We start from the raw sequence: 57,140 nt of genomic DNA, 5'->3' as shown, positions 1-57,140 counted from the left end.
CGTCGGGCTCATAACCCGAAGGTCGTAGGTTCAAATCCTGCTCCCGCAATGTTGGCTCGGTAGCTCAGTTGGTAGAGCAATGGATTGAAGCTCCATGTGTCGGCGGTTCGATTCCGTCTCGCGCCATTTCTTATTTGGAATAATATTGGGCGCGTAGCTCAGATGGTTAGAGCGCACGCCTGATAAGCGTGAGGTCGATGGTTCGATTCCATTCGTGCCCATTCCTTTTTTATATATTGGAGAATTACTCAAGAGGCTGAAGAGGACGGTTTGCTAAATCGTTAGGTCGGGTAACTGGCGCGGGGGTTCGAATCCCCCATTCTCCGTTCTGACGAGATTATCTTCTGATATCTCGTTATTTTTTTACTCTGGGGGTTCTACTTTGAAGTTTAAATCAAAATATCTTATCTATTTATTTTTTTCCTTACTTGTTTTTCCATTCTTAGTGTTTATTATCTTTAACACTAGAGATTTAGTTGTAGATTTTTTCCGTCCAACTACTGGATTAGTTAATCGGTTTTTTTCTAAACCATTTCATTTTGTCTCAGATATAGTTACTGATAGCAGGGCTCTATTTTCAACTTTTGAAGAGAATAAGATTCTAAAGAAAGAATTATCTGATTATCAAACACTTGTTAGCGAAAATAATAGTTTAAAATCAGAGAATGTGTCCTTGCGTGAATCAATGGAATTATTTGAAAGATACCAGGAGAGGAAGTATATAACTGCTGAGGTCATCTCTAGACTTTCTTCAACGTGGACATCAGAACTCGTTCTTTCTAAAGGAAGGCAAGATGGTGTAACTGAGAATATGCTTGTGCTAGCCAATAATGGTGTAGTAGGGACAATCATTTCAATCGAAGATGACAGTTCTACTGTACAATTGCTATCTGATGATTTTTATGCTCCTTCTATTCCAGTAAAAATAGAGGGAGCTAATCCTACTTATGGTATTTTGTCTGATTATGATGCTAGAAATCATGTTTTTAGAATAACTCAATTAAATCAGACAAGTGGAGTAGAGGTTGGGCAAACAATTGTTACAAGCGATTTTTCAGAATCCTATCCGGCTAATATTTTTATTGGTACCGTATCAACTGTGATTGATGACAAGGATAAACTGGGGATTGAAGTTCTAGTTACACCGAGTGTAGATTTTTCTCGGATTTATAATGTTATTTTAGTAGGAAGGGATATATGAAGGGCCTAAAACGTATTTTTGTTTATTTACTCTCTTTTCTTTTTCTTTTTCTAGATGGGCATTTGGGGTTCTTTTTAGCTTCTTTTTTACCGATTCCCTATACTTTTTCCATTTATATCATGATCTTATGGTTAATCTTGTCAATGCGGACTTTTTCAATTCAGAAAATATTGTTATGGTCCACACTTTTTGGATTTTTATTTGATATTATGCACCTACAAACACTAGGCTGCACAATTTTTATCTTGCCGATTTTATTTCTTTTGTCAAGTTATTATCTAAGTGTACTTAAGTTTAATGTGCTATCATTTAGCCTGGTTTCAGTAGTTGTCATCTTTTTATTTGAAATATCGCTCCTAGGTTTTTCAGTTTTATTAGAGGGTTCTAGAAATTATTCTTGGTTTTGGATGATAACCCATTTCTTTCCAACCTTAATTGTGAATTATCTTCTTTCATTTGTAGTATATATGCTTCATTTAAGCTTCTTTAAGGAAGATAGATACTGAATTGTAAAGAAGGCGTAACATTTGTACGGGCTTTTTCTGTTATAATATAAATTGGACTTATTATATGAGGAGATTCTTTCCAGTATTATGAAAAAACAAATTCTGGCAACGGTGCTTTTAAGTACACTTGCTCTAACTCAATTGGCTCCCACATCATCAGTATTAGCACAGGATACAGATTCGAAAATTTCAGCCGTTGAGAATAAAATTTCAAGCTTAAATTCGCAACAAGCAGCAGCACAAGCTCAGGTTGATTCTATTCAGGCAAATGTAAATCAAATCAAGGACCAGCAATCTAAATTAGCAGCTGAAAATGAAAAACTTCAGGCCGAATCAGATGCTCTCTTTGAAGAAATTACAGTCCTTTCGGAAAATATCGTTGCCCGCAATGAAGTACTGTCTGCTCAAGCACGCTCTGCTCAGACCGAGGGGACAGCGATTAACTACATTGCAACTGTTCTTGATTCAAATTCTATTTCGGATGCTGTATCTCGTGTAACTGCGATGACAGAACTTGTATCAGCTAACAATGACTTGATTCGCCAGCAAGAAGCTGATAAAGCAGCCATTGAAGAAAAACAAAAAGCAAACCAAGAAGCTATCAATACGATTGCTGCTAACCAGCAACAATTGTCAGATGATGAGCAGGCATTGAAAACTCAACAGGCTGAATTGGAAGTTGCAAAATTGAATTTGGCTGCTGAATTGTCAACTGCTGAAAATGAAAAGCAATCATTGCTAGAACAAAAAGCAGCTGCCGAAGCTGCGGCTGCAAAGGCAGCTGCCGAGGAGGCCGCATATCGTGCTGCTCAAGAAGCTCAAGCAAAAGCTTTGGCTGCTTCTGCAACAACAGCGACTCCGACTGTACTTTCTAATGTAACGACGCAAACCAATTCAGGGGATACGTCAGGTGCCTCAGCAACAACTGTATCGGATTCAACCGTTGTAGCAGCTAATGATGTAGCAACTCCAGAACCATCTGCAACAACTACGAAAGTATCTTACTCTGCTTCAAACACTTATCCAGTTGGTCAATGTACTTGGGGAGCCAAGGCCCTAGCTCCTTGGGTTGGAAATTACTGGGGCAATGCTAATCAGTGGCCAGCTTCAGCACAAGCTGCTGGATACTCAGTTGGTTCTACACCGGTTGTTGGTGCAGTAGCAGTTTGGCCATATGATGGTGGTGGATACGGACACGTTGCTGTGGTAACAGCTGTTCAGTCTGCAACTAATATTCAAGTCTCTGAATCAAACTATGCAGGTAATATGTCAATCGGAAATTATCGTGGCTGGTTTAACCCGACTGCTGGTACATGGGGTGGCGGTACAGTCTTGTACATTTACCCATAAAAGAAATACTTTGCTAGATGTTAGTCATAACACAATGTCTTTTAAAGAGAGCGACTATCGTTCTCTTTTTTTGTGGGGATATAGGATTTTGCTGGATGGTCAACGAATGCTTTAGCTAGGACTAATATGCAAAATCAGTTATCCGAAATGTTCTATTTATCAAAATATTATTTGAAAAATGGTTCAAAAAGCGTTAAAATTATTTTAGTGGTAGTTACGTAAAATTTAAATGGAGGGCAATATGTCATACGTGAACTTAATGCTTTTTTCCTTATCTTCAAATCAGGAATTAGCGAAAAAAGTGGCAGATACGATGGGAATTTCATTAGGCAAATCGACAGTACGTCATTTTTCAGATGGAGAAATCCAAGTTAATATTGAAGAGTCTGTTCGAGGAATGGAAGTTTATATTCTTCAATCAACATCTTCTCCAGTCAATGATAATCTAATGGAAATTTTGATTATGGTAGATGCTCTCAAAAGAGCAAGCGCTGAATCTATTAACATTGTAATGCCTTACTATGGCTATGCTCGTCAAGATCGTAAAGCGCGTGCCCGAGAACCCATTACCTCTAAATTAGTGGCTAATATGTTAGAGATTGCTGGTGTTGATCGCCTACTCACAATTGATTTACATGCGTCACAAATTCAAGGGTTCTTTGATATTCCAGTTGATCATTTGTTAGGTGCTCCTCTGATTGCTGACTACTTTGAGCGTAGAGGGATGACTGGATCTGATTATGTGGTCGTCTCGCCTGACCACGGTGGTGTGACGCGAGCGCGTAAGTTAGCTGAGTTTTTAAAAACACCAATTGCTATTATTGATAAGCGTCGTAGTGTCGACAAGATGAATACCTCAGAGGTTATGAACATCATCGGTAAGGTGGATGGGAAAACTTGTATTTTGATTGATGATATGATTGATACAGCAGGGACGATTTGCCATGCAGCAGATGCCTTAGCTGCAGCTGGTGCAGTTGACGTTTATGCAAGCTGTACTCATCCGGTCTTATCGGGTCCTGCTATGGATAATATCCAAAAGTCTGCCATTAAGAAATTAATTGTTTTGGATACGATTTACACACCGGAAGATCGCCTTATTGATAAGATTGAGCAAATCTCGATTGCGGATTTATTGGCGGATGCCATTGTCCGTATTCACGAAAAACGTCCGTTATCGCCCTTATTTGAAGGGAAATAAGTTTGGGAAGGTTTGGCTGTGAGGTCAACCTTTCTTTCTTTTTCAGATCTGATTATCATGGTCGAGGAAGGAAACTTTTTCAAAATATTCAGATTTAAGGTATAATAAGGTATTACAGATTATGAGGTAAGGGTATGGATTTAACGAAACGCTTTAATAAAAATTTGGACAAAATTCAGGTATCGATGATTCGTCAATTTGATCAATCAATTTCAGACATTCCGGGAATTTTAAAACTGACTTTGGGGGAGCCAGATTTTACAACACCTGAGCATGTCAAGGAAGCGGCTAAGGCAGCGATTAATGCAAACCAGTCTTACTATACTGGGATGAGTGGGCTTTTGGAACTCCGTCAGGCTGCCGCAGAGTTTATGCATGAGAAATACCAACTTAGTTACAATCCAGAAAATGAAATCTTAGTGACGGTCGGCGCGACAGAAGCCTTATCTGCTAGTCTAGCGGCCATCATTGAGCCTGGAGATAGAGTTCTCCTACCCGCACCAGCCTATCCCGGTTATGAACCGATTGTTGACTTGTTAGGCGGCTCAGTGGTTGAAATTAATACGACATCAAACGGTTTTGTGTTAACACCTGAAATGTTGGAAGAAGCCATAGAGGCTCAAGGAGAAAAGCTCAAGGCTGTGATTTTGAATTACCCTGCTAATCCAACAGGGGTAACTTACTCAAGAGAACAGATTAGGGCTTTTGCTGAAGTTTTAAAAAAATATGAAATTTTTGTAATTGCAGATGAAGTTTATGCAGAATTAACATATACAGGAGCAGCGCATGTGTCTATTGCGGAATATCTGCCAGAACAAACAATCTTGGTATCGGGTCTTTCAAAGAGTCATGCCATGACGGGCTGGCGCATCGGTCTCATTTTTGCACCGGCTAACCTTACTGCTCAGTTGATTAAGAGCCACCAATATCTGGTCACAGCAGCAGCCACCATGGCTCAACACGGGGCTTTAGAAGCTCTTAAAAATGGCAAAGATGATGCTGTACCGATGCGGAAGGCTTATATGGCTCGTCGTGACTATATTATGGAAAAAATGGCTGCCTTAGGTTTTGAGATTATCCGACCAGATGGAGCTTTCTACATTTTTGCCAAGATTCCAGTTGGCTATAATCAAAATTCCTTTGAATTTTTGCAAAAATTTGCTCGTCAAGAGGCTGTGGCTTTCATTCCAGGAGCAGCTTTTGGCCAGTATGGCGAAGGCTATGTCCGCGTATCCTACGCGGCTAGTATGGATAAGATTAAGGAGGCCATGAAGCGCTTGGCACGCTTCATGGAGTCGGATGAATCGCGTTGAGACTAGAGGTCTAGTCCTCTATAATCGCCCTTACCGTGAGAATGATATGCTGGTCAAAATTTTCACTGAACTTGAGGGAAAGCGAATGTTTTTCGTTAAACATGCTAGGGATTCCAAGTTAACTCCAGTGATTCAACCCTTGACCCAGTCAGATTTCATTCTTAAATTGGGACAAGACGGGTTAGGTTTTATCGAGGATTATCGCGACAGCCAGACCTTTTCTGTTATCAATCAAGATATCTTTAAATTAGCCTATGCCACCTATCTCTTGGCTTTAGCAGATGCAGCCATTCATGACAATGTAGCTGATCCAAGTCTCTTTGCTTTTTTGGTCAGGACCCTGGAATTAATGGAAGAGGGATTGGATGAAGAAGTCCTAACCAATATTTTTGAAGTTCAGATCCTTAGTCGATTTGGGGTTAGCCTCAATTTTGAAGAGTGCGTAGTCTGCCATCGAGTCGGACAGCCCTTAGACTTTTCCTATCAATATGCAGGGTGTCTCTGCCCACAACATCAGGCTCAAGACCAGCACCGCGCTCAGCTTGATCCTAATGTCATTTATCTACTGAGTCGCTTTCAGGCGGTTAGTTTTGAAGAATTGAAAACCATATCTGTTCAACCTGAAATGAAGGCCAAGATTCGTCAGTTTTTGGATCAGCTTTACGAAGAGTATGTTGGCATACATCTTAAATCCAAGAAATTTATCAATGAAATGACGGATTGGAGACAGTTAATGCACCGAGATTAGCACAAATTATGGTAAAATAAGACTAATACAGAAATGAAGGAGTCAGATATGAAGAGAATTGCTGTTGACGCTATGGGTGGTGACCATGCGCCAAAGGCTATTGTAGAAGGTGTTAATCAAGCCCTAGCCAACTTTGATGACATTGAGGTCATCTTGTATGGAGATGAGGCTAAAATTCAGGAGCATTTAAAAACTTCTGAACGTGTTAGTATCATTCATACGGATGAAAAAATCAATTCTGATGATGAGCCTGCTAAGGCTATTCGTCAGAAAAAGCAAGCTTCAATGGTTTTGGCAGCTAAGGCAGTCAAGGATGGCGGTGCCGATGCAGTTTTATCTGCAGGAAATACAGGCGCTCTTTTAGCGGCTGGTCTCTTTGTGGTTGGTCGGATTAAAGGAATTGACCGTCCCGGCCTACTATCAACCTTACCTTCTATGGGGGGAGAAGGATTTGACATGCTTGATTTAGGTGCAAATGCAGAGAGCACACCGAAACACCTTCATCAGTATGCTGTACTTGGTTCCTTCTATGCTAAGAATGTCCGTGGTGTGATTAAGCCGCGTGTCGGTCTCTTAAACAATGGTACGGAGGCTAGTAAAGGGGATCCGCTTCGCAAAGAAGCGTATCAGCTTCTGTCAGAAGATTTAAGTCTTAACTTTATTGGCAATATTGAGGCGCGTGAGTTATTAAATGGTGTTGCCGATGTAGTTGTTACTGACGGCTTTACGGGCAATGCTGTCCTTAAAACCATCGAAGGAACAGCCCTCTCAATCATGGGGCAGTTAAAAACAGCAATTAATGCTGGGGGTTTACGGGCGAAACTTGGTGCTCTTCTCCTGAAGCCAAGTCTCAAGACCTTGAAAAAAAGCTTGGATTACTCTGATGCAGGAGGTGCGGTGCTCTTTGGACTGAAAGCACCGGTGGTTAAGGCTCATGGATCCAGCGATGCTAAAAGTATTGTCAGCACTATTCACCAGATTCGTACCATGCTAGAGACGGATGTGGTGGGTCAATCGGTTCAAGAATTTTCAAAAGTTGAGGAATAAAAGATGACAAGAGCAGATATTTTTGAGAAAGTTGTGACTATTGCCAAGGAGTATATGGAAGATGTCACTCCTTTAACTGAAAGTTATTCTGTTCAGAATGGTTTTGCAGATTCTGTCCAGGTAATGGAGTTTATTATCAGTCTTGAGGATGCTTTTGACATAGAAATTAGTGATGAAGTGGCAGACCAGTTTGAAAATTTAGGGGAGGTAGTTGATTTCATTCAAGCTCAAAAAGAACAGAACTAACTGTCTTTGTTTAAGCTAAAGAAAGCGATTAATAAGATTTAAAAACAAACGTTCGGAATACGAACGTTTGTTTTTGTTTTATGTTTGATAATTCATGATTTCTCTTGAACAAAGCATGATTCTGTGTTAAAATTATCTACAAATAAAGAAAGGCGAACGATTCCATGTCAAGACAATTGATTTATTCGGGGAAGGCCAAAGATTTATACAGCACACCAGACGAGAATGTGATTATTGCTCAGTATAAGGACCAGGCAACCATGTTAAATGGGGCACGTAAAGAAGTGGTTCAGGGGAAAGGGCGTCTCAATAATCAGATTTCGTCTCTTATTTTTAAGCAGTTAGAGACTGCTGGGATAAAAACTCATTTTATTGAGGAATTATCAGAAACCGAACAAAGTAATCTTAAGGTGGACATTATTCCTTTGGAGGTTGTCTTACGAAATTACACGGCAGGATCATTTTCCAAGCGATTTGGGATCAAGGAAGGTCAACTCTTACCTGAGCCGATTGTAGAATTTTACTATAAAAATGACGGCTTAGACGATCCCTTCATTAATGACGAACACGCTTTGTTTTTAAAGGTTGCTACTGCTGAGGAGTTGGTTTATCTAAAAGAAGAGGCTCGTCGCGTCAATGAGGTTCTCAAGGACTTGTTTGCTAAAGTTGGCTTAACCTTAATTGATTATAAGTTGGAATTTGGACGGACCCCGTCTGGTCAAATTATTTTGGCGGATGAGGTTTCTCCAGATACTTGCCGCCTCTGGGATGTTGAAGGGAATCATATGGATAAGGATGTCTTTCGTCGCAATCTTGGTTCGGTGACTGATGTTTATCAGGTTGTTTTGGACAAATTGAAGACTCTAGGATAAAGAAAGGAATGGCTATCGGTGAGTACGTCAAATAGGCTTACGTTTGACCGTGTTGCCACTGATGGGAGATCAAACTCATGAACAAACGGATTTTTGTTGAGAAAAAAGAAGCGTTTCGGATCAAGTCAGAGGCCTTGGTCAAAGAATTGCGTGAGAACCTACAGTTAACCACTTTAAAGACTTTACGCTTGGTCCAGGTCTATGATGTCTTTGGTCTAGAAGAGGATTTGGTTTCTGCTGCTGAAAAACATATCTTTTCAGAACAGGTGACAGATAAGGTTCTTACGGAAGAAGAAATTACTCTTTCAGATCATGCTTATTTTGCCATTGAGGCCTTGCCAGGTCAATTTGATCAACGGGCAGCATCAGCTCAAGAAGCCTTGTTATTATTAGGAGCTGACCAAAAGGTAACGGTTAGAGCAGCTCAGCTCTATCTCTTAAATAAAGATATTGAGCAGACGGAATTGAAGGCTATCAAAAAATACTTGCTTAATCCAGTAGACTCACGCTTTAAAGCCATTGAAAAGGGATTGCAGGAAGAGCAATTTAGTCAGTCTTCTGAGGATATTCCTGTTTTGGACTTTTTTGGTAGTTTTGGTGAGGCAGAGTTCGCTGACTACAAGGCCAAACATGGCTTGGCCATGGAAGTGGCCGATTTGCTCTTTATCAAAGACTATTTCCAGTCGATTGGGCGATTCCCAACAGAGACGGAATTAAAGGTGTTAGACACTTACTGGTCGGATCACTGCCGTCATACAACCTTTGAAACAGAGTTACGACAGATTGATTTTTCAGCCTCTAAATTTGAGGCGCAACTGCAGGCGACTTATGACAAGTACTTGGCCATGCGAGAGGAATTGGGAGGCAGTGAGAAACCTCAAACCCTCATGGATATGGCAACGATCTTTGGACGTTTCGAACGGGCTAATGGGCGTTTGGACGATATGGAAGTGTCGGATGAAATCAATGCCTGTTCGGTGGAGATTGAGGTCGACGTTGATGGCGTTAAAGAACCCTGGCTCCTCATGTTCAAGAACGAAACCCACAATCATCCGACGGAAATTGAGCCCTTTGGTGGGGCAGCAACCTGTATTGGTGGGGCCATTCGGGATCCCTTGTCAGGGCGTTCCTATGTTTATCAAGCCATGCGGATTTCCGGAGCGGGTGATATTACCCAGCCGATTTCAGAGGCGCGTGCAGGTAAATTGCCACAGCAGGTCATTTCCAAGACAGCCGCTCATGGCTATTCGTCTTATGGCAACCAAATCGGTCTGGCGACAACTTATGTCAAAGAATACTTCCACCCTGGCTTTGTCGCCAAACGCATGGAGTTAGGAGCCGTTGTCGGTGCTGCTCCAAAAGAAAATGTGGTTCGTGAACAGCCAGCAGCGGGGGATGTGGTCATTCTTCTAGGTGGTAAGACTGGCCGTGACGGTATTGGCGGGGCAACGGGATCGTCTAAGGTCCAGACGGCTGAATCGGTTGAGACAGCTGGGGCAGAGGTCCAAAAAGGGAATGCCATTGAAGAGCGGAAGATTCAACGTCTCTTCAGAGATGGTGAGGTGACCCGTCTGATCAAGAAATCTAATGACTTTGGTGCAGGTGGGGTCTGCGTGGCCATCGGTGAGTTGGCTGACGGGTTGACCATTGACTTGGACAAGGTGCCTCTCAAATACCAAGGCTTAAATGGAACAGAAATTGCTATTTCAGAAAGCCAGGAACGGATGGCCGTTGTAGTCCGTCCGCAAGATACGGCAGCCTTTATTGCAGCAGCAGCCAAGGAAAATATCCAAGCGGTTGAAGTGGCAACCGTTACGGAAGACCCTCGTTTGGTCATGACCTGGAAAGGTCGGACGATCGTTGATATTGAACGGGCCTTTTTGGACACCAACGGCGTGCGCGTGGTCGTAGATGCCAAGGTGGTGGACCATGAGGGTGAGATTCCTGAGGCACGCGTGACTACGGCAGAAACCCTTGAAGCAGATACACTCGCTGTCCTTTCAGATCTCAACCACACCAGCCAAAAAGGCTTGCAGACCATCTTTGATTCCTCTGTCGGTCGCTCTACCGTCAATCACCCATTGGGTGGGCGTTACCAAGTGACCCCAACAGAAGCATCTGTTCAAAAATTACCTGTTCAGCACGGAACAACGCAAACAGCGTCAGCCATTGCCCAAGGCTACCATCCCTATTTGGCGGAATGGTCTCCCTATCACGGGGCTGCTTATGCTGTGATTGAAGCGACGAGCCGTTTGGTAGCCGCAGGGAGTCAGTGGAAACAAGCCCGTTTTTCTTACCAAGAATACTTCCAACGCATGGACAAGCAGGCAGAGCGTTTTGGTCAGCCTGTGGCGGCCTTGTTGGGCTCTGTTGAAGCCCAAATCCAGTTGGGCTTGCCATCTATTGGTGGGAAGGACTCCATGTCAGGGACCTTTGAAGAGTTAACAGTTCCACCAACGCTTGTGGCTTTTGGGGTGACCACAGCATCTGTTGACAAGGTGCTCTCGCCAGAATTTAAAGCCGCAGGCGAAACTATTTACTACATCCCAGGCTATGCCCTATCAGAAGACATTGCTTTTGACGGCATCAAAGCCAACTTTGACCAATTCACCGCTATTCAGGACAAGTACACGGTGACATCTGCTTCTGCTGTGAAATATGGTGGGGTTCTAGAAAGCCTTGCCTTAGCCACATTTGGAAATCGCATCGGGGCTGAGGTGTCGCTTGCAGACCTGTCGTCTAGTTTGACGGGGCAGTTGGGTGGCTTTGTCTTCACGTCTCCAGATGCTATTAACGGCCTTGCAAGTATCGGTCAAACAGTCGCGGAATTTACCCTATCTGTTAACGGTGTGAGCCTTTCTGGTGACAAGCTCTTGTCTGCCTACGAAGGGACGTTAGAAACGGTTTATCCGACGACCTTTGACCAGGAAACAACTCTGGCTTCTGTTCCTGAAGTGGTGACGGATGTGGTGAAGACCGCTAAAGAAACTGTCGTTCAACCGCTCGTTTATATTCCGGTCTTTCCTGGAACCAACTCTGAGTACGATTCTGCTAAAGCTTTTGAACAAGCTGGCGCTCGAGTAGACTTGCTACCGTTTCGAACCTTGGATCCAGATGCTATTCAACAGTCGATTGAAGAAATGGTCGCCAAAATCGGTGAGAGTCAGATCCTCTTCTTTGCAGGTGGCTTCTCTGCGGCAGATGAGCCAGATGGTTCTGCCAAATTTATCGTTAACATTCTGCTGAATGAGCAAGTGCGTAGGGCTATTGATGCCTTCATTGCCCGTGGTGGCCTCATCATTGGTATCTGTAATGGCTTCCAGGCCCTAGTCAAATCTGGCCTCTTGCCGTATGGTAACTTTGAGACAGCTTCTGAAACCAGTCCAACCCTCTTTTACAATGATGCCAACCAGCACGTTGCCAAGATGGTTGAGACCCGGATTGCCAATACCAATTCACCGTGGTTAGCAGGTGTCACGGTAGGCGATGTGCATACTATTCCAGTTTCCCACGGAGAAGGGAAATTTGTGGTCACGGCAGACGAATTTGCAGAGTTGCGTGACCATGGTCAAATTTGGAGTCAGTATGTCGACTTTGAAGGAAATCCAAGCATGGATAGTCGTTACAATCCAAATGGTTCCTTCTATGCTATTGAAGGAATTAGCAGCCGAAACGGTCAAATCATCGGGAAAATGGGTCACAGCGAACGCTGGGAAGAGGGGCTCTTCCAAAATGTCCCTGGTTTAAAAGACCAAGGTTTGTTTGACAGTGCGGTCCGCTATTTTACAGGGAAATAAAGAGGGATTAAGGTGGGCCAGATGGTGTCCTCCTTTTCCCCATCTGATAAGGAAGTTATCAAAACTAAAGGTAATAACAATGTACGACGTAAAATCGCTAAATGAAGAGTGTGGTGTCTTTGGCGTTTGGGGCCATCCCCAGGCTGCTCAACTGGCCTATTTTGGGCTCCATAGCCTGCAACACCGAGGCCAAGAAGGAGCTGGTATCGTCTCTAACGACCATGGAACACTCAAAGGGCACCGTGACAAAGGCTTGCTTTCTGAGGTGTTCAAGCACCCCAAAGACTTGGAAAAATTAACCGGTCATGCAGCAATCGGTCATGTTCGGTATGCTACTGCTGGCACAGCAGATATCCGCAACATTCAACCTTTTCTGTATAAATTTAACGACGGAGAGTTTGGTCTTTGCCACAACGGGAATTTGACCAATGCGACCTCTTTGCGTAATGAGTTGGAAAAACAAGGAGCGATTTTTAACGCTTCGTCAGATACTGAAATTCTGATGCATTTGATTCGCCGGAGCCACAATCCGAGTTTCATGGGCAAGGTCAAGGAAGCTCTCTCAACGGTCAAAGGTGGCTTTGCCTATCTCTTGATGGTGGAAGACAAATTGATTGCTGCTCTTGATCCCAATGGTTTCCGACCCCTGTCACTTGGGAAGATGAAGAATGGTGCCATCGTAGTAGCTTCTGAAACCTGTGCCTTTGAGGTGATTGGTGCGGAGTGGATACGAGACATTCGCCCTGGAGAAGTCCTTATCATCGATGATGCGGGGATTCAGGAAGACAGCTATACGACCGATACCCAGTTGGCCATCTGTTCCATGGAATATGTCTATTTTGCCCGTCCGGATTCGACCATTGCTGGGGTCAATGTCCATACGGCTCGGAAGAATATGGGGAAAAAGCTGGCGCAGGAATTTCAACATGAGGCCGATATTGTGGTCGGTGTGCCAAATTCCTCTCTTAGCGCAGCCATGGGCTTTGCCGAAGAATCTGCCCTGCCAAATGAAATGGGTCTGGTTAAAAACCAATATACCCAACGGACCTTTATTCAGCCAACCCAAGAATTGCGAGAGCAAGGGGTTCGTATGAAGTTGTCTGCCGTATCAGGTGTTGTGAAGGGCAAGCGTGTGGTCATGATTGATGACTCGATTGTCCGTGGGACAACTTCACGTCGGATTGTTCAGTTGCTTCGCGAAGCGGGTGCGGCTGAGGTCCATGTGGCGATTGGGAGCCCAGAGCTCAAGTACCCTTGCTTCTATGGGATTGATATTCAAACCCGTCGCGAGCTGATTTCGGCCAACCATAGCGTGGAGGAAGTCTGCGAGATTATTGGAGCGGACAGCCTGACCTACCTGTCCTTGGATGGGATGATTGAGGCCATCGGCTTAGAAACAGATGCACCAAATGGAGGCTTGTGTGTCGCTTATTTTGATGGCAACTACCCAACTCCACTCTATGATTACGAAGAAGAATACCTCCGCAGTTTAAATGAAAAAACCAGTTTTTACATTCAAAATGTCAAATAATCGTATCTCTATCTTGTGGTGTTTCAAAGAAAGGAATCCTTATGTCTGAAAAGAAAAATGCCTATGCCCAATCGGGTGTGGATGTTGAAGCGGGTTATGAAGTCGTTGAACGGATTAAAAAACACGTTGCCCGCACGTAACGTTTGGGTGTCATGGGGGCACTCGGTGGCTTTGGTGGCATGTTTGATTTGACCCAGCTGGATGTCAAAGAGCCTGTCCTTGTTTCAGGGACGGATGGTGTCGGCACCAAGCTCATGTTGGCGATTCAGTATGACAAACACGACACCATCGGCCAGGATTGCGTGGCCATGTGTGTCAATGACATCATCGCTGCAGGTGCTGAGCCCCTTTACTTCCTCGATTACATCGCCACCGGAAAAAATGAACCGGCCAAGCTCGAGCAAGTCGTCGCTGGCGTGGCAGAAGGCTGTGTGCAGGCAGGCTGTGGCCTCATCGGCGGTGAAACAGCTGAGATGCCGGGCATGTACGGTGAAGATGATTACGATTTGGCAGGATTTGCGGTCGGCATCGCTGAAAAATCCCAACTCATCGATGGCAGCAAGGTTGCAGAAGGCGATGTCTTGCTCGGTCTCGCTTCCAGCGGTATCCACTCCAACGGCTATTCTTTGGTCCGTAAGGTCTTTGCGGACATGGACGGTGATGCTCTCTTGCCAGAACTCAAAGGCAGAGCCCTCAAAGACGTTCTCTTGGAGCCAACCCGTATCTATGTCAAGCAGGTCCTACCGCTCGTAAAAGCAGGGCTGATCAACGGGATTGCCCATATCACAGGTGGTGGTTTCATCGAAAATATTCCGCGCATGTTTGGTGAGGAGTTGGCTGCTGAAATAGATGAAAAACAGATTCCAGTTTTACCAATCTTCAAAGCCCTTGAAACATACGGCAAGATCAAGCACGAAGAAATGTTTGAAATCTTCAACATGGGGATCGGTTTGGTCTTGGCAGTTCATCCAGATAAGGTCGCAGCTGTTAAAGATTTAGTAGATGAAGAGGTGTATGAAATCGGCCGAATTCTTACAAAAGAAGAGGCTAGTGTGGTGATTCGATGACCAAGCTTGCTGTTTTTGCTAGTGGATCTGGCTCGAATTTTCAAGTCATCGCTGAACAATTTCCAGTGGAATTTCTCTTCTCAGATAAGCCTGAGGCCTATGTGCTCGAGCGTGCCAAGAAGCTGGGTGTGACGCATTATAGCTTTGCGCTCAAGGAGTTTGCCAATAAAGAGGCTTATGAAGAAGCCCTGGTTCAACTGCTGGACCAGCACCAGATTGATTTGGTCATTTTGGCGGGCTATATGAAGATTATCGGTCCAACCTTGCTAGTTGCCTATGAAGGGAAAATCATCAACATTCATCCGGCTTATTTGCCTGAATTTCCGGGTGCCCATGGCATTGAAGACGCCTGGAAGGCAGGGGTCAAAGAATCCGGTGTTACCGTTCATTGGGTGGATTCCGGTGTGGATACGGGCCAAATCATCAAGCAGGTTCGTGTCCCACGCCTTCCTGAGGACACCATTGAAACTTTTGAAGCTAGAATCCATGGAGCGGAGTATGAGCTGTATTCGGAGGTGATTTCGGTCTTGTCGAAGGGGTTTTAATATAAGATTTTATGATAAAATGGTTACTAAAGGAGTTCGTATGTTTATACATGATGATAAGGTAGCTGTTTTATTTGAAGGGTGGGAAGAAACCATGATTTGGTCTTGTTTGCAGGGGCTCATGGGGGAGGTTTTAGTAGATAATCCTGAAAATCCTACATCTGCCCTAGCAAAAATAGGAAACCGAGGAGCTTTTGGATTTTTAGCTGGTCAACCCAATCGACAATTGCTAGATAAATGTACCGGTGATGATATTATCTTGGTTCCTCAGCACCAAGGTTGGCGAGATTTAATCGAGAACTCATATGGGAAACACGCTCGTGCTTTTACACGCTATGCAACTAAGAAAGATACTATTTTTTCGCCACAAAAGTTGGAACAATACGGTAAAATTTCTTTACAAGGGGTATCGATTTTGCCAATCGATAAACAACAGTACGAAAAGTGTTTAGTACAAGATTGGGTTGCTGATTTGGTTGCCAATTATGATAGTTTTAATCACTATGAGCGAATGGGAATGGGATTTGTTGCTGTCAAAGAGAATGAAATCATTGCAGGAGCGTCGTCTTATTCGACCTATGAGGGTGGAATTGAACTTGAGATTGATACGCATTCTGATTTTAGGCGAAAGGGGTTGGCAAAGGCTGTCGCTGCTAAGTTGATATTGGCTTGTTTAGACAGGAGCCTCTATCCTAGCTGGGATGCTCATACGAAAATATCGTTAGATTTAGCAGAAAAACTGGGTTATGAATTTTCCCATGAATACATCGCCTATGAAATTAATTGGGAAGGGGTAAATAGTGAATGTCTATCGAGCAAGATTATTTAGCTTTAAAAGAAAAGTTAAAAAGTTATCCAAGTCAATTGGAAGATAGCAGGGACTGGTTGTTTGTGTTGGCTAATACCATGAGGGCCATGATTGATAATAGTGATAAAGCATCTCTTGGAGAATTGGCAGCCATGTTAGCAAGGAGTAAAAGTCAGGAATTGAAGCTGTCTTTTGACTTTTGCCAAGGTCGGTTTGGACGGGATGGTTTTTCCTTTCGAAAACACCCTCGGTATACTTATCTATCCAGTTTGGTTGCGACATATCCTGAGTTTGTTTTAACCCAAGAAGAAAAAACTATCTTTTGACAGCTGCTGATTTTGAACATTATCTGCTGTATGAGGCGGATTAGGTAAAAAATAGGAGGCAACATTGGACTTAAAAGACTATCAAGACTGGCTCAGTCGTTTCTACAAAGAACGGAGTTGGTATGAATACAATCCTTTTATCCGCTGTAATTTTCTAACAGAGGAAGTAGGAGAGTTGGCGCAGGCTGTTCGTAAAAAAGAAATTGGCCGTGACCGACCAGATGAAGAGGAAACTGCTGATCAAGATAATTTGGAAGACATCAAGGAAGAGCTAGGTGATGTATTAGATAATGTCTTTATTTTGGCAGACAAGTACCAGATTTCTTTAGAAGACATCATGAAATCCCATAAAGAAAAGTTAGAAAAGAGATTTGAGAAATGAACATAACCGTTTATTGTGGCGCGAGCAATGGAACAACTCCTATTTATCAGAAGAAGACCGTTGAGCTTGGTAACTGGATTGCTGATAATCAGCATCAATTGGTTTACGGTGGAGGTAAGGTTGGACTGATGAAACTGATTGCTGATACTGTTTTGAAGAATTGTGGACAAGTTACGGGGGTCATGCCTGCCTTTCTCAAAGACCGAGAAATTGCTCATCCGAACCTCACAGAACTCATTGTCGTTCCCGATATGCCGACCCGCAAGGCAAAAATGATTGCGATGGGTGATGCTTTTATCGCCCTACCTGGTGGGCCAGGGACCCTAGAAGAAATCACCGAGGTCATTTCATGGTCGCGGATTGGCCAAAATGATGGACCTTGTATTTTGTACAATATTGCAGGTTACTTCAATCCTCTAAAGAAAATGTATGACCACATGGTAGCGGAAGGTTTCCTCAGTCAGACAGACCGAGACAAAATCCTCTTTTCGGATAAAATAGAGGAGATTGAAGCCTTTATCCAGACCTATCAGGCACCAAACATTAGACAATATTAAAGGAGAAATCATGACAAAACGCGCACTGATCAGTGTATCGGACAAGGCAGGGATTGTTGAACTTGCCCAAGAATTGACACAGCTTGGTTGGGAGATTCTCTCAACAGGTGGGACCAAGACTGCCCTGGACAATGCAGGTGTGGCAACCATCGCCATCGACGATGTGACCGGTTTTCCAGAGATGATGGATGGCCGTGTTAAGACCCTTCATCCTAAAATCCACGGTGGCCTCTTGGCGCGTCGTGATTTGGACAGTCACTTGCAGGCTGCTAAGGATAACAAGATTGAGCTCATTGACCTCGTGGTGGTCAACCTCTATCCTTTCAAGGAGACCATCCTGCGCCCAGATGTAACCTATGATTTGGCAGTGGAAAACATCGACATCGGTGGACCGTCTATGCTTCGTTCAGCAGCGAAAAATCATGCCAGCGTGACTGTTGTTGTGGATCCGGCAGACTATGCGGTGGTACTGGATGAACTCAAGGCTGATGGCGAAACCACCTATGCGACCCGTCAACGTCTGGCAGCCAAGGTCTTCCGCCATACCGCAGCCTATGACGCCTTGATTGCTGCTTACTTTACAGAGCAGGTCGGTGAAACGAAACCAGAAAAATTGACCTTGACCTACGACTTGAATCAGTCTATGCGTTACGGTGAAAATCCACAGCAGGATGCGGATTTCTACCAAAAAGCCATTCCAACGGACTATTCAATTGCGTCTGCTAAGCAGTTGAACGGTAAGGAATTGTCTTTCAACAATATCCGTGATGCAAATGCGGCGATTCGCATTATCCGTGACTTCAAGGACCGTCCGACAGTGGTGGCCCTCAAGCACATGAACCCATGCGGGATCGGCCAAGCGGACACTATTGAGCAAGCTTGGGACTATGCCTATGAAGCAGATTCGGTTTCCATTTTCGGTGGGATTGTCGTCTTAAACCGAGAAGTAGATGCCGCGACGGCTGAAAAGATGCACCCGATTTTCCTTGAAATCATCATTGCCCCCTCTTATTCAGAAGAAGCGCTAGCCATTTTGACCAACAAAAAGAAAAACTTGCGCATCCTTGAGTTGCCATTTGATGCGCAAGACGCCAGCGAGAAAGAAGCCGAGTATACGGGTGTTATCGGTGGGATGCTGGTGCAAAACCAAGATGTGGTTAAAGAAGCCCCAGCGGACTGGCAAGTGGTAACAGAGCGCCAGCCTGATGAACAAGAACGCGTTGCCCTGGAGTTTGCTTGGAAAGCTATCAAGTACGTCAAGTCAAACGGTATCTTGATTTCCAATGACCACCAAACCCTTGGTGTTGGGCCTGGTCAGACCAACCGTGTCGCTTCTGTCCGTATCGCCGTCGAGCAAGCCAAAGACCGTCTAGATGGTGCCGTTCTGGCATCAGATGCTTTCTTTCCCTTTGCGGACAACATTGAAGAAATCGCAGCAACAGGCATCAAGGCCATTATCCAGCCTGGTGGCTCTGTCCGTGACCAAGACTCGATTGATGCGGCCAACAAGCACGGTATCACCATGATTTTCACTGGTGTGAGACATTTCCGTCATTAATAATATTTCAAGGATTTATTCCTAATGATATAAACTCAGCAGTTGTTTTCAGCCTTCGGATGTTGAAAGCTTTTGCTGAGTTTTTGGATTTTTTAGTCATTATTTTCGATTTTCAACGAATAAAGACTTTGAAAGGAGATAATATGATACTTAAAAAAATATTATTATCAAGTTTAGTTTTAGGAAACTTAGCCCTTGCTGGGACGGGAACTGCCCTAGCCAACGAGAATGGGATCAACGTACAGGTTCAAGCTGATACCCAGCGTGTAACCTTAACCTATCAGGGCGACCTTCCCCAAGAAGGGACGCTGCAATATGCTATTTGGTCTGAAGAAGATGGTAAGGACGATCTTACTTTTTATGATTATCAAGGACCTGAGACCCAGATTGATCTGAGCAATCATACTGGAGCAGGGACCTATCACCTCGAACTCTATCAGACCATCGGTGATCAAAAAATCTTGCTCAAAGCAACTACTTTTCAGAGAGAGCCTGCAGAAACAACAACAGTTGTGTCAGAAAGCACGACCTCAGCATCAGAATTAACAACACAGGCAGTAACTGAAGCAACAACAAAGGTTACAACCTCAGCCACACCGACTTCACCGGCTCCTGTGGAAACATCAACAACTCAGGCTAGTCCCCAATCTACTGTAAGAACCACTCCAACAGGCACTCAACAAGGCAAAGCTTCCTCAGAATCTGCCAGCGACATCAAATCTGCTGCCAAACAGTCCAGTAATGAAGAGGGTTCATCGAAACTTGCACGTTCAATGACCACTTCAGATAAGCCTGCTACAGTATCAGTAACTGCAAAGCGAAATCAGCCCAAACTCAATGCGAGTTACAGTCAAGCTGGAAAGATTGACATAACAGTGACAGGGATTATAGACCAACCAGCGGAGGTCCTTCTTCCTACTTGGTCGGATAAAAATGGTCAGGATGATGTTGTTTGGTATCAAGCGGTTAGAATGACAAATGGATCCTATCGTCTCCAAGTAGACCCTAAAAACCACAAGAATGACACGGGTACTTATCATATTCACCTCTATCTGCGTTCCAAGGCTGGCAGTCCCTTAGAAGGAGCTGGAGTAACTACCGTTCAAGTCGGGTCGCCGAAACCATCAATGCCTGTCAATAAAACCCCTAAGGCCACCATCACCACTTCGCAAGTTGACAAGGCAAAAGGAACTTACAAGCTCAATATTCAAGCTGAAAAAGCAGTCAGTTCAATAGATATCGCCGTTTGGAGTAACAGCAAGCAGAGCAATATCAAATGGTACAAGTTAACAGGAAATGCTCAAAATGTTTATAGCTTGGACCTATCTAACAAAAATCACCATAGTCTGGCTGGACACTATCAGAATCACGTCTATATCAACTATTCAGACGGCAGTCGAGTAGGGTATGTTGGACCAAGTGTTCTACTGGATCAGCCCAGCCAAGCCGTGTCTAAGACAACCCAAAAAGTTTCTGTATCAACAGCAGCTAAATTTGTTGAAACAGGTGTTTATGAATTGACCTTGTATAATGCAGAACCAGGAGCCTATCTTTTTGCGGTTTGGTCTGACAAAAATGGCCAAGACGATCTTGTTTGGTATAACGCCCAAGCAGGAAACAACGGCACTTATACCCACCGTCTGGCTTTGAGTCAGCATAAGGACAGTGGGAAGTACCATTTACATGTTTACAAAAAGGAAGGCAATGGCCAAAAAGGTATCCTTGCCAGCCACTTTACCGTAGATAGTAAGCATCTTCCATCAACGACAAGTTCTACGACTAGACCGACTATTCCGACGACTTACCAAGCAACCAGCTACCCAGTTGGTCAGTGCACTTGGGGGGCTAAACAAGTGGCCCCTTGGGTCGGTGAGTGGTGGGGTAATGCCAAAGATTGGGCAACAACAGCTCGAAACCTCGGTTTCACTGTTGGAACAACTCCTAGAGTTGGTGCTGTTGCCGTCTGGCCAACTGATGGTGGTGGCTATGGCCATGTTGGTGTTGTAACTCATGTCGAAAGTGCAACACGCATCCAAATTTTAGAGTCTAACTATGCTGGTAAAATGTATATTGGCAATTTCCGTGGCTGGTTTAACCCGACCTTAGTTTGGAATGGTTCTGGTTATGTGCCTGGTCCAGTCCAATATATTTATCCAAAATAAATTTTTCTTGCTTTACTGATGATACAAAAAAGCTATTACCTTAGTTTTTCGTTTACTTTTGGAAGTGAGCTTTTCAATGGATAGACTGTCAGTCATAATTGGCAAGTTGACAGAATTATTGTGAGGTTAGATGTCTTAGGTTAGAAATAGATGACAAATAAGTCATACCGTTACAATCCTATCTTTGTTTGTTTAAGAAGTCTTAAAACCCTACTCAAATCCTTGCTTATAGACTGGATCTGGGGTAGGATAAGAATTATCTTGAAAAAAAGAAAGGTATGGATATGTCATTACATAAAAAATTTGCTTTAACATCAACTATCTTACTCTCCCTTTTTGCAGCCAAAGAAGCGGAAGCTGAAACTTGGGTAGCTCGTTCAGTAGAAGCAATTAAAGCTGATTTGAACGCTCAGGGGAATAGCCAAACTTACACGGTTAAATATGGTGACACCCTCTCAACCATTGCAGAAGCCATGTCAGTTGACATGGAGGTACTGGCCAAGGCCAATCAAATTGCGGACCTCAACCTTATTTTCCCAGAAACAACCATTACGACAACCTACGATAAAAAAGATCAAGCGACTGAGATTGTCATTGAAGCTCCTGTAGCAGATCAAGCTGGTGAAATTGTAGAAGCTACGATTGACCTAGAAGCTCAGGAGGTTGTCATTGAAGATGAGACAGTGAAGCTTGATGAAGTTGCCCCCGAAAGCAGTGAAACATCTGCTCCAGCGGAAGCAGCACCTGTTGTTCCAGAAATACCTGCAGTTGCAGGGGAAGCCAATCAGGATACAGGTACAGAAGCGCCTGCCCAAGAGCCTGAAGCAACCACCGAAGTGGCAGCAGCTCCAGTTACGGAGATCCCTGTAGCAGAAGCTGCACCTGAGATTCCTGTCGTTGAACCACAGTCGGTTGCTGAACCAGCGGAGGCAGTATCTGTCGAAGCGACTCCTGCGGCTAATAATGTAACGGTTGATAGCGCAGGTCTTCAACCACATGTAGCGGCCTTCCAGCAAGAAGTCGCCAATCTCTTTGGCATTACAGAGTTCAGTACCCTTCGCCCAGGAGATTCAGGTGATCATGGCAAAGGTCTTGCGGTTGACTTTATCGTCTCCAGCAATAGCGCTTTAGGTGATCAGGTGGCTGACTATGCGGTTAACAACATGGGAGCTAAAAACATTTCCTACATCATCTGGAAACAGCGTTTCTACTCACCATACGATAGTATCTATGGACCAGCCTACACCTGGAACCTGATGCCGGATCGTGGCAACATCACCGAAAATCACTACGATCATGTCCATGTGTCCTTTAATCCGTAAAAAACTGTGACTGAAACCTTTACCATTGGACATCGAAAGAGGATGTCTATAACAAAGCAATAAAGCTAAAACAGATGTTGTTTTCAAACCATCCAAGAGATTTGGATGGTTTTTTCTTGTACTTATCACAAAATGTTTCAGTCTGGTGAAAAAAAGTTAAAAACTAAAAATTTTTTATAGTTAAGTGGAAAAAATATTTAAAATTTGATTTTTTTATGATATACTAAAAATATGGATAAAAAACTTATTAGACGTGAACATTATATTAATCAGGTAAAAAAATCGCTGGATACGGAATTTATAAAAGTCATTACAGGGGTTAGGAGGTCAGGAAAGTCGTACCTGTTGCGAATGATTCGAGAACTTATCCTAGAACAAGGCGTTTTAGAGAGTCAGATTATTTTTATTAACTTTGAGAATCCAGATTTTTTTACAATTAATACCTATGAGAAACTATACGATTATCTCAAAGCGATAATGCCAGTAAGTGGAAAATTGTATTTTCTCTTTGATGAAATTCAAGAAGTTAACGGCTGGCAAAAACTGATTAACGGTTTAAGGGTAGCCCATGACTGTGATATCTACGTGACTGGGTCAAATGCTTCCTTACTTTCTGGTGAATTGGCGACTTATTTGACAGGGCGTTATATTGAAATCAAGATGCATCCCTTGTCTTTTAGAGAATTTTTGGACTTTAAAGGTGTAGATTTGTCTTTAGGACACCGTTATGTACAAGAATATTTAACCTTCGGCGGTTTTCCATCTGTTGTCCCGCAAGAAGACGATGGTCTAAAGATAGACGTCCTATCAGGAATTTACAATAGTATTTTACTGAAAGATGTTACGCAGAGAACTATGGTTAAAGATCCTGATATTTTAGAAAGGGTGGCAACTTATCTTTTGGACAATATCGGACAATTGGTATCAACTAATAAAATTGCCAATACCATCCGTTCAACAGGACGAAAAGTGAGTAACACAACTATCGAAAGCTATCTTGCCCTACTAGAGGATTCTTTTCTATTTTATAAAGCTAGCCGCTATGATATTAGAGGAAAAGAGCGCTTGAAGAGCCTAGCCAAATATTATACGGTTGATTTAGGTTTTGTATTATCACAACTTCGTAAAAGCAGCAGCAATCGCGGGTCAAGGGTGGAGAACCTAGTCTATCTAGAACTGATTCGCAGAGGCTATGATGTTTTTGTTGGCAAGTATGATAATAAGGAAATTGATTTTGTAGCCAGTAAATTTAACCAGACGCTTTATGTTCAGGTGACGGATCGATTGCCAGAATCGTCAACACGAGAAACAGACAGCCTTCTCCACCTCCCAACAGGACATAAAAAAATCATCATTACCAATTCCTGGGATGACGTTGGCATGGTTGAAGGCATTGAGATAATTCACTTGAATGATTTTTTGTTGGGGAATCAGGTTATTTAAAATATATATTTTGGTATAATTATACATAGGTGTTTTTAGAGCATCGGATATCTATTTTATTTTTCCATTCTAGTACAGAGTGTAATTATGAGTAATGCTTTATCATTTTTGATATAATTAAGATAAATAGGGATTATAAAGAGGGAAGTTGTGATTGACATAAACTTTGTAGAATTCTCAAAGAAAAGTGATAGTTTTGAAAAAAATTTGGATAATGGATACAAGAAACGACAAGGGGTTTTCTATACAGACGTTAATCTATCATACAAATTAATAGAATTTTTAAATTTAGATAAGACCAAAAAGTTTTATGAACCAAATTGCGGTAGTGGTAGCTTTGTGTATGCTGCGAAAAGATATGGATTTGAAGAAATCTACGCAGCGGATATAGATAAAAATATGGTATCTTTAAGTAGAAAGCTAACAGGATTAAAAGCAAGTCAGATCAAAACCATAGATACAATTGGTAATCACACAGACGAGATTTTAAAGAAATTTAAAGTAAAAGAAAAATTTGATTATATTATTGGGAATCCACCCTATGTTCCTATAAATCAAGAAAGCCCTATTAATAGTGAAGACTATTTCTTCTTAAGGAATGTGAAAGATTCGGGGAATAATTTATTTATTGCCTCTTTATATAAGGCGTTAGAAATTGTAAAGACAAAAGGTTTAATATCTTTTATAATTCCTAAAAACTTTTTACATGTAGCATCCTATTCTCTGCTTAGAAAAAAGCTTCTAAGAGAAAATACAATACACTCTATTATCGATTTAGGCAAATGCTTTAAGGGGGTTCGAGGTGAACAAATTGTTTTTAGTGTGATAAAGAGTTCCCCAAAAACTAATAATAGAATAAAGTTTTGTCGTTTAGAAGATGACAATGAAATAGTATTGCTATCAGAAATAGAGCAAAATGTTTATTCTAATGAAATATTATTTTTTGATTCAAATGAATCATTTGAACTTTATAAAAAATTAAATAAATCATACCAAAGCTTTGGTGACATTTATTCTGGATATGTTGGAAGAGGCAGGAGTAAAGAAGAAGATGCTATTTCGGGAAAAGAAATAAGAAAGTTTGGATTTAAAAGTAGGAGATCTCCCCAAAAGGGAAATCAGCTTTTTATTCAAAATATTTATAGTGCGGAAGCAGGAATTATCGCTGCATTTGCAGGAGATTTACAAGCGTCTGAAACGGTAACAGTTATAACAGATGGTGACGAAAAAATGTGTAGGTATATTTTAGGCATCCTGCATACGAGGTTATGTAATTATTATCTAGTAAAATTTTGCTTTAATAATTCAAAGTTAACAATGCACACCGATGCTAAGTATTTAAAAAAAATTCCTTTAGTTAGAGAGAAAAAAACATTTAATCAAGTGGTTAATATTGTAAAACAGTTAGAAAAAGTTGAATATATGAGTGATGTTTGGTTTGACTTTTTAGAAGATTTGAATTCATTGGTTTATAAAATATATAACATATCAAATGCAGAGGCTAGCTATATAAATGGCGAGATGAAAAAGATACAATCGGAGAAGTGGAATGCCAATAAATGATGACAAAAGATGTAATGATTTATCAGGTAAAGAGTGGTTGCAAAATTCTTTCAGTATCTGGAGAGATTTAAGGAAATCAAAAGAAGAAAAAGAGTTCAAACACCCTGCATCTTTTCCAATTTCCCTAGTTGAGAAATTATTGAAAACATTTTCGAGAGAAGGACATATTGTGTTAGATCCGTTTAATGGTATTGGTACTACTATGTTAGGTGCAAACAATACTAATAGGAAAGGTATTGGAATTGAGTTATCCGAAGAATTTTACAGGATTTCCTTGGAAAGAATCAATGAAAGTAAAAATATTAAAATTATAAACGGAGACTCGTTTGAAAAAATTAAAACTATAGAGTCTAATAGCATAGATGTATGTCTTACTTCACCGCCGTACTGGGATATTCTAAATATGACCAGAAGTGCTGATAAAAAAGAAATAGTTAATTACTCAAGTAAGAGCGTGGATCTTGGTAATGAAGTTAGCTATGATGTTTTTATTACTAAATTAGGGGAACTATTTGAAGAAGTAAATAGAGTTTTGAAGAAAGGATCATACTGTCTGATTAATGTAATGGATATTAGAAAAAAGAGCACTTTCTATCCATTACATATGGATTTGGCATATGAATTGCAAAAACGCGGGTATATCTTTGATGATTTATTAATTTGGGATAGGCAGTCAGACTACAATAATATGAGACCTTTAGGTTATCCATATAAATTTAGAGTTAATAAAGTTCATGAGTATATATTAATTTTTATAAAGGAGTAGTGAAAATGAATCATTATCAAGATTTTTTAGATTTTTTGCGCAACACCCCTCAAACAATTTTTATAGAAGTGGAGGGAAGGCGAATCAATATAGATAAATTTATCGCTAATTATATCAACAATTATGGCCATTCTGTGAATAATAGTTCAGAAGGTGTCTGTATTTTAAGTCCAAATGTTGATAAATGGGGAGTGGAATATAGAATATATCTCAACAATATTCAGTCAATGCCAAACTACTGGTTTAATAGAAAATATGTAAATAGAAAATATCATTCAAATGAATTTGCATACCGTCTTGATGACAAAAAATTAATTGAATACCTATTTGATAATGGGTATAGACTTGGCTATAACTAATATTTAGGGTGGCACTTATGAACATTGAAATGGCATACTTGCTAGGAATGATCTGTGGAAATGGAGTTTTGAAGAAAGGGGACGCTGAAACCGAGATTTCAATTTCTATTCCTCATAAAAAACTTCAAAGTGATTTTTTTCACGATATAAAGCTATATGTAAAAGCGAGTTTGGATGATATTACTAAAATTATCAGTCCCTTATTGAGTACAGAGGTACTTGTATCACAGACCAAAACGGCAACAACTCTAAGTTTTTCAAAATCAAATAGTGACTATTCAATTAGGGAGATAACACGACTGTTAAGAAAATCAACTTCGAGAACTAATATGAGAGTTCCTCAGGAACTATTTATTGCAGAGGAAAAAGAGAAACTATCTTTTCTAAAGGGATTTTGTGATGTAACAGCATATATACGCAAAAGTAATTATTATTTCGAAAGATTTAAGCATCGCGTCTATATTGAGATACCTAATAATTGGTTTATGGTTGTTGATATTGCAAATTTGCTTAAAAGCCTCGATATACCGATTCAAAATATTGATTGGGGGCATCCCAATATGCGTGATGGATTCCTAAAAAAATATAATTTAGGTAATACAGAGTTTTGGAAAAAAGAACATCAGATAAAAATTTGGGCAAATGAATTTAAAAAGATAGGATTTGGAATATCACATAAAGAGGAAGCACTGAATGTCTACATTGATGAACTTCTAATTGGATTAAGGAATGAAAATAAGAATGAAGGTTATACTCATAGATACTATTGGGAAGGTAGGGAAGTTAGGAAGAAAAAACCAATCCATCCAGGAGAACAAGATTCAACTCTCCCAAAAGAAATACGAGGGAAGCACTACGAATCTTGGAAAGATATCGCTCAAGATTTAGGATATAGCCAATTTAGCTAAGAAGAAACAACAAGACTGTAAGTTAAATTGACTGTACGGTTTTCAAAAATTTAATTCATTACAAAAAAACATATATAAGTTCATTTTGCAGCAGTGATTTGAACTTTTCTTTTCCCTTTATTATTTCTAGATATATTTCCTTAAATTGAATGCGCTTTCACTGCATTCAACCCCCCCGTTTTCTCGAACAAATGTGTTATAATGTTTCTATATAATTCGTAAAAAGAACAATTGTAGGTTCTTTGTGTGATTGAGTGATGAGGTATTATTCATGAAACTCTTAGTTATTGGTTCGGGTGGTCGCGAGCATGCGATTGCTAAGAAGTTGTTGGAGTCTTCGCAGGTAGAGCAGGTTTTTGTTGCGCCAGGAAACGACGGCATGACCTTGGACGGTTTGAAGCTAGTAAACATTGGGATTTCCGAACATTCTGCCCTGATTGATTTTGTCAAGGAAAATGATATTGCCTGGTCTTTCATCGGTCCCGATGATGCCCTAGCGGCTGGTATCGTTGATGATTTTAATGCAGCTGGCCTTAAGGCTTTTGGTCCTAGCAAATTGGCCGCAGAGCTAGAGTGGTCTAAGGATTTTGCCAAGGAAATCATGGTCAAATACGGCGTTCCGACAGCAGCCTATGGCACATTTTCCGACTTCGACCAAGCAAAGGCCTACATCGAGGAACAGGGGGCTCCAATTGTGGTTAAGGCAGATGGCTTGGCATTGGGCAAAGGCGTGGTCGTGGCAGAAACCATGGATCAGGCGGTGGAAGCGGCGCGCGAGATGCTCTTGGATAATAAGTTCGGCAACTCAGGTGCGCGTGTGGTCATCGAGGAGTTCTTAGACGGAGAGGAGTTCTCCCTCTTTGCCTTTGCTAATGGCGACCAATACTACATCATGCCGACGGCGCAGGACCACAAGCGCGCTTATGATGGTGACAAAGGACCAAACACAGGCGGTATGGGGGCCTATGCGCCGGTACCTCATCTACCGCAAAGTGTGATCGACCAGTCGGTTGACAGCATTGTCAAGCCTGTGCTTGAGGGCATGATTAAAGAAGGACGTCCTTATTTGGGCATTCTTTACTGTGGCTTGATCCTGACCGCTGATGGGCCCAAAGTCATTGAGTTCAATGCCCGCTTTGGCGACCCTGAAACCCAAATTATCCTCCCTCGTCTGACATCGGATTTTGCCCAAAACATCAGTGATATCTTGGATAAGAAAACACCAAGCCTTGTCTGGCGTGAGGATGGCGTAACCCTCGGAGTAGTTGTGGCTTCAAACGGCTATCCCCTCGATTACGAAAAAGGTGTGCCTCTGCCAGAAAAGACTGAGGGAGACATCATCACCTACTATGCAGGGGCTAAGTTTGATGAAAACGGCCAAGTACTGCTCTCAAATGGCGGACGTGTCTATATGCTGGTCACCACAGCAGATACTGTCCAAGCTGCGCAGGAAAAAATTTATGACCAACTCGCCAAGCAAGATACCCAAGGCCTCTTCTATCGGAAAGATATCGGAAGCAAAGCAAGCAGGTAATTCAGATTAGAAAATAGGAGCTAATGCTGATGATAGACCTCATTCGTCTCTATAAACCGCTCTTTGAAGTAAAGGCCGTTGGAGAGAATATCTGGATAGTTGACGGAGATGCCGTCGATATGGATTTCAAAGTCTTTTCTGTACCCTTTAGCACCCGTATGACAATCATTCGTCTAGAAAGTGAAGGGCTGTTTATTCATTCACCCATCCGCCTCACATCTTCTGTAAAACAGGCTGTTGACCAGTTAGGAAAGGTTGCCTACATTATTGCTCCAAACAAACTGCATTATTCATTTATTGAGGAGTGGAGCCATGCTTATCCAGAAGCTCAAGTTTGGGTTGCTCCAGGATTAGAGAAGAAATTACTAAAAAGCTGGGCAGGGGAAAATACGTTCGTATTAAGTCAGGACAATTCACCAGCTTGGCAAAGAGAGATTGATTTTCTTCCCTTTAGGGGGAGTGTCTATATTGAGGAAATAGTGTTTTATCACAAATTAAGCCAGACCCTAATACTGACGGATTTGATTGAAAACATTGAACTTCACAACCCTTCCTTTGCTCAACGATTGCTATTTAAACTGGGTGACAATACCTATCCCAATGGGCGTACTCCCAGAGACTTACGCCTAAGCTTCTTCCATAAGAAAATGGCCCGTCAATGTTATGAACAGATGATTGCTTGGCAACCAAAGAATATCACCTTAGCACATGGTCAGTGTTTCTTTGGGAATGCGATGGCGCATCTTCCTAAGGCGTTTTTTTGGCTATCTCCCTAACCAAAAAGACAATAGACTAGCAAGATTAATAACAGGCGACGGAGTTGCCTATTTCAATACATTACAGCACAGCCAGCGACCGAAAGTCGCAAAGAGTGACAAGCTCACTCGGGGATTTGGAGACCTTGGGTTTTCAAATTAGTCATGAGCTACCTCTGGTGGCTGCTGACGATCTCGCCATTTAAGAAATGCCTCAAAACCTTTAAGGAGAAAAGAATGACCCCAATCATTTCTATTATCATGGGCTCCAGCTCCGACTGGTCCACTATGCAAAAAGCAGCTCAAGTCCTCGATGACTTCGGCGTTCCCTATGAAAAGAAAGTTGTCTCTGCCCACCGTACCCCAGACCTCATGTTTCAGCATGCCCAAGAGGCTCGTGGTCGTGGGATCAAGGTCATTATCGCAGGTGCAGGCGGAGCGGCCCACCTGCCAGGGATGGTGGCCGCTAAAACGACGCTGCCTGTTATCGGTGTTCCAGTGAAATCTCGCGCTCTTTCTGGTCTTGACTCCCTTTACTCCATCGTGCAGATGCCAGGTGGTGTGCCTGTTGCGACCATGGCGATTGGCGAAGCGGGTGCGACCAATGCAGCCCTGACAGCCCTTCGAATCCTCTCGATTGAAGATGCGCAGATTGCCCAGCAGTTGGCAGATTTTGCCAGCCAGCAAAGAAAGATTGCGGAGGCCATGACTGATGACCTCAACTAACCCCAGCAAAACCATTGGCATCATCGGTGGTGGCCAACTCGGCCAAATGATGGCCATTTCAGCCATCTACATGGGCCACAAGGTCATTGCTCTAGACCCTGCCGCAGACTGTCCAGCTTCCCGTGTGGCAGAGATGATTGTAGCACCTTATGATGATGTGGCGGCCCTTCGCCAGCTAGCGGAACGCTGCGATGTTCTCACCTATGAGTTTGAAAATGTGGACGCAGATGGTCTGGATGCGGTTGTCGCTGAGGACCAACTACCGCAGGGGACTGACCTGCTTCGTATTTCCCAAAACCGCATTTTTGAAAAAGATTTCCTGGCCAATAAGGCTGGCGTGACTGTGGCACCTTACAAGGTTGTGACCTCTAGCCTTGATTTGGAAAATCTTGATTTCTCGAAAAACTATGTCCTCAAGACAGCGACCGGTGGCTATGATGGGCACGGTCAAGTCGTCATTCGCTCAGAAGCAGACCTTGAAGCGGCTAACAAACTGGCCAACTCTGCCGAGTGCGTCTTGGAGGAGTTCGTCAATTTTGACTTGGAAATCTCGGTCATCGTGTCTGGCAATGGCAGAGACGTCACCGTCTTTCCAGTTCAGGAAAATATCCATCGCAATAATATCCTCTCCAAGACTATCGTCCCAGCCCGGATTTCAGAGGCTTTGAGCGCGAAAGCGCAGGCTATGGCGGTGAAAATAGCAGAGCAGCTCAATCTGTCTGGCACTCTCTGTGTGGAAATGTTTGTGGCAGGCGATGAGATTCTGGTCAATGAAATTGCCCCACGCCCTCACAACTCAGGACATTATTCGATTGAAGCCTGTGACTTTTCGCAGTTTGATACCCATATCTTGGGCGTGTTAGGGCAACCATTGCCAGCCATCAAACTCCATGCCCCAGCCGTCATGCTCAATGTCCTCGGCCAACACATGGAACAAGCCCAAGCCTATGTCGCCCAAAACCCTAGCGCCCACCTCCACCTTTATGGTAAACTAGAAGCGAAGCACAACCGCAAAATGGGACACGTGACGGTATTGGGGGAAGATGCTGAAGAATTTGGCTTGACCAGTTGAGAAAACGATAGTGGTCTTGAAACCAGACGGAGGTGAAACATGAAAATTCCTTTTGAACTTGTGGATGGAATAGTCTTGATTGAAGTAACCATTGACGACAAAAAAGGCCATATGGCCTTTGATACAGGAGCCATGGCGACTTGTATCAATAAACATTATTTCTTAGGTCAACAAGGTGAAGAAAAAGAAATCAAAAAATTTGATGAGAATTTAAAAACCTCAGCAGTTATCAAGGGCACCAAAACTATTTCTTTCGGTGATAGGACCTTAGAGCAGATTAAGACGCTGAGTGTGGATTTCGATTACGTGGAGAAACCTCTTAGAAAAACAAAAGCAGACCTTGTATTCCTCGGAACTTTAGGGATTGACGTTCTTGGTCAGACAAATATCATGATAGACTATCAAAATCAAGTGATTGACTTTGACTACCAAGTGGATAACGGTACTATCCGAGCTGAACTACCAATGACAGTTGCCCACCTCCCTATCATCCCTATCCAAATAGACGGTAATCTCCATCCCTTTGTCCTAGACACAGGGGCCAATACTTGCGTGATTGACCCAGTAATCCTATCTCAACAGACAGAGGACGAGATAAATATACCTCACCTCATTTGGTCCGAGAGAGAGTATACTCATATCAACGCTGTTGTTAGCGACTTAACACAGTTGCGACAAAAAGTTAAAGCCTATGGAATTATAGGTTACCAGGTGCTAAAAGACCATTCTTGGTATCTTGATTTTCAAAATGAGAAAATTCTACTGCTTGCTTAAAGGAGGTAAACATGATACAAATTATTGTCCACGCCTTTATTGAAAATGGTGAAACGGGTGTATTCGAAGTCGTTTTTGCTTCAGAAAATTCTCAAAACATTTCTGAAAAAATGGCAGAGCTACAAAATCAGTACCCAAACGATTACCTTGCTATCTATGACTTGCCACTAGACACAGACTTGTCAAAATTAGCACATTACCCGTCAGTAGCGATAGGGAAAGAGGAGTTTGGGGAATATGATATATGAGAAAACAAAAGTTCTAAAAACTTTAATTTCAAGTTAGTTACAAAAAGGTGCCAGTTTATCTAACTCGAACTTATTATCTAAGGAAGTCTGAAAAGTTAAGGTTGATAGGTTATAGAAATGATATGAGACAATTGTGAAATCACAACAGGAAATATGTTTAATAGTGTGGAGGATAGCGTTGAAAATAATTTATAATAATTATCAAATTACAAGAGGGTCACATAGATTAATAAAAAACACCTTCTCTTCATATTCTCAATTATTGTCTTCGATGTCAAAACAGACTAGTACAATAAATGTTTCAGAGATGGAGTATGCGTTGAATATAGTAAAAGTAGGAGTTGGTATGTTTAAGCCGACAAACTTAGTAAAAAAAGCTCAAGGTTTTCTTGATTATTATGAAGAATTTTTTAAGGTTGACAATTTTACAACTGCTACAGGTTTTAAAAAATTATCAGGATATTCTTATGATCCAACATATATTGGGCAATTTTCGAATATTATTGGTAAGGCAAATACGAATATTTTATTTAAGAGATTATCTCGTGGCTGGTTTACATATAATTATGAAGGCTGGGCATTAAAAAATGGGGTTAAACTGAGTGGGAAAAGGCCTGATTTGGTAGGGATTAATTTTGATAGTAAATTATTTACACTAGAATCTAAAGGTTGGACAACCACAGGTTCAGATAATAAAAAATTATCAGCGGTACATCAATCTGTTTCAATTAATATTAGGCAAGAATCAGGAATTGCTTGCATTTCACAAAAGATATACAATAATATTGAAGTGGATTATATAGATCCTTTGGTTGGTGATATCCCTATAGAATTTGACATTCGTAAATTAATTATTGATTATTATAAAAATTGGCAACGCCAAATTACAGAAATAGTAGGAAATAAAAAAATAGACAATAGAGAGATAGTTATTTTTGATTATTTAAGATTTTTGGATAAATACTATCTAATCGGAATAGAGAAATCTTGCCTAGAAAATACGGATAAAGAAAATTTTTACAAGGATACTTTCTCTGAGGATGAAAATTATTTTTTAGAAGGAGATGGTATAGGAATATTTTTAGTTTCTACAAAAGATGATGTGTTGATTTTGCAAAAATTTATTCATAAAGAAAATATAGAATTAAATCTTTCTTTGGAAAAAACAAATAAAAAAACACAAGATGAATAGAGGAGAAAACTAAAATGCTAACACGTTATTCACGCCCTGAAATGGCGAATATTTGGAGTGAAGAGAACAAGTACCGTGCTTGGTTGGAGGTGGAAATCCTGGCTGACGAGGCATGGGCTGAGTTGGGTGAGATTCCCAAGGAAGATGTGGCGAAGATTCGTGCTAATGCCAGCTTTGACATCGACCGTATTTTAGAGATTGAAGAGGAGACCCGTCACGATGTGGTGGCCTTTACCCGTGCGGTGTCTGAGACTCTGGGCGAAGAGCGTAAGTGGGTCCACTATGGCCTGACATCGACCGATGTGGTCGACACGGCTTATGGTTACCTCTACAAGCAGGCCAATGACATTATCCGTAAGGATTTGGCTAATTTTACGCAGATTGTGGCTGACAAGGCGCGTGAGCACAAGTACACTATCATGATGGGCCGTACCCACGGGGTGCATGCGGAGCCTACGACTTTTGGTCTCAAGCTGGCAACTTGGTATAGCGAGATGAAGCGCAATCAAGAGCGCTTCGAGCGTGCAGCTGCTGGGGTTGAAGCTGGAAAAATTTCTGGAGCCGTTGGGAACTTTGCCAATATCCCTCCGTTCGTTGAGGAATACGTCTGTGGAAAACTCGGCATCCGTCCGCAAGAAATCTCGACTCAGGTCCTCCCACGCGACCTCCATGCGGAATACTTTGCGGTATTAGCCAGCATCGCGACATCGATTGAGCGCATGGCAACGGAAATCCGTGGCCTGCAAAAATCAGAGCAACGCGAGGTCGAAGAATACTTTGCCAAGGGCCAAAAAGGCAGCTCTGCCATGCCACACAAACGCAACCCTATCGGCTCGGAAAACATGACGGGACTGGCCCGTGTGATCCGTGGGCACATGGTGACGGCTTATGAGAATGTGGCGCTTTGGCACGAGCGGGATATCTCCCACTCATCGGCTGAGCGTATCATCACGCCGGACACGACCATCCTTATCAACTACATGCTCAACCGCTTTGGCAATATTGTCAAGAACTTGACGGTTTTCCCAGAAAACATGATTCGCAACATGAACTCGACCTTTGGCCTCATCTATAGCCAACGCGTCATGCTTAAACTTATTGAAAAAGGCATGACCCGCGAGGAAGCCTATGACTTGGTACAGCCAAAAACGGCTCACTCTTGGGACAACCAAGTGGATTTCAAACCGCTCTTAGAAGCTGACGAGAAAGTCACAGCCAAGTTAAGCCAAGCAGAAATCGACGACCTTTTCGACCCAAGCTACTATGCAAAACGAGTAGATGAGATTTTTGAGCGACTGGGATTGTAATTGGTCTGAAAATCAAAAAATTCTGCGATAAGTAGCCTGCCTTTGTACAGTTTATTAGATTAGACAAACTTATAAGATAGAAAACACTCCTCTTCATCACATTGAAGTAGGAGTGTTTTCAAGTTTAGCATGTGTATGCCTCATTGGCAAAGAAGGGATTTGTAAAGTCAGGTGAGCTAGCTGTGCCCTAAAACTCTGGCTAAATGGCTGTCTGGGTGCTTTTTATCATAGAGATAGAGTCTGATAACAAACAAGATGGCTAGGATAGAAATGACAGTCCCTGTTAAAAGCCCTTGAGGACGGAAGGACATAACAATGTCATGTTTCCCTTCAGTTATTGGGAAGGAAAGTAGGCTTTCCCATGCTTCAATGGTTTCGACTTTTTGCCCATCAACAGTGACCGTCCAACCGTCACTGTATGGAATACTGGTCATCATGACGGTATTATCATCAGAAACAGTAACCGATCCCTCTATTTTAGTTGAAGACCAAGAGGTAACCTCTAAATCTTGATCGAGTGTTTGTTTCATCACCTCTTGAATAGCCTTATGATCAGCTCTTACGATTCCCATATTGGTAAGGTCTATTTGGTCTTCATGAATTAGATCAATCTTTAGTTCGACAGGCTGACCAAGGGCGTTATGAGTTAAATTCCATAATTGTACCTGATCGAAACTTTGAGTGTATCGATACCAATTATTGTTCAGAGTAATATTCATATTTCCCATTGAACTTCTAAGACTTAATGGTGCTTGGAAATAGTAAGTCATATCTGTCTGAGGAGTAAAGGCAATTTTGATGGTTCCTGGTTGTGTATTATCGATTCTACGATAAATGGTTGCCCCTGTAGACGTATCTTTCTCGAGGTTGACGGTTTCTGGTTCAGGGATTCCAACGAATTCAAAATACTGTTTATCTGTACCAGCAATGGAGTTCAGAATAATGTTTTGATTGGCTACCGGGTTATTCAAACCAAATTGTATATTGCGGGTAGCATTATTAGTCGCAAAAGCAGGAGAGAGAACATTTGGATTTTCATATATAATAAAACGATCATTCTCGTAAATCGGTTTATAATAGTCAGTGATGTCCGTTCGGGTTGAATTGGGATAAAAGAAGTGCCAGTCGTTTTTATGTTCTTCCAAATCAGCTGCTGTTGGCTCCTTGACAGACATGTAGTAACGGATACCAAATAGAGTGTCAGAAAGGACAGTACCGTTAGCAAGGTAAGTTGCAGCATTACCACCAACATCTCCGAAAGCATTGAAGAGGTTGATCGTGGATTTTTCTAAGTTTGAGCTAAAATTACTGGTTCCAGGATAGGAAACCAACAAGGGGTCGTTCTTCGAATAGATGAAGTCAGAGCCGACACGGTAGAAACCAGGGTTGTTTTGCTCTGCAATAACCTTGGAGAGTGCCTCGAGTTCGGTAGTTGCGTTAGTGAAGGTATAGGCATTGGGATAGCCAATTGTCATTTGAGACAGGAGGGCATTATAACCTAATTCGAAAACGGTTAATATAGAAAGAACAAACCAACCCATACGTGTAGGTTTGAAATAAAGGACAAAGAGTACCGTTAACCAAACAAGGAGGGTTAGTGGAATTTGTAAAGATAAATAGCCACGATCCATTAAAAAGATTGCTGTAGGCAGAAGTAGGGTGCATAAGCCTAAAAGAGCAACCCGTTTCTTATCGTTCAGATGCTCTGATGTCCAGATTCGAAAGGCGATAAAGAGCAAGAAGGAGGCGATGAAAGCAATGAAAAGAAAGCGATACTGGGTGATTAGTTGTGTTATTTTTTCAGGTTGTTGTGTATAAATATAAGTATAAGAATGCGTAGAAACGAACCAGGTTGCAAATAAGCTAAAACCGATACCTTTCAGGAGTTGTTTGTTAGTCAGAGTAAACCGTTCACGTAAAGCTTGATAGGCTAAGAGGACCAAGAAGAAAGATACAATCCAAGAGAAACGGTAGAAAAAGCCAGCAGGATTTTGTCCCATATGCCAAATTTTACTGGTAAATTCGTGAACCATAGAGAGGAAGAAGACGGAGAGGATCATTTTTGCCCCGTTTTTCTTATAAGGATGAGCATTAGCATGTGGGAAGTAGAGGGCTGCTCCTATAAGAGCTAGACCGCCAACAAAGAGATTAGGAAGGCTAGGTCCAGCTGACCAAGACTCATTGTCAAAACCGCCAATCATCAATTTTGATAGAATGTCGAATGGATTGATTTGCAGTAACCAGCTAAAAGTCATTGGTGCCTCATAAGCCCCTTTACTGTTTAGCAAGTTGATGAAGATAGGATACAGTAGGGCTGAAGTTGCGGTTGCTGCTAAGACTGAAAAGAAGGCCACTTTGAAAATAGGTTTTAGATAAGCGGAAACTTTTTCTTCTAGCGTTGTTCCAGACTGGATGTACGGTGAGGCATAGTAGAGCGTATAGAGGATGATAAAGAGACAAATCATATACCCCATATAAAACTGCATGGTAAGAGTCAATGCTAGTAAGACAATATATTTGAACGGCTTTCCACCGTCAATGAGTTCCTCTAAGGCAACGATGACTAATGGGAGCATATACATGGCGTCGTAAAAAATAGGATTCATTTGATAAGACACCAGCATGCCTGACAAAGCATAGGCCGTAGCCAAAAGTGGAACTAGCCATGGACGAGAATCCATTCCGCGATAGCGCTTGATTAGGAGGTAGGCAAAGCTAAGCCCGATAGCTCCATAACGGAGCCAAATACTGAAAAAAACGGCCCATTTGAATTGGCTTAAAGGTAGCAGTATGTAGAGGAGGTTAAAGGGACTGATAATATAGTAACCTAGCACTCCAATCATTTCGCCACCAATGGATTTAGAGAAAGAATAGAAGAAGGCAGACCAGTCTCCGGAAAGAATAGTGTGCTTTAGATAGCCATAAAAACCAATATATTGCTGGCTAAAGTCGACCGCCATTGGAGAATAGTTGCCAAAAGGGAACATCTGATTAAAAAACCAGACGAGCAGCATAATCAGCATAGGCAGAAGAAAGCTAGCCAGATAAATGAGACGTTTAGAAGGGGTCTTAGACAGATTTGTCCAGGTTAATGATTTAAAATGTTTCATAACTATTTGAATGTTCCTTTTGAGCAGCGGGGATATTGGTGTCGCTGATGATAAAGTGAGGGCGGTGTTTAACTTCGTAGTAAATTTTACCGATGTATTCTCCGAGAATACCAATTGAAATCAATTGGACTCCGCTAAAGAGAATAATGGTTGCAATGGTAGTGAAATAGCCACTAGTGTAGGCGCCGATATCTCCAATGTACTTAAAAAATTCAAAAATGAGATACAAGATAGCGAGTCCAATACTGATAAAACCAAGATTAATGCAGAAGCGGAGGGGTTTGTCATTAAAGGATAAAATCCCTTGGATCGCATAGTTAAGTGATTTCCTAAAGCCAAATTTACTCTTGCCAGCTTCTCGGACGTGGTTGTGGTAAGGGATGACTTTTTCCTTGTAGCCAATCCATTCGTAGAGTCCCTTGTTGAAACGATTGTACTCTGGTAGGGAGACAAAGGTGTTGACAGCCCGTCGGCTTAATAGTCGCAATTCTGATTTGCCATCTGTTAATTGAACATCCATGAGATAGTTAGATAGTGTATAGAAGGCTCGTGCGAAAAGAGAGCTAGCTTTATTTTCTCCGGTACGGTCTCTTTGACCGCTGACAACATCGTAACCTTCTTTATAGGCTTTGACGAACTCCGAGATTAAGGCAGGCGGGTGTTGTAAGTCTCCGTCCATGACCATAACAGCATCGCCCGTAGCGTATTTGAAGCCAGCTAAAATGCCACCTTCACGACCAAAATTCCGGCTAAAACTAAGGTATTTAACATGGTTATCCTGCTCTGCGATAGCTTGCATGATCTCAAGCGTACGGTCCGTACTGCCATCGTTCACGTAGACAAGTTCATATTTGCTAATATCATTAGGAATCATGCTTTGGAGATGCTCAGTCACTGCAGCATGCATTTTTTCGATCATTAATTCTTCATTATAAAAAGTAATTAGAATGGAAAGTTTCATGTGTTTGAGTACCTATTCTTATCGTTTAACTTAAAAAATATTCACCATTTTATTCTACCATAAATTACTTAAAGATGGCAGGATAATATAATGAAAACCAATAATACTTTAATTCACTGGCTTCTATTTCATTGTAAAAGTTTTTGTAAAGGTCTTTTTAGGTGATATGATGGCATTACTAAGATTCCTTTTAAAAAACATGATGAGAAAAAGCTACGACTAACCTTTCAAAAAATATTCTAATAAAAATAAAGCGATAACTAGTGATTGGTAATCACATTTCAATGAAATTAGCGACTCTATTTAAACTACAATGCAAACAATATAGACAAAATGTTGACCGCCTCGGTTTTTAATTTTAGGTTTCCTTAAGAAAAAATTGAGATTTCTTTAAGCATTCTGCGTTAAACTAATTACAATCCAGTAAGAAATGACTGGATCTCCTAAATTTTTTCTTTTTCATATCTCCGAGAAGAATCAGGTTTGGCCTGATTTTTCTTTTTGTGTAAAGGCATTATTCTGGATTAGAGAATTATAGCCATGGACTGGGAAACTATTTTTGATTTTGAGGAAAAGAGAATCAGAGTTTTGGCTTTATAGAACGACTAGAATGAATGAGGGATGTTGATAGGCCTATCTGAGCAGAAGCCCGCATTTTTTGGTATAATAAAGACAGTACATTTCAAGGAGTTTTCGTTGCAAGGGATTATTGTTAAAGCTTTGGCGGGCTTTTATTACGTCGAATCAGAAGGTCAGGTCTACCAGACCCGAGCTAGAGGAAATTTTCGCAAGAAAGGCCAAACGCCCTACGTCGGTGATTGGGTCGACTTTTCAGCTGAAGAAAATTCAGAAGGTTATATCCTCAAGATTCATGACCGTAAAAACAGTTTAGTCCGTCCCCCTATTGTCAATATCGATCAGGCTGTTGTCGTCATGTCAGCCAAAGAGCCAGATTTTAGCCTCAACCTCCTTGACCGTTTCTTGATTCTCCTTGAGCATAAGCAGATTCATCCCATTGTTTACTTGAGCAAGCGCGACCTTTTAGCCTCAGATGAGCTAGCTGGCTTTGACCAGATTAAGAGCCTTTATGAGGCGATTGGCTATGACTTTATTTGGGACATGGCAGAGCTCCCGAAGTTGCTGGATCAAAAAATCACCGTTTTCATGGGCCAGACAGGAGTCGGTAAGTCCACCTTGCTCAATAGAATCGCGCCAGAACTTGGGCTAGAAACAGGGGCTATTTCAGATAGCTTGGGCCGTGGCCGCCATACCACACGTGCTGTTAGTTTTTACAACCTTTATGGGGGAAAAATTGCTGACACACCTGGCTTTTCATCGCTGGATTACGAAGTGTCTGACAGCGAGACCCTCAATGCCTGTTTCCCTGACATCAAACAGCTGTCCCAAAACTGTAAGTTCAGGACCTGTACCCATACCCATGAACCAGGCTGTGCGGTCAAGCCAGCGGTAGCGTCCAGTGACTTGGCTCAGAGCCGCTATGACAATTACCTGCTCTTTTTGAGTGAAATTGAAAATCGTCGCGAAACCTACAAAAAAGTTGCTAAAAAAGGACCAAAATAAGTCCAAAATCACGAATGAAAAAGAAAGAGGCTATTATGACATCTTATAAAATCGCCCCATCTATTCTAGCGGCAGACTATGCCAACTTTGAATCGGAACTCACGCGCATCGAAGCCTCAGGCAGCGAGTACGTTCACATTGACATCATGGATGGCCACTTTGTGCCCAATATCAGTTTCGGTGCCGATGTGGTCGCTAGCATGCGCCCACATAGCAAGCTTGTCTTTGACTGCCATCTCATGGTCTCAAATCCCGAAGCCCATATTGAGAGCTTTGCCCGAGCAGGTGCAGATATCATGACCATTCACGTTGAGGCAACACCTCACATTCATGGTGCCCTTCAAAAGATCAAGGCAGCTGGCATGAAAGCTGGGGTTGTTCTGAACCCTGGGACACCAGTTGCCAGCATCGCCCATGTCCTTAACCTAGTGGACCAAGTTCTAGTCATGACCGTTAACCCAGGATTTGGTGGCCAAGCTTTTATCCCTGAAATGCAGGACAAGATTGCAGAAATCGCTCGCCTTCGTGAGGAGAAGGGCTTGACCTTTGACATCGAAGTGGACGGGGGCATTGATGATAAGACCATCGCCCTGACCCGTGACGCAGGCGCTAACGTCTTTGTGGCTGGTTCCTACGTCTTTAAAGGCGATGTGACGGAGCGCGTGGCGACCCTCAAGGAGGCCCTCAATGGCTAGATGGGGACTCTTAGCTGGTGGACCTTCTTCGGAGTTTCCGCTCATGTTTGACGCCTATGCAGGCGTCGATGGCGGAGCGGTTAAACTGTTAGAGCAAGGGGCTACTTTGGAGCTAGCTGTCGGAGATTTTGATTCCATTGACGACAGCCAGCTGGCCCAGGTCAAAGACCAGGCCAAGCGGGTTGTGGCAGCTTCGGCTGAAAAAGACGATACCGATTTAGAAATGGGCCTAAAAGCCATCTTTGACCAGGACCCAGAAGCCCACGTCACCATATACGGCGCCCTTGGAGGGCGACTGGATCATAGCCTGTCCAGCGTTTTTCTCCCATCGCACCCTGACCTGACAGCTTATTTGCGACAGATTCAAGTGGTTGACAGCCAAAATGTCATCACCTACTACCCGCAAGGAGAGCAGACAGTGCCTCCCTTGTCTGGTTATGATTATGTGGCCTTTATGGTAGAAGGCCAAGGTCAGCTGACGATAGCGGGTGCTAAATATGAGATGGAGCCGTCGACCTACTTTAGCCGTAAGGTCTATGGCAGTAACGAATTTAGAGATCAGCCCATTCAAGTCACTGTGCCTGATGGTTATCTGGTCGTTATTTACAGTAAGGATTAAGCATGGAAATTGTTATACTTATCCTGCTCATCGTGGTATTGGTGGCTGTGTTTCTTCTTTGGCAACGCCAGAGTCAGCTCCTTGATGATGTGGAGGATATGCTGGATAGCCAGTCGGACCGCATGGCTGATCAGATGAGCTATTTATTAGAACGCGCAGGCCAGGACCAACTAAGAGACCTGCACCAGGCGACCAGTCAGACCTCTGATCGCTTAACAGATGTTCGTAAGGACCTTTACCAAAACCTAACCGAGATGCGGCAAGACATCAGCCAAAACTTGGACCAAAACCGCACGGTGCTCAGTCAGGGCCTCCAGCAGATGCAGGTCTCTAACGAGAGCAAGCTGGAAGCCATGCGGCAGACAGTTGAGGAAAAGCTGGAACGCACGCTTCAAACACGGTTACAAAGTTCCTTTGAGACGGTTTCCAAGCAGTTGGAATCTGTGAATAAGGGGCTTGGAGAGATGCAAACAGTGGCTCGGGATGTCGGGAGTCTCAGCAAGGTCCTGTCTGGAACCAAGACACGGGGGATTCTAGGCGAGATTCAACTGGCCCAGATTATTGAGGACATCATGAGCCCGAGTCAGTATAAGCGGGAAGTCCCGACCCTATCAGGGTCTACAGACCGTGTGGAATTTGCTATCAAGCTCCCTGGCCAAGCCAAGGACGAGCAGGTCTATCTGCCTATTGATGCCAAGTTTCCGTTAGAGACCTATTACCGTCTGGAAGACGCCTATGAGGCTGGCGACAAGGCGCAGGTCGAGGCGGCTAGAAAAGCTCTTTTAGCCAGTGTTAAAGGCTTTGCTAAAGACATCAATAAAAAGTACATCAATCCCCCTGAGACCACCCAGTTTGGCATTCTCTTTTTGCCGACGGAAGGGCTCTATGCGGAGATTGTCCGACAGCCGGCCTTCTTTGATGACTTGAGACGGACAGAAAATGTGGTCATCGCTGGCCCATCGACCCTGTCTGCACTACTCAATTCCCTCTCAGTTGGGATTAGAACCTTAAACATTCAGCAGTCAGCGGATGATATCAGTAAGATTTTAGGTAACGTCAAGACAGAGTTCGGGAAATTTGGTGGATTGTTGCAAAAGACCCAAGTACAGCTTGACCGAGCGTCTAAGAACATCGATAGCCTTCTGACCACCAGAACCCAGGCGATTGAGCGGGCCCTTCGTACCATTGAAGAATACAGCGGAGAAGGGGACCTACCAGACTTGCTATCCTTTGATCAGGAAGCCTTAAACGAGATAGATGAGCACGCTGACAGCACAGAAGGAGCTTAAAAGCATCGAACCATTGTCAGATTAGAAAAAATGAGGACACTATGAAAATCAATCAAATGAAAAAAGACGAGCCCTTTGAAGGTTTCTACCTGATTAAGTCGGCAGAGGTCCGTCAAACCAGAGCGGGTAAAGACTATCTGGCTTTTACATTTCAGGATGATACAGGAACCATCGAGGGAAAACTTTGGGATGCTCAACCCTACAATGTTGCTGAATTCACTTCAGGTAAGGTTGTCTTTATGCGCGGGATGCGTGAGGTCTATAACAACACGCCACAGGTCAACCAAATCAGCCTACGCTTGCCAAAGCTAGATGAGCCAAGCAATCCTGCAGATTTTCAGGAAAAGCCACCAGTGGATATCTCTGATACCAAAGACTATCTGCAACAGATGATTTTTCGGATTGAGAATGCAACCTGGCAGCGAATTGTCAGGGCGCTTTATAGCAAGTTTGAAAAAGAGTTTTACAGCTATCCGGCTGCTAAGACCAATCATCACGCCTTTTATGCTGGTTTGTCCTACCACACTGCAACCATGGTCCGCCTTGCAGATGCCATTGGTGACATTTACCCCCAACTCAACAAAAGTTTGCTCTTTGCAGGAATCATGCTCCATGACCTAGCCAAAGTCATTGAGCTTTCTGGACCAGACGATACCAGTTATACAGTCCGTGGAAACCTGATTGGTCACATTTCCCTTATCGATGAAGAAATCACCAAGGTCTTGATCGAGTTAGGCATCGACGACACCAAGGAAGAAGTGACGGTCTTGCGTCACCTAATCCTAAGTCATCATGGCCTCCTAGAATATGGTAGTCCAGTGCGCCCACAGATCATGGAAGCCGAAATTCTTCACATGATTGATAACATCGATGCCGAAATGATGATGATGATTACGGCTTTGGACAAAGTAGCACCAGGGGAGATGACCAACCGTCTCTTTGCCATGGACAACCGTTCATTCTACAAGCCAAATCTCTAAAAAACGAAAAACGAACTTTTAAATAAAAAAAACGTTCGTTTTTTTGTTTCTTGTGGTATAATAGAAAAAAGAAGCAAAAACGAGGAAAATAGATGAAAATTAGACGCAGTGAACGGATGGTGCTGATTTCAAATTATTTGATTAACCATCCTTATGAATTGACGAGTTTGAGCACTTTTGCAGAACGTTATGAATCTGCTAAATCGTCGATCTCTGAGGACATTTCCATTATAAAACGCGCCTTTGAAACCAGTAAAATAGGGGATATCGAGACGATTACTGGAGCTAGCGGGGGAGTCATCTTCACACCCTCTATCTCAGACCAGGAAGCCCGAAAAGTTGCTGAAAACCTCTGTGAGCGTTTGTCTGAGAGCGATCGGATTTTGCCTGGAGGCTATATTTATTTATCGGATTTATTGTCCACACCTAAAATTCTGAAACAAATTGGTCGTATTATATCCAAAGCCTTTAAGGGACAGCGGATTGACGCCGTTATGACTGTTGCTACAAAAGGGGTTCCTTTGGCAAATGCTGTCGCTGATGTCTTAAATGTTCCCTTTGTCATTGTGCGCCGTGACCTTAAGATTACTGAAGGATCGACTGTATCGGTTAACTATGCTTCAGGATCTAGTGGTCGTATTGAGAAAATGTTTCTGTCTAAACGCAGTCTTAAGCCAGGTAGCCGTGTGCTTATTGTAGATGACTTCTTAAAGGGTGGCGGAACAATCAATGGGATGGTTAGCCTTTTGACCGAATTTGATAGTACCTTAGCAGGAGTCGCTGTCTTTGCAGACAATGCCCAAGGAGTACGCGACGAAATGAGTTATAAATCACTGCTGACAGTAACTAATATCAATATAAAGGATGGCACTATTGCTGTTCAGTTGGGAAATATTTTTGAGGATTAACCCGCTAGGAATAATGCTATCTGTTATGCCGGAAGTTCTTGGTTTCAGGTGCTTAAAGATAGTACAAGCAGAGGTTGGGACAATCCCAACCTCTTTAGTTATTGTCAGATAGCAGGTTGCATTTTTACTTTGGAAGTGCTATCATAAAAAGAGTAATAACAGACAAAAAAGCCAAGTTGTTGTTAGCATATAGGCGGTCTAAACTGAGAAATAAGGGAGGTCTGGCATGGAAGTCATCAAAGTTTTTAACAACAATGTGGTGATGATCCAGGATGGGGATGGTCAAGAGGCTATTGTCATGGGACGTGGCTTAGGCTTTCAAAAAAAGACTGGTGATCAACTAGACCAAGACTTAGTTGAAAAGGTTTTTAAACTATCTGATCAACAATTTAGTCAGGCTATTTCTGAGCTTTATGTGCAACTGACCCCCAAGGAAGTCGATATCTTCCAGGCCATTATTTCTAAGGCTACTAAAGTGTTAAAGACACAGTACAATGAGAGCCTTTATTTAGCTTTGGCAGATCACCTGCATTTTGTCATTGACAGAGCGCAGCAAGGACTGTTCATTAAAAATCCTCTTTCTTTTGAAATTAAAAAATTCTATCAAGAAGAATACCAAGTTGGACTAGAAGCGGTCAAACTGCTCAATGAAAGTTTTGACTTGGAGATTCCAGATGATGAAGCAGCGTCTATTGCTCTTCATTTTGTTAACGCTAAGAAAAATGACCACAAGATGGATCAGACGGTTAAAGTGACGAAGTTGATTCAGGAACTGATTAACCTCGTCCGTCGCTATTATCGCCTTGAGTTTGACGAAGAAAGTGTTTCATACGCCCGTTTTGTCACCCATTTGCAGTATTTTGCTCAGCGCGTTTTAGATGGTCAGGTTTATGCTGAGGGAGATAGTCTTCTCTACGACCAAGTGAAACAGAACTATCCCAAGGCTTTTGCCTGTGCAGAAATGATTGGAGCCTATGTTTCCAAACAGTACCAATTTGACATTTCTCAGGATGAATTGGTCTACTTGACCATCCATATCCAGCGGACAACAACAAAGATCGATTAACTATATCATCACATCTAAAATTCCCTAGTTCCAGCTGAGCTGACTGGGGAATTTTTCAAGTAAGGGATTCTTATGAAAAACTATGAACGTTTAGCTCGCCAATTATTGAATGATATTGGTGGAGAAACTAATGTCAAAGGTGTGACCCATTGTTTGACGCGCCTGCGCTTTACTCTTAAAGACCGCAAGTTAGTGAACACGGAAAGCCTTCAAAATCACCCTGACATCATGGCGATTGTTGAAGCAGGTGGCCAGTATCAGATTGTGATTGGCAATCACGTAGTTGATGTTTACGATACCTTACTTAGGATTTCGGACCTTCAAAACCTTGCAGAAGGAGAACAGTCACCTAAACTATTAGACCGTTTCATCAATATGGTTTCGGGTATTTTCCAACCAGCCATAGGGGTTTTAGCTGCAACCGGGATGCTTAAGGGAATCGTGGCCATGATGGCTTTTTATGGCTTTAATGCTGAGAATAGTGGAGTTTACCTTCTTTTAGAAGCTACCGGAGATGGATTTTTCCAGTTCTTACCCATGATACTGGCAGTTAATGCGTCAAAATACTTCAAGCTCAACCAGTTTACAGGTCTTGCACTAGCCGCAGCCCTTTTGTACCCATCGTTAAACACTGGTCGCGCTCTCCCAAGTGCCCTAGGTTTTTCCTTATCTGTGCCCATGGGAGGCTATTATCAGACCGTCTTGCCTATTATTGTTGGCATCGTTTTGGCGGCTCAGGTTGAAAAATGGTTAAAGCCTAGGATCCCAGATGTTGTCAAATATTTCATGGTGCCGTTTGTGACCTTGTTGGTTGTTGCTCCGTTGACCATTCTTATTGTGGGGCCTTCCATGGTGGTTCTTTCTCAAATGATTGGACAAGTATTTCAATTGATTTACGACTTTAGTCCTACCCTGATGGGCTTTATTTTAGGTGGTATGTGGCAATTTTTGGTTATCTTAGGATTGCATTGGGGCTTGATTCCACTGATGACCATTGAACTCCAAACCAATGGCTTTTCGACCATACTAGCCATGGTAGCCTTTGTGAATTTTTCGCAATTAGGGTCCATCTTGTCGATTTATCTGAAAAGCAAGGATGCCAAAACGAAGCGCTTGGTTCTACCTTCTGCAGTGTCAGCTTTCTTTGGAATCACCGAGCCTGCTATATATGGGATTAGTCTCCCTATGCGCTGGCCGTTCGTCTTAAGCAGCTTGGGTGGCGCCATCCAAGGAGCTTTTATTGGTTGGGTGGGAGCTCGTACCTACCAAATGGGAGGGTTAGGAGTATTTGCTTTGACCACCTTTGTCATCCCTGATGGGTCAGGTACGGCAAATCTGCTTAAAGCGGTCTTAGCTGTTCTATTAGCAACTGTATCAGGCTTCATCTTAACGTCCTTGCTCAAATTTCCTGAAAAAGCAGCTCTTACTCTTGAACCTGAGGTAAATACCGATAAGAAAGATGATATTAAAAAAGGACAACAACTCCTTAAAAGCCCAGTAGAAGGTGATGTTTTACTTCTCGAGGATATTGCAGATCCGGTCTTTGCTAGTGGGGCTATGGGGCAAGGAGTAGCAGTTCAGCCCAATAACGATCTCTTAATTTCTCCTGTTAAAGGTAAAGTTACCTCAATATTTCCGACCAATCACGCTCTGTCCCTTCTATCTGATACAGGTCTTGAGGTGCTTATCCATTTAGGTATTGACACAGTTCAGCTTAATGGGGAAGGATTTGAACGATTAGTGGCTGTCGACGATGAAGTAGAGGTTGGACAGCCCCTGATCCATTTTGACCGTGAGCGCATCGAGGTCCAGGGTTATGATTTAACAACAGCTGTCATTGTGACCAATGCTAATGATTATTTTGATGTTCTTCCAACTATAGAAGATTATGTTAAAGAAGGGGATCTTCTGCTGACTGTTCTTGAATGATGGAAATAGTCACATAGCCTCTAACAAGTAATGTTTTGTTGTCATTTTCGGAGCATTAAAACCTCTCTCAATATTCCCAAAAATGAGCCCTTTTCAGAGATGAGGTGTCAAGATAACAAATCAATGATAGTTTTTTAAAAAGAGAGCAGAAGTGTTTGACAGTCATTTCTTATTATGTTACTATATAAGACGGTACTTTTTACTTTTGGTCTCTCAAAAGTGTACAGAGACGTGCTGACAAATGTTGCAAAAGTACACCGCGATAGAGGCTGTCACCAAGCGCTCTATCAACCAAAATTAAAAAAACACAGGAGTATGTAGATGCCTACAATTAACCAGTTGGTTCGCAAACCGCGTAAATCAAAAGTAGAAAAATCTAAATCACCAGCTTTGAACGTTGGCTATAACAGCCACCGCAAGGTGACAACAAATGTTTCATCACCACAAAAACGTGGTGTAGCAACACGTGTTGGTACAATGACACCTAAAAAACCTAACTCAGCCCTTCGTAAATTTGCCCGTGTCCGTCTGAGTAACTTGATCGAAGTAACAGCTTACATCCCAGGTATCGGCCACAACCTGCAAGAACACAGTGTGGTACTTATCCGCGGTGGACGTGTAAAAGACCTTCCAGGGGTACGTTACCATATCGTTCGTGGTGCACTTGATACTGCAGGTGTAAACGATCGTAAACAGGGCCGTTCTAAATACGGTACGAAACGTCCAAAAGGCTAAGAAGGGAGAGTAACTAATGAGTCGTAAAAATAGAGCGCCAAAACGTGAAGTATTGGCAGATCCATTGTATCATTCACAACTTGTTACCCGTTTAATCAACCGTCTTATGCTTGATGGTAAACGTGGTACGGCAGCAAGCATCGTTTATGGTGCCTTTGACTACATCAAAGAAGCAACTAGCAATGAGCCACTTGAAGTCTTTGAAACAGCTATGGAAAACATCATGCCACTCTTGGAAGTGCGTGCCCGCCGTGTCGGTGGTTCAAACTACCAAGTCCCGGTTGAAGTTCGTCCAGAACGTCGTACAACTTTGGGTCTTCGTTGGTTGGTAACGATCGCTCGTAACCGTGGTGAGCACACTATGGTTGAACGCTTGGCGAAAGAAATTCTTGACGCATCTAACAATACAGGTGCAGCAGTTAAGAAACGTGAAGACACTCACCGTATGGCAGAAGCCAACCGTGCCTTCGCACACTTCCGTTGGTAAGATTAAGATGCTAAGGGTGTTAAAAACGCCAAGTGAAAATAGGGAAGTGACACAGTGTCTGAAAGACATAGGGAACTTCATCATTTTCACACAGCGTTTAGCCCGAGCTCAATTCTAAGATACGAGAGCGTTAAACAAGTCCTAGGCAAAATAGGAAAAGCGACGACGAAGCTTAAGCTTCTAGGAGATTTTATCTTTTTGCCAGTGACATGTAGCTCGAGTTCAATTAAAACCATAATCATTTAAGAACGGGTAGGTCCTGCCTATCCGTTTTTATACCAATATGGTATACTAACACTGTAAACAAAAAATATAGGAGAAACAAACCTCATGGCACGCGAATTTTCACTTGCAAAAACTCGTAACATCGGTATCATGGCTCACGTCGATGCCGGTAAAACAACCACTACTGAGCGTATCTTGTACTACACAGGTAAAATCCACAAAATTGGTGAAACACACGAAGGTGCGTCACAAATGGACTGGATGGAACAAGAACAAGAACGTGGGATCACCATCACATCAGCTGCGACAACAGCACAATGGGATGGTCACCGCGTAAACATCATCGATACCCCAGGGCACGTGGACTTCACAATCGAAGTACAACGTTCTCTCCGTGTATTGGATGGTGCTGTTACCGTTCTTGACTCACAATCAGGTGTTGAGCCTCAAACAGAAACTGTTTGGCGCCAAGCAACTGAGTATAAAGTACCACGTATCGTATTTGCCAACAAAATGGATAAAATCGGTGCTGACTTCCTTTACTCAGTTTCTACTCTTCATGACCGTCTTCAAGCCAATGCTCACCCAATCCAATTACCAATCGGTTCTGAGGATGACTTCCGTGGTATCATCGACTTGATCAAGATGAAGGCGGAAATCTATACGAACGACCTTGGTACAGATATTCTTGAAGAAGATATTCCAGCTGACATGCTTGAAATGGCTGAAGAATACCGTGAAAAATTGGTTGAAGCTGTTGCTGAAACAGATGAAGACTTGATGATGAAATACCTTGAAGGTGAAGAGATCACTAACGAAGAATTGAAAGCTGGTATCCGTAAAGCGACAATCAACGTTGAATTCTTCCCAGTGCTTTGTGGTTCTGCCTTCAAAAACAAAGGTGTTCAATTGATGCTTGATGCGGTTATCGACTACTTGCCAAGCCCACTTGATATCCCAGCGATCAAAGGGATCAACCCAGATACTGACGCCGAAGAAACTCGTCCTGCATCCGATGAAGAGCCATTTGCTGCCCTTGCCTTCAAGATCATGACTGACCCATTCGTAGGTCGTTTGACCTTCTTCCGTGTTTACTCAGGTGTCCTTAATTCAGGTTCATATGTATTGAACACGTCTAAAGGCAAACGTGAGCGAATCGGACGTATTCTTCAAATGCACGCCAACAGCCGTCAAGAAATTGAAGTGGTATACGCTGGTGATATCGCCGCTGCCGTTGGTTTGAAAGATACAACTACTGGTGACTCATTGACTGATGAAAAAGCAAAAATCATCCTTGAATCTATTGAAGTTCCAGAACCCGTTATTCAACTCATGGTTGAGCCTAAGTCTAAAGCTGACCAAGATAAGATGGGTGTTGCCCTTTCTAAATTGGCTGAAGAAGATCCAACTTTCCGTGTTGAAACTAACCCAGAAACTGGTGAAACAGTTATCTCCGGTATGGGTGAGTTGCACTTGGATGTCCTTGTTGACCGTATGAAACGTGAATTCAAGGTTGAAGCAAACGTTGGTGCGCCTCAAGTATCTTACCGTGAAACCTTCCGTGCTTCTACACAAGCCCGTGGATTCTTCAAACGCCAGTCTGGTGGTAAAGGTCAATTCGGTGATGTTTGGATTGAATTCACGCCAAACGAAGAAGGTAAAGGCTTTGAATTCGAGAACGCTATCGTCGGTGGTGTGGTTCCTCGTGAATTTGTACCAGCCGTTGAAAAAGGGTTGATCGAATCTATGGCAAACGGTGTCCTTGCTGGTTACCCAATGGTTGACGTCAAAGCGAAGCTTTACGATGGTTCATACCATGATGTCGATTCATCTGAGACTGCCTTCAAGGTTGCAGCATCTCTTGCCCTTAAAGAAGCAGCGAAAACGGCTCAACCATCTATCCTTGAACCAATGATGCTTGTAACCATTACTGCACCAGAAGATAACCTTGGTGACGTTATGGGTCACGTGACAGCTCGTCGTGGTCGTGTGGATGGTATGGAAGCGCGTGGTAACACTCAAGTCGTTCGTGCCTATGTACCACTTGCTGAAATGTTTGGTTACGCAACTGTTCTTCGTTCCGCTACTCAAGGTCGCGGTACCTTCATGATGGTCTTTGACCACTACGAAGACGTGCCTAAGTCAGTTCAAGAAGAAATTATCAAGAAAAACAAAGGCGAAGCTTAAGAGCGATGCCATAAAAAACTGGGACGAGTGTTCCAGTTTTTTTGTTTTTTCAAACAATTTTTATCCTCACAATTTGACCACTTAGCGGAGAATTTTGACCACTTACCATGAATTGCCCCACAAATCTCCAATACCTTGATAGAATGATTTTAAGAGGTAAATGATATGTTAATTAAAACAACTAACTTATGTAAGATTTATGGTAACAAGACGGTCATCGACCATCTTAACATTGAAGTGGATAAGGGGCAACTCTTGGCCTACATCGGGACTAATGGTGCAGGGAAATCGACAACCATTAAAATGTTAACTGGCTTGCTCAAGCCAACATCGGGGCAGATAGAGCTGGCGCCAGACTTGCGCATTGGTATGGTTTTCCAGGAGAGTATTATGGACACTGAGTTAACGGTGTGGGATAATCTCAAGAGTCGCGCAGCCCTTTACTCCAAAAACGACAAGGCTTGGTTGGACCGCTTGATTGGCTTGCTTGATTTAAATAGTATCCTAAAACAGGCTTATGGCACCCTATCAGGTGGGCAACGCCGTCGGGTTGATATTGCCCGCGCCCTCATCAACCGCCCCAACCTTCTCTTTCTGGATGAGCCGACAACAGGGCTTGATGTACAGACTAGACAGGCTATTTGGAACTTGCTTCGCCGTTTGCAAGTTGAAGAAGGCTTGACCATTTTCCTGACGACCCACTATCTGGAAGAGGCGGAACATGCGGATCTGGCCTATATTATCGACCATGGCAAGGTCTTGGCTCAGGGCTCAGCACAGGAGCTCAAGGCGCAGTATGCTCAGGACCGTCTGTGGGTCAAAACGGATCAACCAGCTGCCTTTGACCAGATTGGCCATGAGGTACTTGCCGATGGTGAACTAAACTTTAGGGCCTTGAATGTACCACAGGCTTTAGAGATTTTATCGGAACACAGGTCAGTCATCACGGATTTTGCTTACCATAAGGGTGACATCAACGATGTCTATCTCAATATCACAGGTACACGATTTGCACAAGAGGAGAATGCCTAAATGCTTGCCATGACCAAACGCAATTTACAACTTTATTTCCACAGTAAGGCCAATGTTTTCTTCTCCCTGATGGGAGCTTGGATCGCCTTTGCCCTATACATCATTTTTTTGCAGAAAAACATGCTGGACGCTTGGTCTGCAATTGAGGGTGCGGAGAAAATGCTGGACCAGTGGGTTATGGGTGGTGTGTTAGCGGTGACAGGGGTCACCAGTACTTGGACTGGGGCAGTACGATTGGTTCAGGACAAGGAAAGCCGTAAACTGGACGATTTTCTGATGACAGATAGCTCTGAAATCACGCTTAATCTAGGCTATTTCCTCAGTGCGGCAATCATCGGCATTCTCATGCAAGTGGCTATGTTTGTCATTATAGCAGCTTACTTTTACTGGCAGCATGATTTAACTTTTGATGCTATTATTTTGCCAGGCTTACTTGGGCTTATCGTCCTTAATGCAGGCTTGGGCGCTAGCCTAGGTCTCCTGACAGCTCAATTTATCAAAAAAGTAGAAATCGCAGAGCGTCTTTCTGTTATTATCGGAACGGCTTCAGGTTTCTTAGTTGGTGTTTATATGCCCATCGGTGGCATGCCAGATGTGGCTCAATCCGTGATGAAATTAACACCAGCTTCCTATATCGCAGCAGCTTTTCGTCAACTTCTGATTGGGGATAAAGTCATTGACTGGCAGCAACCAGGCATGGATGTCAAGGAATACTTAGGTATCGGTCTGGACTGGGATGGTTTGACAACCCTTAGCCAAAATACCATGATAGCCGGTGCCGTCTTAGCAGTCGCTTTACTGGTTCTTATTAGTTTTCATCTTGTGAAAAAACAGATTTTTCGGTAAACTGGTAGGGTAGAAAAATCAACCAGTGAGGAGAAACAAGGTGGACTATCGCTTTGAGGAAGATAAAGGACTGGATCGAGATGTTATTGATGTGACGGTGCGCAGCCAGAGTTTGACACCCCCTGTCCAGCAGTTTTTAGACTACTTGGCGACTTATCAGGCTGAAGCGCCAGCTATTATTCCTATCAAGACTGCTGATCGTATCGAGATGTTGCGGGTAGAGGATCTCATTTTAGTCGAGGTAAACGGGACCAGTCTGGTTCTTGAAACGACGAGAGGGCCTTTTATCATTAGTGACCGCCTCTATCGTTTTCAGGAACGGCTCAGCAACCCTGATTTTGTGCAGGTGTCTAAACAGTCCCTAATCAATATCAACCATTTGGATTATTTAGAAGACGCTTTTTCAGGCGCTATGACCGCCTTTTTGACTAAAAAGTTAAAGACAAATGTCAGTCGCAAATATCTGAAAGATTTGGCGACCCGTTTGGGATTATAGGGGGGAAATGTGATGACAAATAAGCATAAGAGCATAAGAGATATGATAATATCTATTCTATTTGGAATTGCCTTTGGTCATATTGTTTCTTTAATCTCTTTTGGAATATATGGGTTGACGTCTATACCACTGATTAAATTAGTAGTTGTTTCTATTGTTAGCGGTTTGATTGGCTTGGTATCTAATATACTTTTTGGCGTTAAGGAGATACCTGCAAAAGTTTCTTATCCTCTGCATTTTATTGCTGTTTTCACCCTAATCATTATTATGAATGTCTTCAATGGATGGGTAGATAAAGATACTTTTGCCAATTATGCCCTTAATCTTTTCCTACAATTTTTAATAGTTTATGGAGTTATTTGGTGCATAGTCATTTATCTTAACCATCAAAAAGTGTCCAAAATTAATGAACGCATCAAGCAACGTAAACACGAGCTGAGGTAATGGATTGAACATCCAAGTATTTATGATTCATGAAAGAAGCAATATTTGAAAATTGAATTAATAGGTAACCGTATCAGTCTTATAGCGTTGAAAAAATCTTGCAAAAACCTATGAAAAGTTATATAATAGAAATGTTGAAAGGTTTATTAGAATACTTCTAAGTGACTTATTTCACAATAACGTAGAGGCTTGCCTCTGAACAAATATTTTTGATTTTCATAAGGAGGAAATCACACATGGTAGTTAAAGTTGGTATTAACGGTTTTGGACGTATCGGTCGTCTTGCTCTCCGTCGTATCCAAAATGTAGAAGGTGTTGAAGTGGTTCGTATCAACGACTTGACAGATCCTGCAATGCTTGCACATCTTTTGAAGTATGACACAACTCAAGGTCGTTTCGACGGTACTGTTGAAGTTGTTGACGGTGGTTTCAATGTGAATGGTGACTTCATCGCTGTTTCAGCTGAACCAGATCCAACAAAAATTGACTGGGCTTCTCAAGGAGTAGATATTGTTTTGGAAGCAACTGGTTTCTTTGCTTCTAAAGAAGGCGCTGAAAAACACTTGCACGAAAATGGTGCTAAAAAAGTTGTTATCACAGCACCTGGTGGTAACGATGTTAAGACTGTTGTATTTAACACTAACCATGATATCCTCGATGGTTCAGAAACAGTTATCTCTGGTGCATCATGTACAACTAACTGTTTGGCACCAATGGCTAAAGCTCTTCACGATGCATTTGGTATCCAACAAGGTTTGATGACAACTATCCACGGTTACACTGGGGACCAAATGACTTTGGACGCTCCACACCGTAAAGGCGACTTCCGTCGTGCGCGTGCAGCCGCTGCTAATATCGTTCCTAACTCAACAGGTGCTGCTAAAGCAATCGGTCTGGTTATTCCAGAATTGAACGGTAAATTGGATGGTGCTGCGCAACGTGTTCCAGTTCCAACAGGATCTGTAACTGAATTGGTAACTGTTTTGGACAAAGAAGTTACTGTTGATGAAATCAACAAAGTAATGAAAGATGCAGCTAACGATTCATACGGTTACACTGAAGACGAAATCGTTTCTTCAGATATCATAGGTAGCTCATTTGGTTCATTGTTTGACGCTACTCAAACGAAAGTGTTGACTGTAGACGGTAAACAATTGGTTAAAACTGTATCTTGGTATGACAACGAAATGTCATATACTGCGCAATTGGTTCGTACGCTTGAGTACTTCGCAAAAATTGCTAAATAATAACTAAGAAGAGGGCTTCGGCCCTCTTTTTTGTGTTACAATAGAAACATGGAAATTTTTGACACTCATACACATTTAAATATTGAACAATTTAAAGGACGCGTGGAGGAAGAGTTGACTTTGGCCAAGGAAATGGGCGTGACCACTCACAACGTAGTCGGTTTTGACCGTCCTACCATTGAAAAAGCCTTGGAATTAGCAGATAACCATCCTGAGATCTATGCCACCATCGGTTGGCACCCGACCGAAGCAGGTACTTACAATCAAGAAGTGGAAGACTGGCTGGTCGGCCATCTTTCTCATCCCAAAGTTCTGGCACTTGGTGAGATTGGTCTGGACTACTACTGGATGGAAGATCCTAAAGATGTTCAGGAAGCAGTCTTTCGTCGTCAGATTCAGTTATCCAAAGAGCTAGACTTGCCTTTTGTGGTCCACACGAGAGATGCGTTAGATGATACTTATGCCGTAATTGCGAGTGAGGGCGTGGGGCCTCGCGGGGGTATCATGCACTCTTTCTCAGGTTCTTGGGAAATGGCTGAGAGGTTTATGAAGCTTGGTATGATGATTTCCTTGTCGGGTGTAGTGACATTTAAGAAATCTGAAGACCTGCATGAAGTCGCAACAAAAATCCCACTGGATAAATTGTTGGTCGAAACAGATGCTCCGTATTTGGCTCCTGTACCAAAGCGGGGCAAGGAAAACAAGACAGCCTATACACGATATGTTGTTGAGAAAATTGCAGAGCTCAAAGGCTTGTCCGTTGAAGAAGTCGCTAAGGCAACGACAGAAAATGCCAAGAGGTTTTTTGCTATTGACTGAAAAAAAAATCATCCAAGAAGTCATCGTTGTTGAAGGAAAAGATGATACAGCTAACTTAAAAAGATTCTATGAAGTGGACACCTATGAAACTAGAGGGTCTGCCATTACAGATGAGGATTTGGAACGCATTGATCGCTTAAACGAATTGCGTGGGGTCATCGTCTTTACCGATCCAGACTTCAACGGTGAGCGCATTCGTAAACTCATTATGGAGGCCGTTCCAACAGCAAAACATGCCTTTTTAAATCGTGGGGAAGCTGTGCCTGGTTCTAAGTCTAAAGGGCGCTCTTTAGGGGTG

Annotated in this window: 51 protein-coding genes, 3 tRNA genes and 1 pseudogene (1 of these 55 only partly in view); 53 read left to right on the top strand and 2 right to left on the bottom strand. The window is 42.6% G+C overall.

Annotation, left to right across the window (positions count from 1 at the left end):
* Positions 1–53: 53 nt before the first annotated feature.
* From ACVRYP_RS05855 to purB, 35 genes and pseudogenes are all read left to right on the top strand, one after another.
* Positions 54–126: transfer RNA gene (locus tag ACVRYP_RS05855), tRNA-Phe, on the top strand.
* A 21-nt stretch (positions 127–147) separates the two neighbouring features.
* A tRNA-Ile gene (locus ACVRYP_RS05850) sits at positions 148–221 on the top strand.
* 17 nt (positions 222–238) lie between these two features.
* Positions 239–326: transfer RNA gene (locus ACVRYP_RS05845), tRNA-Ser, on the top strand.
* 56 nt (positions 327–382) lie between these two features.
* The gene (gene mreC, locus ACVRYP_RS05840) at positions 383–1,201 is read left to right on the top strand and encodes a rod shape-determining protein MreC (protein ID WP_447467808.1); all 819 of its coding nucleotides are present in this window, start codon (positions 383–385) and stop codon (positions 1,199–1,201) included.
* A gap of 593 nt (positions 1,202–1,794) precedes the next feature.
* Entirely contained in the window at positions 1,795–3,057 is a 1,263-nt protein-coding gene (pcsB, locus tag ACVRYP_RS05835) for a peptidoglycan hydrolase PcsB (RefSeq protein WP_447467807.1), read from the top strand.
* A 241-nt stretch (positions 3,058–3,298) separates the two neighbouring features.
* On the top strand, positions 3,299–4,258 hold the full coding sequence (locus ACVRYP_RS05830) for a ribose-phosphate diphosphokinase (RefSeq protein WP_447467806.1): 960 nt from the start codon (positions 3,299–3,301) through the stop codon (positions 4,256–4,258).
* A gap of 134 nt (positions 4,259–4,392) precedes the next feature.
* Positions 4,393–5,571 (top strand): pyridoxal phosphate-dependent aminotransferase, encoded by a 1,179-nt coding sequence (locus ACVRYP_RS05825; RefSeq protein ID WP_447467805.1) that lies wholly within the window; start codon positions 4,393–4,395, stop codon positions 5,569–5,571.
* Positions 5,558–6,319, top strand: coding sequence for a DNA repair protein RecO (recO, locus tag ACVRYP_RS05820; protein ID WP_447467804.1), 762 nt, complete (start codon positions 5,558–5,560; stop codon positions 6,317–6,319). Before ACVRYP_RS05825 ends, recO begins: the two co-directional genes overlap by 14 nt.
* Positions 6,320–6,367: 48 nt before the next feature.
* A complete protein-coding gene (gene plsX / locus ACVRYP_RS05815; protein ID WP_447467803.1) occupies positions 6,368–7,366 on the top strand; it encodes a phosphate acyltransferase PlsX in 999 nt (332 codons plus the stop codon).
* A 3-nt stretch (positions 7,367–7,369) separates the two neighbouring features.
* Entirely contained in the window at positions 7,370–7,612 is a 243-nt protein-coding gene (locus ACVRYP_RS05810; protein ID WP_447467802.1) for a phosphopantetheine-binding protein, read from the top strand.
* 164 nt (positions 7,613–7,776) lie between these two features.
* Positions 7,777–8,484, top strand: coding sequence for a phosphoribosylaminoimidazolesuccinocarboxamide synthase (gene purC, locus ACVRYP_RS05805; protein WP_447467801.1), 708 nt, complete (start codon positions 7,777–7,779; stop codon positions 8,482–8,484).
* A gap of 77 nt (positions 8,485–8,561) precedes the next feature.
* Entirely contained in the window at positions 8,562–12,281 is a 3,720-nt protein-coding gene (locus ACVRYP_RS05800; protein ID WP_447467800.1) for a phosphoribosylformylglycinamidine synthase, read from the top strand.
* Between the two features lie 79 nt (positions 12,282–12,360).
* Positions 12,361–13,812: an amidophosphoribosyltransferase gene (gene purF, locus ACVRYP_RS05795; protein ID WP_447467799.1), complete on the top strand. Its 1,452-nt coding sequence runs from the start codon at positions 12,361–12,363 to the stop codon at positions 13,810–13,812.
* 41 nt (positions 13,813–13,853) lie between these two features.
* Positions 13,854–14,879: pseudogene (purM, locus tag ACVRYP_RS05790) on the top strand (phosphoribosylformylglycinamidine cyclo-ligase).
* On the top strand, positions 14,876–15,424 hold the full coding sequence (gene purN, locus ACVRYP_RS05785; protein WP_447467798.1) for a phosphoribosylglycinamide formyltransferase: 549 nt from the start codon (positions 14,876–14,878) through the stop codon (positions 15,422–15,424). The pseudogene purM and the gene purN overlap by 4 nt, the downstream one beginning before the upstream one ends.
* 40 nt (positions 15,425–15,464) lie before the next feature.
* A complete protein-coding gene (locus tag ACVRYP_RS05780) occupies positions 15,465–16,253 on the top strand; it encodes a GNAT family N-acetyltransferase (RefSeq protein ID WP_447467797.1) in 789 nt (262 codons plus the stop codon).
* Positions 16,229–16,558 (top strand): hypothetical protein, encoded by a 330-nt coding sequence (locus ACVRYP_RS05775; RefSeq protein WP_447467796.1) that lies wholly within the window; start codon positions 16,229–16,231, stop codon positions 16,556–16,558. Before ACVRYP_RS05780 ends, ACVRYP_RS05775 begins: the two co-directional genes overlap by 25 nt.
* A gap of 64 nt (positions 16,559–16,622) precedes the next feature.
* Positions 16,623–16,940 carry a MazG nucleotide pyrophosphohydrolase domain-containing protein gene (locus tag ACVRYP_RS05770; protein ID WP_447467795.1) on the top strand — a complete coding sequence of 106 codons (318 nt, stop codon included), beginning with the start codon at positions 16,623–16,625 and terminating at the stop codon, positions 16,938–16,940.
* A complete protein-coding gene (locus tag ACVRYP_RS05765) occupies positions 16,937–17,497 on the top strand; it encodes an LOG family protein (RefSeq protein WP_447467794.1) in 561 nt (186 codons plus the stop codon). The genes ACVRYP_RS05770 and ACVRYP_RS05765 overlap by 4 nt, the downstream gene beginning before the upstream one ends.
* Before the next feature lie 10 nt (positions 17,498–17,507).
* Complete coding sequence (purH, locus tag ACVRYP_RS05760; RefSeq protein WP_447467793.1) at positions 17,508–19,055, top strand: bifunctional phosphoribosylaminoimidazolecarboxamide formyltransferase/IMP cyclohydrolase; 1,548 nt, start codon at positions 17,508–17,510, stop codon at positions 19,053–19,055.
* A 143-nt stretch (positions 19,056–19,198) separates the two neighbouring features.
* Positions 19,199–21,217 carry a GBS Bsp-like repeat-containing protein gene (locus ACVRYP_RS05755; RefSeq protein WP_447467792.1) on the top strand — a complete coding sequence of 673 codons (2,019 nt, stop codon included), beginning with the start codon at positions 19,199–19,201 and terminating at the stop codon, positions 21,215–21,217.
* A gap of 284 nt (positions 21,218–21,501) precedes the next feature.
* On the top strand, positions 21,502–22,539 hold the full coding sequence (locus tag ACVRYP_RS05750) for a LysM peptidoglycan-binding domain-containing protein (protein ID WP_447467791.1): 1,038 nt from the start codon (positions 21,502–21,504) through the stop codon (positions 22,537–22,539).
* A gap of 231 nt (positions 22,540–22,770) precedes the next feature.
* On the top strand, positions 22,771–23,982 hold the full coding sequence (locus tag ACVRYP_RS05745; RefSeq protein ID WP_447467790.1) for an ATP-binding protein: 1,212 nt from the start codon (positions 22,771–22,773) through the stop codon (positions 23,980–23,982).
* Between the two features lie 150 nt (positions 23,983–24,132).
* Complete coding sequence (locus ACVRYP_RS05740) at positions 24,133–25,545, top strand: HsdM family class I SAM-dependent methyltransferase (RefSeq protein WP_447467789.1); 1,413 nt, start codon at positions 24,133–24,135, stop codon at positions 25,543–25,545.
* Entirely contained in the window at positions 25,532–26,311 is a 780-nt protein-coding gene (locus ACVRYP_RS05735) for a DNA methyltransferase (protein WP_447467788.1), read from the top strand. The genes ACVRYP_RS05740 and ACVRYP_RS05735 overlap by 14 nt, the downstream gene beginning before the upstream one ends.
* 5 nt (positions 26,312–26,316) lie before the next feature.
* Positions 26,317–26,670: a hypothetical protein gene (locus ACVRYP_RS05730; RefSeq protein ID WP_447467787.1), complete on the top strand. Its 354-nt coding sequence runs from the start codon at positions 26,317–26,319 to the stop codon at positions 26,668–26,670.
* A gap of 17 nt (positions 26,671–26,687) precedes the next feature.
* Positions 26,688–27,578: a hypothetical protein gene (locus ACVRYP_RS05725; protein ID WP_447467786.1), complete on the top strand. Its 891-nt coding sequence runs from the start codon at positions 26,688–26,690 to the stop codon at positions 27,576–27,578.
* Positions 27,579–27,849: 271 nt separating this feature from the next.
* On the top strand, positions 27,850–29,112 hold the full coding sequence (gene purD / locus ACVRYP_RS05720) for a phosphoribosylamine--glycine ligase (protein ID WP_447467785.1): 1,263 nt from the start codon (positions 27,850–27,852) through the stop codon (positions 29,110–29,112).
* Positions 29,113–29,141: 29 nt separating this feature from the next.
* A complete protein-coding gene (locus ACVRYP_RS05715; RefSeq protein WP_447467784.1) occupies positions 29,142–29,888 on the top strand; it encodes a DUF4336 domain-containing protein in 747 nt (248 codons plus the stop codon).
* Between the two features lie 216 nt (positions 29,889–30,104).
* A complete protein-coding gene (gene purE / locus ACVRYP_RS05710; protein ID WP_447467783.1) occupies positions 30,105–30,593 on the top strand; it encodes a 5-(carboxyamino)imidazole ribonucleotide mutase in 489 nt (162 codons plus the stop codon).
* Positions 30,580–31,665 carry a 5-(carboxyamino)imidazole ribonucleotide synthase gene (gene purK / locus ACVRYP_RS05705; RefSeq protein ID WP_447467782.1) on the top strand — a complete coding sequence of 362 codons (1,086 nt, stop codon included), beginning with the start codon at positions 30,580–30,582 and terminating at the stop codon, positions 31,663–31,665. The genes purE and purK overlap by 14 nt, the downstream gene beginning before the upstream one ends.
* 39 nt (positions 31,666–31,704) lie before the next feature.
* Positions 31,705–32,439, top strand: coding sequence for a hypothetical protein (locus ACVRYP_RS05700; RefSeq protein WP_447467781.1), 735 nt, complete (start codon positions 31,705–31,707; stop codon positions 32,437–32,439).
* A gap of 11 nt (positions 32,440–32,450) precedes the next feature.
* On the top strand, positions 32,451–32,687 hold the full coding sequence (locus tag ACVRYP_RS05695) for a phosphoribosylaminoimidazole carboxylase (protein WP_447467780.1): 237 nt from the start codon (positions 32,451–32,453) through the stop codon (positions 32,685–32,687).
* Between the two features lie 346 nt (positions 32,688–33,033).
* Complete coding sequence (locus ACVRYP_RS05690; RefSeq protein ID WP_447467779.1) at positions 33,034–33,879, top strand: hypothetical protein; 846 nt, start codon at positions 33,034–33,036, stop codon at positions 33,877–33,879.
* A 14-nt stretch (positions 33,880–33,893) separates the two neighbouring features.
* Entirely contained in the window at positions 33,894–35,186 is a 1,293-nt protein-coding gene (gene purB / locus ACVRYP_RS05685) for an adenylosuccinate lyase (protein ID WP_447467778.1), read from the top strand.
* A 176-nt stretch (positions 35,187–35,362) separates the two neighbouring features.
* On the opposite strand, the gene pgfM1 is transcribed toward purB, so the two are convergent.
* Both pgfM1 and pgfS read right to left on the bottom strand, forming a co-directional pair.
* Entirely contained in the window at positions 35,363–38,296 is a 2,934-nt protein-coding gene (gene pgfM1, locus ACVRYP_RS05680; RefSeq protein WP_447467777.1) for a glycosyltransferase PgfM1, read from the bottom strand.
* On the bottom strand, positions 38,283–39,257 hold the full coding sequence (gene pgfS / locus ACVRYP_RS05675; RefSeq protein WP_447467776.1) for a glycosyltransferase PgfS: 975 nt from the start codon (positions 39,255–39,257) through the stop codon (positions 38,283–38,285). Before pgfS ends, pgfM1 begins: the two co-directional genes overlap by 14 nt.
* 696 nt (positions 39,258–39,953) lie before the next feature.
* Between pgfS and rsgA the strand changes: the two genes are divergently transcribed.
* The 18 genes from rsgA to rnmV all read left to right on the top strand — a co-directional run.
* Positions 39,954–40,838, top strand: a complete 885-nt coding sequence (gene rsgA, locus ACVRYP_RS05670) for a ribosome small subunit-dependent GTPase A (protein WP_447467775.1) — start codon at positions 39,954–39,956, stop codon at positions 40,836–40,838.
* Positions 40,839–40,873: 35 nt separating this feature from the next.
* Positions 40,874–41,533 (top strand): ribulose-phosphate 3-epimerase, encoded by a 660-nt coding sequence (gene rpe, locus ACVRYP_RS05665; RefSeq protein ID WP_447467774.1) that lies wholly within the window; start codon positions 40,874–40,876, stop codon positions 41,531–41,533.
* Entirely contained in the window at positions 41,526–42,152 is a 627-nt protein-coding gene (locus ACVRYP_RS05660; RefSeq protein WP_447467773.1) for a thiamine diphosphokinase, read from the top strand. Before rpe ends, ACVRYP_RS05660 begins: the two co-directional genes overlap by 8 nt.
* A gap of 2 nt (positions 42,153–42,154) precedes the next feature.
* Positions 42,155–43,441, top strand: a complete 1,287-nt coding sequence (locus ACVRYP_RS05655) for a DNA recombination protein RmuC (protein ID WP_447467772.1) — start codon at positions 42,155–42,157, stop codon at positions 43,439–43,441.
* Positions 43,442–43,482: 41 nt separating this feature from the next.
* On the top strand, positions 43,483–44,421 hold the full coding sequence (locus tag ACVRYP_RS05650; protein ID WP_447467771.1) for a 3'-5' exoribonuclease YhaM family protein: 939 nt from the start codon (positions 43,483–43,485) through the stop codon (positions 44,419–44,421).
* 92 nt (positions 44,422–44,513) lie between these two features.
* A complete protein-coding gene (purR, locus tag ACVRYP_RS05645; protein WP_447467770.1) occupies positions 44,514–45,329 on the top strand; it encodes a pur operon repressor in 816 nt (271 codons plus the stop codon).
* Between the two features lie 226 nt (positions 45,330–45,555).
* Positions 45,556–46,395 (top strand): BglG family transcription antiterminator LicT, encoded by an 840-nt coding sequence (gene licT, locus ACVRYP_RS05640; RefSeq protein ID WP_447467769.1) that lies wholly within the window; start codon positions 45,556–45,558, stop codon positions 46,393–46,395.
* 72 nt (positions 46,396–46,467) lie between these two features.
* On the top strand, positions 46,468–48,324 hold the full coding sequence (locus ACVRYP_RS05635) for a beta-glucoside-specific PTS transporter subunit IIABC (RefSeq protein ID WP_447467768.1): 1,857 nt from the start codon (positions 46,468–46,470) through the stop codon (positions 48,322–48,324).
* 321 nt (positions 48,325–48,645) lie between these two features.
* Positions 48,646–49,059: a 30S ribosomal protein S12 gene (rpsL, locus tag ACVRYP_RS05630; protein WP_307121299.1), complete on the top strand. Its 414-nt coding sequence runs from the start codon at positions 48,646–48,648 to the stop codon at positions 49,057–49,059.
* A 16-nt stretch (positions 49,060–49,075) separates the two neighbouring features.
* Entirely contained in the window at positions 49,076–49,546 is a 471-nt protein-coding gene (rpsG, locus tag ACVRYP_RS05625) for a 30S ribosomal protein S7 (RefSeq protein ID WP_447467767.1), read from the top strand.
* Between the two features lie 330 nt (positions 49,547–49,876).
* Entirely contained in the window at positions 49,877–51,958 is a 2,082-nt protein-coding gene (fusA, locus tag ACVRYP_RS05620) for an elongation factor G (protein WP_447467766.1), read from the top strand.
* A gap of 165 nt (positions 51,959–52,123) precedes the next feature.
* On the top strand, positions 52,124–52,990 hold the full coding sequence (locus tag ACVRYP_RS05615) for an ABC transporter ATP-binding protein (RefSeq protein ID WP_447467765.1): 867 nt from the start codon (positions 52,124–52,126) through the stop codon (positions 52,988–52,990).
* A complete protein-coding gene (locus ACVRYP_RS05610) occupies positions 52,991–53,836 on the top strand; it encodes an ABC transporter permease (RefSeq protein ID WP_447467764.1) in 846 nt (281 codons plus the stop codon).
* Between the two features lie 40 nt (positions 53,837–53,876).
* On the top strand, positions 53,877–54,332 hold the full coding sequence (locus ACVRYP_RS05605) for a LytTR family DNA-binding domain-containing protein (RefSeq protein ID WP_447467763.1): 456 nt from the start codon (positions 53,877–53,879) through the stop codon (positions 54,330–54,332).
* 12 nt (positions 54,333–54,344) lie between these two features.
* Complete coding sequence (locus tag ACVRYP_RS05600) at positions 54,345–54,776, top strand: DUF3021 family protein (RefSeq protein WP_447467762.1); 432 nt, start codon at positions 54,345–54,347, stop codon at positions 54,774–54,776.
* A 236-nt stretch (positions 54,777–55,012) separates the two neighbouring features.
* A complete protein-coding gene (gap, locus tag ACVRYP_RS05595; RefSeq protein WP_447467761.1) occupies positions 55,013–56,023 on the top strand; it encodes a type I glyceraldehyde-3-phosphate dehydrogenase in 1,011 nt (336 codons plus the stop codon).
* Between the two features lie 48 nt (positions 56,024–56,071).
* Positions 56,072–56,842: a TatD family hydrolase gene (locus ACVRYP_RS05590; protein ID WP_447467760.1), complete on the top strand. Its 771-nt coding sequence runs from the start codon at positions 56,072–56,074 to the stop codon at positions 56,840–56,842.
* Positions 56,835–57,140, top strand: partial view of a ribonuclease M5 gene (rnmV, locus tag ACVRYP_RS05585; protein WP_447467759.1) — the 5' portion only. The gene runs 264 nt beyond the window's last position; only the first 306 of its 570 coding nucleotides appear in the window; the start codon lies at positions 56,835–56,837; the stop codon falls past the right edge of the window. Before ACVRYP_RS05590 ends, rnmV begins: the two co-directional genes overlap by 8 nt.

This window comes from Streptococcus rifensis (assembly GCF_053203525.1).
The sequence above is the reverse complement of the archived record's forward strand: the minus strand, read 5'-3'. Positions and strand labels throughout refer to the sequence as shown.

Coding starts and splice junctions, on each gene's coding strand:
- pcsB (WP_447467807.1), top strand. CDS start 1,795: ATGAAAAAACAAATTCTGGCAACGGTGCTTTTAAGTACACTTGCTCTA.
- ACVRYP_RS05830 (WP_447467806.1), top strand. CDS start 3,299: ATGTCATACGTGAACTTAATGCTTTTTTCCTTATCTTCAAATCAGGAA.
- ACVRYP_RS05825 (WP_447467805.1), top strand. CDS start 4,393: ATGGATTTAACGAAACGCTTTAATAAAAATTTGGACAAAATTCAGGTA.
- recO (WP_447467804.1), top strand. CDS start 5,558: ATGAATCGCGTTGAGACTAGAGGTCTAGTCCTCTATAATCGCCCTTAC.
- plsX (WP_447467803.1), top strand. CDS start 6,368: ATGAAGAGAATTGCTGTTGACGCTATGGGTGGTGACCATGCGCCAAAG.
- ACVRYP_RS05810 (WP_447467802.1), top strand. CDS start 7,370: ATGACAAGAGCAGATATTTTTGAGAAAGTTGTGACTATTGCCAAGGAG.
- purC (WP_447467801.1), top strand. CDS start 7,777: ATGTCAAGACAATTGATTTATTCGGGGAAGGCCAAAGATTTATACAGC.
- ACVRYP_RS05800 (WP_447467800.1), top strand. CDS start 8,562: ATGAACAAACGGATTTTTGTTGAGAAAAAAGAAGCGTTTCGGATCAAG.
- purF (WP_447467799.1), top strand. CDS start 12,361: ATGTACGACGTAAAATCGCTAAATGAAGAGTGTGGTGTCTTTGGCGTT.
- purN (WP_447467798.1), top strand. CDS start 14,876: ATGACCAAGCTTGCTGTTTTTGCTAGTGGATCTGGCTCGAATTTTCAA.
- ACVRYP_RS05780 (WP_447467797.1), top strand. CDS start 15,465: ATGTTTATACATGATGATAAGGTAGCTGTTTTATTTGAAGGGTGGGAA.
- ACVRYP_RS05775 (WP_447467796.1), top strand. CDS start 16,229: ATGTCTATCGAGCAAGATTATTTAGCTTTAAAAGAAAAGTTAAAAAGT.
- ACVRYP_RS05765 (WP_447467794.1), top strand. CDS start 16,937: ATGAACATAACCGTTTATTGTGGCGCGAGCAATGGAACAACTCCTATT.
- purH (WP_447467793.1), top strand. CDS start 17,508: ATGACAAAACGCGCACTGATCAGTGTATCGGACAAGGCAGGGATTGTT.
- ACVRYP_RS05755 (WP_447467792.1), top strand. CDS start 19,199: ATGATACTTAAAAAAATATTATTATCAAGTTTAGTTTTAGGAAACTTA.
- ACVRYP_RS05750 (WP_447467791.1), top strand. CDS start 21,502: ATGTCATTACATAAAAAATTTGCTTTAACATCAACTATCTTACTCTCC.
- ACVRYP_RS05745 (WP_447467790.1), top strand. CDS start 22,771: ATGGATAAAAAACTTATTAGACGTGAACATTATATTAATCAGGTAAAA.
- ACVRYP_RS05735 (WP_447467788.1), top strand. CDS start 25,532: ATGCCAATAAATGATGACAAAAGATGTAATGATTTATCAGGTAAAGAG.
- ACVRYP_RS05730 (WP_447467787.1), top strand. CDS start 26,317: ATGAATCATTATCAAGATTTTTTAGATTTTTTGCGCAACACCCCTCAA.
- ACVRYP_RS05725 (WP_447467786.1), top strand. CDS start 26,688: ATGAACATTGAAATGGCATACTTGCTAGGAATGATCTGTGGAAATGGA.
- purD (WP_447467785.1), top strand. CDS start 27,850: ATGAAACTCTTAGTTATTGGTTCGGGTGGTCGCGAGCATGCGATTGCT.
- ACVRYP_RS05715 (WP_447467784.1), top strand. CDS start 29,142: ATGATAGACCTCATTCGTCTCTATAAACCGCTCTTTGAAGTAAAGGCC.
- purE (WP_447467783.1), top strand. CDS start 30,105: ATGACCCCAATCATTTCTATTATCATGGGCTCCAGCTCCGACTGGTCC.
- purK (WP_447467782.1), top strand. CDS start 30,580: ATGACCTCAACTAACCCCAGCAAAACCATTGGCATCATCGGTGGTGGC.
- ACVRYP_RS05700 (WP_447467781.1), top strand. CDS start 31,705: ATGAAAATTCCTTTTGAACTTGTGGATGGAATAGTCTTGATTGAAGTA.
- ACVRYP_RS05695 (WP_447467780.1), top strand. CDS start 32,451: ATGATACAAATTATTGTCCACGCCTTTATTGAAAATGGTGAAACGGGT.
- ACVRYP_RS05690 (WP_447467779.1), top strand. CDS start 33,034: ATGTTTAAGCCGACAAACTTAGTAAAAAAAGCTCAAGGTTTTCTTGAT.
- purB (WP_447467778.1), top strand. CDS start 33,894: ATGCTAACACGTTATTCACGCCCTGAAATGGCGAATATTTGGAGTGAA.
- pgfM1 (WP_447467777.1), bottom strand. CDS start 38,296: ATGAAACATTTTAAATCATTAACCTGGACAAATCTGTCTAAGACCCCT.
- pgfS (WP_447467776.1), bottom strand. CDS start 39,257: ATGAAACTTTCCATTCTAATTACTTTTTATAATGAAGAATTAATGATC.
- rpe (WP_447467774.1), top strand. CDS start 40,874: ATGACATCTTATAAAATCGCCCCATCTATTCTAGCGGCAGACTATGCC.
- ACVRYP_RS05660 (WP_447467773.1), top strand. CDS start 41,526: ATGGCTAGATGGGGACTCTTAGCTGGTGGACCTTCTTCGGAGTTTCCG.
- ACVRYP_RS05655 (WP_447467772.1), top strand. CDS start 42,155: ATGGAAATTGTTATACTTATCCTGCTCATCGTGGTATTGGTGGCTGTG.
- ACVRYP_RS05650 (WP_447467771.1), top strand. CDS start 43,483: ATGAAAATCAATCAAATGAAAAAAGACGAGCCCTTTGAAGGTTTCTAC.
- purR (WP_447467770.1), top strand. CDS start 44,514: ATGAAAATTAGACGCAGTGAACGGATGGTGCTGATTTCAAATTATTTG.
- licT (WP_447467769.1), top strand. CDS start 45,556: ATGGAAGTCATCAAAGTTTTTAACAACAATGTGGTGATGATCCAGGAT.
- ACVRYP_RS05635 (WP_447467768.1), top strand. CDS start 46,468: ATGAAAAACTATGAACGTTTAGCTCGCCAATTATTGAATGATATTGGT.
- rpsL (WP_307121299.1), top strand. CDS start 48,646: ATGCCTACAATTAACCAGTTGGTTCGCAAACCGCGTAAATCAAAAGTA.
- rpsG (WP_447467767.1), top strand. CDS start 49,076: ATGAGTCGTAAAAATAGAGCGCCAAAACGTGAAGTATTGGCAGATCCA.
- fusA (WP_447467766.1), top strand. CDS start 49,877: ATGGCACGCGAATTTTCACTTGCAAAAACTCGTAACATCGGTATCATG.
- ACVRYP_RS05615 (WP_447467765.1), top strand. CDS start 52,124: ATGTTAATTAAAACAACTAACTTATGTAAGATTTATGGTAACAAGACG.
- ACVRYP_RS05610 (WP_447467764.1), top strand. CDS start 52,991: ATGCTTGCCATGACCAAACGCAATTTACAACTTTATTTCCACAGTAAG.
- ACVRYP_RS05600 (WP_447467762.1), top strand. CDS start 54,345: ATGACAAATAAGCATAAGAGCATAAGAGATATGATAATATCTATTCTA.
- gap (WP_447467761.1), top strand. CDS start 55,013: ATGGTAGTTAAAGTTGGTATTAACGGTTTTGGACGTATCGGTCGTCTT.
- ACVRYP_RS05590 (WP_447467760.1), top strand. CDS start 56,072: ATGGAAATTTTTGACACTCATACACATTTAAATATTGAACAATTTAAA.